The 53,769-nt window shown below is 70.0% G+C and carries 54 protein-coding genes (2 of these 54 cut by a window edge); 24 read left to right on the top strand and 30 right to left on the bottom strand.

The window, feature by feature from the left end:
- Both QQA12_RS11230 and QQA12_RS11225 read right to left on the bottom strand, forming a co-directional pair.
- Window positions 1–1,067 carry the 5' portion of an endonuclease/exonuclease/phosphatase family protein gene (locus tag QQA12_RS11230; RefSeq protein WP_325167387.1) on the bottom strand. 136 nt of this gene lie to the left of the window's left edge, so the window shows 1,067 of its 1,203 coding nt (coding positions 1–1,067); the start codon lies at window positions 1,065–1,067; its stop codon lies beyond the left edge, outside the window.
- A gap of 61 nt (window positions 1,068–1,128) precedes the next feature.
- Complete coding sequence (locus QQA12_RS11225) at window positions 1,129–1,881, bottom strand: arginyltransferase (protein WP_226049334.1); 753 nt, start codon at window positions 1,879–1,881, stop codon at window positions 1,129–1,131.
- Between the two features lie 179 nt (window positions 1,882–2,060).
- Here QQA12_RS11225 and QQA12_RS11220 point away from each other — a divergent pair, with 179 nt between their 5' ends.
- Window positions 2,061–2,627 (top strand): EF-hand domain-containing protein, encoded by a 567-nt coding sequence (locus tag QQA12_RS11220; RefSeq protein WP_226049333.1) that lies wholly within the window; start codon window positions 2,061–2,063, stop codon window positions 2,625–2,627.
- Window positions 2,628–2,708: 81 nt separating this feature from the next.
- On the opposite strand, the gene QQA12_RS11215 is transcribed toward QQA12_RS11220, so the two are convergent.
- From QQA12_RS11215 to QQA12_RS11200, 4 genes are all read right to left on the bottom strand, one after another.
- Entirely contained in the window at window positions 2,709–3,917 is a 1,209-nt protein-coding gene (locus tag QQA12_RS11215; RefSeq protein WP_226049332.1) for a sigma-70 family RNA polymerase sigma factor, read from the bottom strand.
- A gap of 67 nt (window positions 3,918–3,984) precedes the next feature.
- On the bottom strand, window positions 3,985–4,500 hold the full coding sequence (locus QQA12_RS11210; protein ID WP_226049331.1) for a DUF2007 domain-containing protein: 516 nt from the start codon (window positions 4,498–4,500) through the stop codon (window positions 3,985–3,987).
- A 2-nt stretch (window positions 4,501–4,502) separates the two neighbouring features.
- Window positions 4,503–5,399, bottom strand: coding sequence for an acyl-CoA thioesterase II (tesB, locus tag QQA12_RS11205; protein WP_182334875.1), 897 nt, complete (start codon window positions 5,397–5,399; stop codon window positions 4,503–4,505).
- Between the two features lie 77 nt (window positions 5,400–5,476).
- Window positions 5,477–6,259 carry an enoyl-CoA hydratase/isomerase family protein gene (locus tag QQA12_RS11200; RefSeq protein ID WP_056931426.1) on the bottom strand — a complete coding sequence of 261 codons (783 nt, stop codon included), beginning with the start codon at window positions 6,257–6,259 and terminating at the stop codon, window positions 5,477–5,479.
- 38 nt (window positions 6,260–6,297) lie between these two features.
- Between QQA12_RS11200 and QQA12_RS11195 the strand changes: the two genes are divergently transcribed.
- The 3 genes from QQA12_RS11195 (at window position 6,298) to QQA12_RS11185 (ending at window position 8,805) form a co-directional block, all read left to right on the top strand.
- Entirely contained in the window at window positions 6,298–6,738 is a 441-nt protein-coding gene (locus QQA12_RS11195; RefSeq protein ID WP_054666930.1) for a copper chaperone PCu(A)C, read from the top strand.
- Window positions 6,739–6,896: 158 nt separating this feature from the next.
- Window positions 6,897–8,300, top strand: a complete 1,404-nt coding sequence (gltX, locus tag QQA12_RS11190; RefSeq protein ID WP_226049330.1) for a glutamate--tRNA ligase — start codon at window positions 6,897–6,899, stop codon at window positions 8,298–8,300.
- Window positions 8,301–8,316: 16 nt separating this feature from the next.
- Window positions 8,317–8,805: a transcriptional repressor gene (locus tag QQA12_RS11185; protein WP_056931428.1), complete on the top strand. Its 489-nt coding sequence runs from the start codon at window positions 8,317–8,319 to the stop codon at window positions 8,803–8,805.
- Between the two features lie 33 nt (window positions 8,806–8,838).
- On the opposite strand, the gene QQA12_RS11180 is transcribed toward QQA12_RS11185, so the two are convergent.
- The 5 genes from QQA12_RS11180 to QQA12_RS11160 all read right to left on the bottom strand — a co-directional run bounded on the left by QQA12_RS11180 (window position 8,839) and on the right by QQA12_RS11160 (window position 16,402).
- Window positions 8,839–10,539, bottom strand: coding sequence for an amidohydrolase (locus tag QQA12_RS11180; protein ID WP_056931429.1), 1,701 nt, complete (start codon window positions 10,537–10,539; stop codon window positions 8,839–8,841).
- A gap of 86 nt (window positions 10,540–10,625) precedes the next feature.
- Window positions 10,626–11,807, bottom strand: a complete 1,182-nt coding sequence (locus tag QQA12_RS11175; RefSeq protein ID WP_226049329.1) for an HlyD family secretion protein — start codon at window positions 11,805–11,807, stop codon at window positions 10,626–10,628.
- Window positions 11,804–13,468: an MFS transporter gene (locus tag QQA12_RS11170; protein WP_226049328.1), complete on the bottom strand. Its 1,665-nt coding sequence runs from the start codon at window positions 13,466–13,468 to the stop codon at window positions 11,804–11,806. The genes QQA12_RS11175 and QQA12_RS11170 overlap by 4 nt, the downstream gene beginning before the upstream one ends.
- A complete protein-coding gene (locus QQA12_RS11165) occupies window positions 13,465–14,031 on the bottom strand; it encodes a TetR/AcrR family transcriptional regulator (RefSeq protein WP_226049327.1) in 567 nt (188 codons plus the stop codon). The genes QQA12_RS11170 and QQA12_RS11165 overlap by 4 nt, the downstream gene beginning before the upstream one ends.
- A gap of 166 nt (window positions 14,032–14,197) precedes the next feature.
- Window positions 14,198–16,402, bottom strand: a complete 2,205-nt coding sequence (locus QQA12_RS11160) for a TonB-dependent receptor (RefSeq protein WP_226049326.1) — start codon at window positions 16,400–16,402, stop codon at window positions 14,198–14,200.
- A gap of 131 nt (window positions 16,403–16,533) precedes the next feature.
- On the opposite strand from QQA12_RS11160, the gene QQA12_RS11155 reads away from it, so the two are divergent.
- The 3 genes from QQA12_RS11155 to QQA12_RS11145 all read left to right on the top strand — a co-directional run bounded on the left by QQA12_RS11155 (window position 16,534) and on the right by QQA12_RS11145 (window position 18,603).
- Window positions 16,534–16,944, top strand: coding sequence for a MerC domain-containing protein (locus tag QQA12_RS11155; protein WP_054666918.1), 411 nt, complete (start codon window positions 16,534–16,536; stop codon window positions 16,942–16,944).
- A gap of 108 nt (window positions 16,945–17,052) precedes the next feature.
- Window positions 17,053–17,235, top strand: a complete 183-nt coding sequence (locus QQA12_RS11150) for a 30S ribosomal protein THX (protein WP_054666917.1) — start codon at window positions 17,053–17,055, stop codon at window positions 17,233–17,235.
- Between the two features lie 399 nt (window positions 17,236–17,634).
- Window positions 17,635–18,603, top strand: a complete 969-nt coding sequence (locus tag QQA12_RS11145; RefSeq protein WP_233324885.1) for an acyltransferase — start codon at window positions 17,635–17,637, stop codon at window positions 18,601–18,603.
- Window positions 18,604–18,804: 201 nt separating this feature from the next.
- Here the strand turns inward: QQA12_RS11145 and QQA12_RS11140 are convergent, their stop codons facing one another.
- From QQA12_RS11140 to QQA12_RS11130, 3 genes are all read right to left on the bottom strand, one after another.
- Window positions 18,805–20,058 carry an ectonucleotide pyrophosphatase/phosphodiesterase gene (locus tag QQA12_RS11140; protein ID WP_226049324.1) on the bottom strand — a complete coding sequence of 418 codons (1,254 nt, stop codon included), beginning with the start codon at window positions 20,056–20,058 and terminating at the stop codon, window positions 18,805–18,807.
- Window positions 20,059–20,123: 65 nt separating this feature from the next.
- Window positions 20,124–20,633 carry a methylated-DNA--[protein]-cysteine S-methyltransferase gene (locus QQA12_RS11135; RefSeq protein ID WP_226049323.1) on the bottom strand — a complete coding sequence of 170 codons (510 nt, stop codon included), beginning with the start codon at window positions 20,631–20,633 and terminating at the stop codon, window positions 20,124–20,126.
- A complete protein-coding gene (locus QQA12_RS11130) occupies window positions 20,630–22,099 on the bottom strand; it encodes a DNA-3-methyladenine glycosylase 2 (protein WP_226049322.1) in 1,470 nt (489 codons plus the stop codon). Before QQA12_RS11130 ends, QQA12_RS11135 begins: the two co-directional genes overlap by 4 nt.
- A 163-nt stretch (window positions 22,100–22,262) precedes the next feature.
- On the opposite strand from QQA12_RS11130, the gene QQA12_RS11125 reads away from it, so the two are divergent.
- Entirely contained in the window at window positions 22,263–23,390 is a 1,128-nt protein-coding gene (locus QQA12_RS11125; RefSeq protein WP_226049321.1) for a hypothetical protein, read from the top strand.
- Between the two features lie 130 nt (window positions 23,391–23,520).
- A complete protein-coding gene (gene ubiM / locus QQA12_RS11120) occupies window positions 23,521–24,702 on the top strand; it encodes a 5-demethoxyubiquinol-8 5-hydroxylase UbiM (RefSeq protein ID WP_226049320.1) in 1,182 nt (393 codons plus the stop codon).
- Between the two features lie 16 nt (window positions 24,703–24,718).
- Here ubiM and QQA12_RS11115 read toward each other — a convergent pair whose 3' ends face one another.
- A complete protein-coding gene (locus QQA12_RS11115) occupies window positions 24,719–24,931 on the bottom strand; it encodes an RNA-binding S4 domain-containing protein (protein ID WP_054666903.1) in 213 nt (70 codons plus the stop codon).
- Window positions 24,932–25,281: 350 nt separating this feature from the next.
- Between QQA12_RS11115 and QQA12_RS11110 the strand changes: the two genes are divergently transcribed.
- From QQA12_RS11110 to QQA12_RS11095, 4 genes are all read left to right on the top strand, one after another.
- A complete protein-coding gene (locus QQA12_RS11110) occupies window positions 25,282–27,204 on the top strand; it encodes a DEAD/DEAH box helicase (protein WP_226049319.1) in 1,923 nt (640 codons plus the stop codon).
- 194 nt (window positions 27,205–27,398) lie between these two features.
- A complete protein-coding gene (locus QQA12_RS11105) occupies window positions 27,399–29,042 on the top strand; it encodes a GGDEF domain-containing protein (RefSeq protein WP_226049318.1) in 1,644 nt (547 codons plus the stop codon).
- 7 nt (window positions 29,043–29,049) lie between these two features.
- On the top strand, window positions 29,050–29,772 hold the full coding sequence (locus QQA12_RS11100; protein ID WP_226049317.1) for a pseudouridine synthase: 723 nt from the start codon (window positions 29,050–29,052) through the stop codon (window positions 29,770–29,772).
- A 90-nt stretch (window positions 29,773–29,862) separates the two neighbouring features.
- Window positions 29,863–30,927 (top strand): sensor domain-containing diguanylate cyclase, encoded by a 1,065-nt coding sequence (locus QQA12_RS11095; protein WP_226049316.1) that lies wholly within the window; start codon window positions 29,863–29,865, stop codon window positions 30,925–30,927.
- A gap of 6 nt (window positions 30,928–30,933) precedes the next feature.
- Here the strand turns inward: QQA12_RS11095 and QQA12_RS11090 are convergent, their stop codons facing one another.
- The 3 genes from QQA12_RS11090 to QQA12_RS11080 form a co-directional block, all read right to left on the bottom strand.
- On the bottom strand, window positions 30,934–31,857 hold the full coding sequence (locus QQA12_RS11090) for a DMT family transporter (RefSeq protein ID WP_226049315.1): 924 nt from the start codon (window positions 31,855–31,857) through the stop codon (window positions 30,934–30,936).
- Window positions 31,858–31,903: 46 nt separating this feature from the next.
- Window positions 31,904–32,737: a DUF72 domain-containing protein gene (locus QQA12_RS11085; RefSeq protein WP_226049314.1), complete on the bottom strand. Its 834-nt coding sequence runs from the start codon at window positions 32,735–32,737 to the stop codon at window positions 31,904–31,906.
- Window positions 32,738–32,802: 65 nt separating this feature from the next.
- Window positions 32,803–33,234, bottom strand: coding sequence for a VOC family protein (locus tag QQA12_RS11080; RefSeq protein ID WP_226049313.1), 432 nt, complete (start codon window positions 33,232–33,234; stop codon window positions 32,803–32,805).
- 133 nt (window positions 33,235–33,367) lie between these two features.
- Here QQA12_RS11080 and QQA12_RS11075 point away from each other — a divergent pair, with 133 nt between their 5' ends.
- Window positions 33,368–34,912, top strand: coding sequence for a serine hydrolase (locus tag QQA12_RS11075; RefSeq protein ID WP_226049935.1), 1,545 nt, complete (start codon window positions 33,368–33,370; stop codon window positions 34,910–34,912).
- Window positions 34,913–35,158: 246 nt separating this feature from the next.
- On the opposite strand, the gene QQA12_RS11070 is transcribed toward QQA12_RS11075, so the two are convergent.
- The gene (locus QQA12_RS11070; RefSeq protein WP_056931444.1) at window positions 35,159–35,593 is read right to left on the bottom strand and encodes a hypothetical protein; all 435 of its coding nucleotides are present in this window, start codon (window positions 35,591–35,593) and stop codon (window positions 35,159–35,161) included.
- 393 nt (window positions 35,594–35,986) lie between these two features.
- Here QQA12_RS11070 and QQA12_RS11065 point away from each other — a divergent pair, with 393 nt between their 5' ends.
- Window positions 35,987–37,819 carry an ABC transporter ATP-binding protein gene (locus QQA12_RS11065; protein ID WP_226049312.1) on the top strand — a complete coding sequence of 611 codons (1,833 nt, stop codon included), beginning with the start codon at window positions 35,987–35,989 and terminating at the stop codon, window positions 37,817–37,819.
- A gap of 136 nt (window positions 37,820–37,955) precedes the next feature.
- On the opposite strand, the gene QQA12_RS11060 is transcribed toward QQA12_RS11065, so the two are convergent.
- On the bottom strand, window positions 37,956–38,309 hold the full coding sequence (locus QQA12_RS11060) for a hypothetical protein (protein WP_226049311.1): 354 nt from the start codon (window positions 38,307–38,309) through the stop codon (window positions 37,956–37,958).
- 144 nt (window positions 38,310–38,453) lie between these two features.
- On the opposite strand from QQA12_RS11060, the gene QQA12_RS11055 reads away from it, so the two are divergent.
- The 4 genes from QQA12_RS11055 (at window position 38,454) to QQA12_RS11040 (ending at window position 43,051) form a co-directional block, all read left to right on the top strand.
- On the top strand, window positions 38,454–39,716 hold the full coding sequence (locus QQA12_RS11055; protein ID WP_226049310.1) for a hypothetical protein: 1,263 nt from the start codon (window positions 38,454–38,456) through the stop codon (window positions 39,714–39,716).
- A complete protein-coding gene (locus QQA12_RS11050; protein ID WP_226049309.1) occupies window positions 39,713–40,450 on the top strand; it encodes a hypothetical protein in 738 nt (245 codons plus the stop codon). Before QQA12_RS11055 ends, QQA12_RS11050 begins: the two co-directional genes overlap by 4 nt.
- Window positions 40,451–40,590: 140 nt before the next feature.
- Window positions 40,591–41,244: a response regulator transcription factor gene (locus tag QQA12_RS11045; protein ID WP_226049308.1), complete on the top strand. Its 654-nt coding sequence runs from the start codon at window positions 40,591–40,593 to the stop codon at window positions 41,242–41,244.
- Window positions 41,237–43,051 carry a hybrid sensor histidine kinase/response regulator gene (locus QQA12_RS11040; protein ID WP_226049307.1) on the top strand — a complete coding sequence of 605 codons (1,815 nt, stop codon included), beginning with the start codon at window positions 41,237–41,239 and terminating at the stop codon, window positions 43,049–43,051. The genes QQA12_RS11045 and QQA12_RS11040 overlap by 8 nt, the downstream gene beginning before the upstream one ends.
- A 94-nt stretch (window positions 43,052–43,145) precedes the next feature.
- Here QQA12_RS11040 and QQA12_RS11035 read toward each other — a convergent pair whose 3' ends face one another.
- The 6 genes from QQA12_RS11035 to QQA12_RS11010 form a co-directional block, all read right to left on the bottom strand.
- A complete protein-coding gene (locus QQA12_RS11035; protein ID WP_226049306.1) occupies window positions 43,146–43,721 on the bottom strand; it encodes a TMEM175 family protein in 576 nt (191 codons plus the stop codon).
- 65 nt (window positions 43,722–43,786) lie between these two features.
- Window positions 43,787–44,254, bottom strand: coding sequence for a hypothetical protein (locus QQA12_RS11030; protein WP_226049305.1), 468 nt, complete (start codon window positions 44,252–44,254; stop codon window positions 43,787–43,789).
- A gap of 46 nt (window positions 44,255–44,300) precedes the next feature.
- Window positions 44,301–44,552 carry a DUF6868 family protein gene (locus QQA12_RS11025; RefSeq protein ID WP_226049304.1) on the bottom strand — a complete coding sequence of 84 codons (252 nt, stop codon included), beginning with the start codon at window positions 44,550–44,552 and terminating at the stop codon, window positions 44,301–44,303.
- 18 nt (window positions 44,553–44,570) lie between these two features.
- Entirely contained in the window at window positions 44,571–44,909 is a 339-nt protein-coding gene (locus QQA12_RS11020) for a tRNA-binding protein (protein WP_226049303.1), read from the bottom strand.
- Between the two features lie 106 nt (window positions 44,910–45,015).
- Entirely contained in the window at window positions 45,016–45,507 is a 492-nt protein-coding gene (locus QQA12_RS11015; protein ID WP_226049302.1) for a LuxR family transcriptional regulator, read from the bottom strand.
- A 198-nt stretch (window positions 45,508–45,705) separates the two neighbouring features.
- Window positions 45,706–47,508 carry a DUF885 domain-containing protein gene (locus QQA12_RS11010; protein ID WP_226049301.1) on the bottom strand — a complete coding sequence of 601 codons (1,803 nt, stop codon included), beginning with the start codon at window positions 47,506–47,508 and terminating at the stop codon, window positions 45,706–45,708.
- A 107-nt stretch (window positions 47,509–47,615) separates the two neighbouring features.
- Between QQA12_RS11010 and QQA12_RS11005 the strand changes: the two genes are divergently transcribed.
- Window positions 47,616–47,972: a GFA family protein gene (locus QQA12_RS11005; protein WP_054666865.1), complete on the top strand. Its 357-nt coding sequence runs from the start codon at window positions 47,616–47,618 to the stop codon at window positions 47,970–47,972.
- Window positions 47,973–48,007: 35 nt separating this feature from the next.
- The gene (locus QQA12_RS11000; RefSeq protein ID WP_226049300.1) at window positions 48,008–48,772 is read left to right on the top strand and encodes a DUF4349 domain-containing protein; all 765 of its coding nucleotides are present in this window, start codon (window positions 48,008–48,010) and stop codon (window positions 48,770–48,772) included.
- A 36-nt stretch (window positions 48,773–48,808) separates the two neighbouring features.
- On the opposite strand, the gene QQA12_RS10995 is transcribed toward QQA12_RS11000, so the two are convergent.
- Together QQA12_RS10995 and QQA12_RS10990 are read right to left on the bottom strand one after the other, a co-directional pair.
- Window positions 48,809–49,039, bottom strand: coding sequence for a hexameric tyrosine-coordinated heme protein (locus QQA12_RS10995; RefSeq protein WP_226049299.1), 231 nt, complete (start codon window positions 49,037–49,039; stop codon window positions 48,809–48,811).
- A gap of 131 nt (window positions 49,040–49,170) precedes the next feature.
- The gene (locus tag QQA12_RS10990) at window positions 49,171–49,464 is read right to left on the bottom strand and encodes a hypothetical protein (protein ID WP_054666860.1); all 294 of its coding nucleotides are present in this window, start codon (window positions 49,462–49,464) and stop codon (window positions 49,171–49,173) included.
- A 186-nt stretch (window positions 49,465–49,650) separates the two neighbouring features.
- On the opposite strand from QQA12_RS10990, the gene QQA12_RS10985 reads away from it, so the two are divergent.
- A complete protein-coding gene (locus tag QQA12_RS10985; RefSeq protein WP_226049298.1) occupies window positions 49,651–50,523 on the top strand; it encodes a DMT family transporter in 873 nt (290 codons plus the stop codon).
- A gap of 52 nt (window positions 50,524–50,575) precedes the next feature.
- On the opposite strand, the gene QQA12_RS10980 is transcribed toward QQA12_RS10985, so the two are convergent.
- Window positions 50,576–51,472, bottom strand: coding sequence for a peptidylprolyl isomerase (locus QQA12_RS10980; RefSeq protein WP_226049297.1), 897 nt, complete (start codon window positions 51,470–51,472; stop codon window positions 50,576–50,578).
- A 152-nt stretch (window positions 51,473–51,624) separates the two neighbouring features.
- On the opposite strand from QQA12_RS10980, the gene QQA12_RS10975 reads away from it, so the two are divergent.
- Both QQA12_RS10975 and QQA12_RS10970 read left to right on the top strand, forming a co-directional pair.
- Complete coding sequence (locus tag QQA12_RS10975; RefSeq protein WP_054666856.1) at window positions 51,625–51,990, top strand: PadR family transcriptional regulator; 366 nt, start codon at window positions 51,625–51,627, stop codon at window positions 51,988–51,990.
- Window positions 51,987–52,976, top strand: a complete 990-nt coding sequence (locus QQA12_RS10970) for a sensor domain-containing protein (RefSeq protein WP_054666854.1) — start codon at window positions 51,987–51,989, stop codon at window positions 52,974–52,976. Before QQA12_RS10975 ends, QQA12_RS10970 begins: the two co-directional genes overlap by 4 nt.
- A 115-nt stretch (window positions 52,977–53,091) precedes the next feature.
- On the opposite strand, the gene phaZ is transcribed toward QQA12_RS10970, so the two are convergent.
- Window positions 53,092–53,769, bottom strand: the 3' portion of a protein-coding gene (phaZ, locus tag QQA12_RS10965) for a polyhydroxyalkanoate depolymerase (protein ID WP_054666853.1). Its footprint extends 639 nt past the window's final position; 678 of the gene's 1,317 nt are visible here — the last part of the coding sequence; the start codon falls outside the window, past its right edge — the gene reads right to left on this strand; its stop codon occupies window positions 53,092–53,094.

Here is a 53,769-nt window from a genome sequence, read left to right as displayed (position 1 = left end):
ATGGTGCCCGAGCGCGGGCCGAAATCGCCGGTGGCATGCTGCGGCGCGCCGCGGCGCACGATGCCTTTTTCCGCATACGCCAGGCTGGTCTGCTCGCCGCCGGGGCTGGCCGGGGTCGGGTAGCGCAGTACCCGCGGGTGTTCCAGCAGCTCCAGGATGGCGTCATGGCGGCCATCGCCATCGGCGGGGTCGTTGTTGAGGTCGCCGACGATCACGAAGCGCGCATCCGCGGCCAGCCCGCCGCAGCGGCCCTGGTCGTCGCACAGCCACGGCGCGTCGCCGCCGTCGAGGTATTCCTTCCACAGCCGCAGTTCGTCATGGTTGCGCGCGGCGTTGCGCTTTTCCCGGCCGTCGAACACCGGCGGCGTCGGGTGCGAGGCCAGCACGTGCACCGTGCCCAGCGGGGTACGCACCGGCACGTCCCAGTGCGACTTGGACGAAAGCCGCAGCTGCGACCAGACCGCGTCGTTCCAGAACGGCTTGCCGGTGTCCGGGTCGAGCGGGCGGATCGCGCCGGGCAGCGTGCTCCACTTCAGCCGCTGGAAGCTGCGCACGGCGGCGCTGTCGATCGGGTACCTGGACAACACCAGCATGCCGTACTGGCCCGGGTGCAGGCCGTAGCCCCAGGCGTCGTTGCCGCGTTCGCGGCCCTTGCCGCCGACGCTGCCGTTGTTGTCCAGGTCCAGTCCGCTGGGCACGCCGGTGTTGACCGGGGCCAGGTAGCGATAGGGGTAGCGCAGCGCCTCGCCGCCGCCGGCCTGCGCGGTTTCCAGGTAGCGCTGCTGGAACAGGTCCGCGGCGCGATGGGCCTCGTCGAAATCGAACTCGTTGAGCAGCACCAGGTCGGGACGGACGCGCTGCAGCACCGCGGCGATCTTGCGCGCATGCGCGCTGTCGCCTTCCAGTTCGCGGATCAGGCCGCCGGTGTCATCCGAATACAGCGAGGTGTTGTAGGTCGCCAGCCGCAGCTGGGCAGTGGCCGGCGCTGCCGGCGCGGTGGCCGGGGCGGTGCTGGTGCAGGCGGTGCCGAGCATTGTCAGGGCCAGGAGCAGGGTGTGTTTGTTCATGCCGGCATTCTCGCACCCGGGCGATGAAACCGGGATGGCAATGCGGCCGCCCGCGGGCAGCCTAGGGGGCAGCGCCGGCATCCACGTCGAGCCAGCGCCTGCCATCGAAGCTCTCCAGCGGGCGGTAGCGGCGCTTGTAGTCCATCTTGCGGTGGCCGTCGATCCAGTAGCCCAGGTACAGGTGGGGCACCCGGCAGCGTTGCGCCCAGTCGATCTGCTGCAGGATCGCGTAGGTACCCAGCCCGCGCGCGCGTTCGTCCGGATCGAAGAACGTATAGACCGCCGACAGGCCCAGCGGGGTGACGTCGGTGACGGCCACCGCCAGCAGCGGGCCGCGCCGGCCGGTGCTGCCCGGGGCGCGGATCTCGAGGAAGCGCCCATGCGACCAGCCGCCGATCAGGAACTGGTCGAACTCGTGCGGGCCATGGTCGTCCATGCCGCCCCTGGCATGGCGCGCGGCCAGGTAACGCCGGTACAGCGCGAACTGCTCGTCGGTGCGTGCAGCCGGCAGCACCCGGCACTCCAGGTCCTGGTTGCGTGCCAGGCAGCGGCGCTGGCTGCGGTCGGGGGCGAAGCGGTCCACCGGTACCCGCACCGGCACGCAGGCCCTGCATTGCTGGCAGTGCGGGCGGTAGACCAGGTCGCCGGAGCGGCGGAAGCCCCAGCCCAGTGCCATCGGATAGAGCTCGCCGAGGCGGCTGTCCTGAGGGTCGAGCACCAGGTCGCGCGCGCGCCGCTCCGGAAAGTAGCCGCAGGGGTGTTCGCCGGTCTGGAACAGGCGCAGTTCTTCGTGGGAGTCGCCGTGCAGGGCCATGCCTACAGCATAGCGGCCGGCGGTCTCAATACATGCGTCCGGCAGTGCCGCATGAACGGGGGCGGGCTGTCTGCGCCATGAACATCCCCGGCACCGGCGTCAACGCACGCGGCCGGCACGCGTTGATTGCCATGAGGACGCAGCCACCGCGCCCGATTTCCCACCACCGGAGCCAGACCATGACCCACCGCAAACCCCTGATCCTGCTGGCCGTACTGCTGGCCGCTTCCGCCACCGGCGCCACCCTGGCCGCCACCACGCCCACGCAGAAGCCGGGCCCGGCGCGGCTGGATGCCAACGGCGACGGCGCGATCGACCGCCAGGAAGCCGCCGCGCACCCGCGCCTGGCGCAGCGCTTCGACGAACTGGACGCGAACAAGGACGGCAGGCTGTCGCGCGAGGAGATGCCGCGCCGGCATGCCCGCGGCGGCGACGGCCACCGCGGCATCGGCGGCCACCCGCGCGGGCATGGCGGCCACGGTGTCATGCGGATGATGGACAGCGACCACGACGGCCGCGTCAGCAGCGCCGAGTACCAGGCCTTCTTCCAGCGCATGGACGTCAACAAGGACGGCTTCATCGACCAGGCCGACCGTGACGCGCGCGCCAAGCAGCGCCGCGAGGAATGGTTCCGCAATGCCGATACCGACAAGGACGGCAAGCTCAGCCCGGCCGAACTGGAGGCTGCCCGCGCCAAGATGGGCACGCGCGGTCCACGCCCGATGCAGGGGCCGGCGGCCAAGTAAGCCAGCGCCGATGAAACAGAGCCCCGCCATCGCGCGGGGCTCTGCTTTTACCGCCGGCCGCATTGGCCGCGGGCGCGGCGGTCAACGCGCGAGCAGCACGTACAGCACCGAGGCGACCACCAGCACGCTGGACACGGCCACCGCGCTGCGGCCGAACAGGCTGTTGTACAGGCGGGTGGGGCCGCTGCGGCCGTGGCGGGCGGCATCGCGGGCAAGCATCGGGCCCATGATCCGCGGCAGCGTGACCAGGTACTGGTAGTTGATCGCGCACATGCCCACCAGCAGCGTCGCCAGCGACACCACCAGCCCCAGGTGCAGCACCACCACCAGCAGCGTGCTCCCGCAGAACAGGGCGGCGGTGGCGGTGTGCAGGCGCATGAAGCGCTGTACCTGTGCGCGCTCGGCGGCCGATTCGGCGTAGTGCAGCAGGTACAACCCGCCCAGCCAGGCGGCCGCGGTGCCGCCGATGGTGGCGCCCAGGGCCAGGCCGAAGTTGAAGCCATCGGCCATCAGCGTGTTGGCCAGCATGCCGACGGAACCGCCCGCCGCACCGCCACCCACGGCGCTGGCGCCCATGCCGCCGGCGCCGAGTTTGCCCGCGCCGGCCAGGCCGGCGCTGCTGCCGATCACCACGGCACTGGCGGTGCCGGGCGCGGCCACCATCAGCAGCGAGCCGATGGTGGCGGCGAACGCGGTACCCGGTGCGCTGCTGCGTGCGAACTCGCCGAAGCGGCGCAGCATCTCCTCGCGCACGGTGGCGCGCGCGCGCGACAGGCGCTTGCGCACCGCCGAGTCGCTCAACCCCAGCAGCGCGGCGACCTGTTGCGAGCTCTGGCCCTCGCGGTAGAACAGCAGCAGTGCCTCGCGGCTGTCCTCGGGCAGGGCGGAGATGATCTCCTCGGCGACCAGCTCTTCCTCCACCCGCGCCATGGCCTCGGCGGCATCGGGACTAGGGTCGGCGGCCATGCCGATGGCGATCTCGGCCGCCTGGCCGCTGAGCGGGCGGTTGCGGTTGGCACGCAGCCAGTCGCGGGCGAGGTTGCGGGTGATCTGCCGCAGCCAGGGCAGGAAACTGGAGGGGTTGTTGAGCTGGTTGAGCTGCTGCCAGGCCTTGATGAAGGCTTCCTGTGCGATGTCCTCGCTGGCCTGCACGTCGCGGGTGATGGCCAGGGCGATGGCGGTCACCGTGTTCTGGCAGGCCACCACGATGCGCCCGTAGGACTGGGTGCAGCCGCCGCGGGCGGCGGGCAGTTCGCGGTGCAGCAGGGATTCGAGCGTGGCAGCGGTCATGGGCGGCTCCCGGTGGTCTGCAGCACAGGACGGAGCCCGCCGGCCGATGTGACTGCCCGCTTGCCGGTCAGGGTTTCGGCGGTGCCGGCGGCGTGGCCGGTGCCGGCTGGCTGGGCTGGATGCGCACGCGGAAGCCGTCCTCGCTGTCCCGGGCAGGCTGCACCTGCGGCGCGGGCGCCGGTGCAGGCGGCGGTGTGGCGCGGTGGCGCAGCATGATCACCAGGGCCACGCCGGCGATCACCACCAGCAGGGCGATGCGGATGCGCCAGGCCCAGCCGCGGCCGCCGGACTGTGCCGGTGTGTCGCGGAACGCGTAATCGGCGACCGGATGGTCACGGCGGGTGGTATCGAGCAGGCGGGCGTCGCGCAGGATTTCGCGGGCGCGTGGCTGGTCGTCGGCGCGCACCACCCACACCGTGGGCAGCTGGCTGTCGTCCTTCCTGTCCAGGTAACTGAACTGGCCGCGGCGCTTGCTGTGGTACGAGCGGCTGTTGGTGAGGCGGACCTCGATGCCGGCCTCGCGCAGCAGGTTGGCCACGCCTTCGGCGTTTTCCACGCGCTGGCTTGAGAAAATCTTGCGCATGCTTACTCCCCGCCGCCTTCGCCGGCCGCCGGCGCCACCCGGATCAGCCCTTCCTGCGCGGTGCTGGCCACCAGCACGCCCTGGCGGGTGAAGAACTGGCCCCGCGCCAGGCCGCGCGCATCCTGCGCGCTGGGGCTGTCGAGCGAGTACAGCAGCCAGTCGTCCACCCGGAACGGGCGGTGGAACCAGATGGCATGGTCGAGCGAGGCCATCTGCACGTGCGGCTGGTAGTAGCTGATGCCGTGCGGGAAGGTCGCGGTGCCCAGCAGGTGGAAATCCGAGGCGTAGGCCAGCAGCGCCTGGTGCAGTTCCGGCGCGTCGCCGACGCGTTCGTTCAGGCGCATCCAAACCTGGTGGTAGGGCGGGCGCTTGGGTGGATCGAGTTCGTCGCGCGGGTAGACATGGCGGAACTCGAACGGGCCGCCGCGCGAGAGCCAGCGCTGCACCTTCACCGGCAGCCGCTCCAGCACTTCCGGCGGCAGCGGGCGGTTGGGCTCGATGTCTTCGGGCTGCGGCACCTCGGGCATCTTGTGCTGGTGCTCGGCGCCGCGCTCGGCCTGCTGGAACGACGCCGCGCAGAAGAAGATCACCTTGCCGTGCTGGATCGCGGTAACCCGGCGCACCGAGAAGCTGCCGCCGTCGCGGGTACGGTCGACGTCGTAGATGATCGGGTGGTCGATGTTGCCGGCGCGCAGGAAATAGGCGTGCAGCGAGTGCACGTGGCGGCCGTTGTCGATGGTGGCCTGGGCGGCGGCCAGCGCCTGCCCCAGCACCTGCCCGCCGAACACGTACTTGGTGCCGATGTCGCGGCTCTGGCCCCGGAACAGGTTGTCCTCCAGCCGCTCCAGCGACAGCAGGTCGATCAGTTCGGGTACCACGGGGTCGGCATTGGGGAGCAAGACGGCGGGCCTGGGTTTCGACAGGCGGCGATTATAGCGGCCGGGGCCCGGTGGCCACGGGGTCGCCGGGCATGGCCTCAGGCCTTGCCCAGCTTCGCCGCCAATGCCTGCAGCGCCGCCTGGGCATCGGCCGAGTACCAGGCCTCGACGAAGCGTTCCAGCTGGATGTGCTGCGGCTGCATCGCCTCGTGCAGGTCGGTGCGGGCGATGGCGCGGGTCTGCAGCATCGGCTGCCGTGGCAGCTTCAGCTGCGCCTGCAGCCAGCCCAGCGCACGCGCGACCACGGCGTCGGCGCCGTCGGCCAGTTCGTCCACCAGCCCGATTTCCAGCGCGCGCTCGGCGCTGACCAGTTGCCCGCCCGCCAGCAGCACCCCGGCCCGGTGCGCACCGACCACGCGCCGCATCAGCCGCTGGATGCCTTCCGGCGCGACCAGTCCCACCTGCACCTCGTTCAGGCCGATCAGGTACGGCTTGGCCGGGTCGGCGCTGCGCGCCATCACCCGGTAATCGCAGCACAGTGCCAGCACGCAGCCGCCGGCCGGGGAGTGCCCGGTCAACGCGGCCACCACCGGGATGCGGCTGTCGGCCAGCGTGCGCGCGGCGCCGAAGAACGCCTGCCAGCTGTCCATCAGCCGCTGCCGGTCCTCGCCATGGCGCAGCAGGTAGGGCACGTCCATGCCGCCGGTGAAGACGCGCTCGCTGCCGGACAGCACCACGCCCTGCACGTCCTCGGCCATGGCCTGGTTCATCGCCGCGATGAGCGCGCGGCACAGCTCGGTATCCAGCGCGTTGACCGGCGGCCGTGCCAGCCGCAGTTCGCGGACGGGGCCGTGGTTGATCGTGTCGATGAGCGTTGTCATGCTGCGGCCTCGAATTACGGCAGGGAGTCGATGGTCCGATGATAACCAAACCATTCGCGTGCGTACTGTTGGCGGTCGCGGGCGTCGCCGCCAGCGCCGTGGCGCAGGCCGCGCCATCCCCGTGCGTGCGCCTGGACGGCGGCTGGATCCGCTTCCCGGCGATGGCGCACATGGCCGGAGGCTTCGGTCGCATCGACAACGCCTGCAAGGCGGACGTGGCGGTGACCGCGGTGCGCAGCCCGGCGTTCAAGGACGTGTCCCTGCACGAGACCACGCTGGTCGATGGCGTCAGCCGCATGCGCGCGATCGAACGCCTGCCGGTCGCGGCGGGCAAGGACGTGGAGCTCAAGCCCGGCGGCCTGCACCTGATGCTGATGGACGGCACCGGCCCGTTGCGCGAGGGCCAGCGCGTGCCGCTGTCGCTGGTCCTGTCCGATGGCACCGAGGTGCAGGGCGAACTGGTGGTGCGCAAGCCCTGAGCCGCCCGGCCGCAACGACCCCGGCGTGCCGGCCCGCGCACCCGCGCCAGGGGCGATCGGGTGGGTTGCCGCGTGTCCGCCATGGCCTGGCCGCGGTGGGAGCGGGGCTTGATGCGCCTTCGCGGTAAAATGCGCCGATTCCCACTTTCCCGCTCCTCATGACCGTCCGCACCCGCTTCGCTCCCAGTCCCACCGGCTACCTGCACATCGGTGGCGCCCGTACCGCGCTGTACTGCTGGCTGGAGGCCCGCCACCGCGGCGGCGAATTCGTGCTGCGCATCGAGGACACCGACCGCGAACGCAGCACCCAGGCGGCGATCGACGCGATCCTGGAAGCGATGGACTGGCTGGGCCTGGACTATGACGAAGGCCCGGTCTACCAGACCGACCGCGTGGCCCGCTACAAGGAAGTGGCCGAGCAGCTGATCGCCGCCGGCAAGGCCTACTACGCCTACGAGACCCGGGAAGAGCTCGATGCCATGCGCGAGGCCGCGATGGCCCGGCAGGAGAAGCCGCGCTACAACGGCGCCGCGCGCGACCTGGGCCTGCCGTTCAAGGACGACCCGAACCGCGTGATCCGCTTCAGGAACCCGCTCGACGGCAGCGTGGTGTTCGACGACCTGATCAAGGGCCGCATCGAGATCGCCAACAGCGAACTGGACGACATGGTGATCTTCCGTCCGGACGGCTACCCCACCTACAACTTCGCGGTGGTGGTGGACGACTGGGACATGGGCATCACCGAGGTCATCCGCGGCGACGACCACATCAACAACACCCCGCGCCAGATCAACCTGTACGAGGCCATCGGCGCGCCGGTGCCGAAGTTCGGGCACATGCCGATGATCCTCGACGAGCAGGGCGCCAAGCTGTCCAAGCGCACCGGCGCTGCCGACGTGATGCAGTACAAGGACGCCGGTTACCTGCCCGATGCGCTGCTGAGCTACCTGGCACGTCTGGGCTGGTCGCATGGCGACCAGGAGCTGTTCAGCCGCCAGGAGCTGATCGACCTGTTCGACGTGAAGAACTGCAATTCCAAGGCCTCGCGCCTGGACATGGCCAAGCTCGGCTGGGTCAACCAGCACTTCCTCAAGACCGAGGCGCCGGAGCGCATCGTGCCGCACCTGGTCTACCAGCTGGAAAAGCTGGGCCTGGACCTGGCCGCCGGCCCGGCGCCGGTGGACGTGGTCATCGCCCTGCGCGAGCGCGTGCAGACGCTTAAGGAAATGGCCGACAAGGCCGTGGTCTGGTACCAGCCGCTGACCGAGTACGACGAGGCGGCCGTGGCCAAGCACTTCAAGGCCGGCGCCGAACTGGCGCTGGGCAAGGCGCGCGAGCTGCTGGCGGCGCTGCCGCAGTGGACCGCCGAGAGCGTCGGCGTGGCCCTGCACGACACCGCCGCGGCGCTGGAGACCGGCATGGGCAAGGTCGCCCAGCCGCTGCGCGTGGCCATCACCGGCACCCAGGTCAGCCCTGACATCTCGCACACGGTGTACCTGGCCGGCCGCGACGAAGCCTTGAAACGCATCGACGCCGCACTCATCAAGGTCCCGAAGGGTTGATCCCGCCGAGGCAGACATGACCGGACACGAGCACAGCTGTACCGCCCCCCACCACCACGTCGACGACGCGGCGGACTTCATCGCGGTGGTCGAACGGGTGTGCCGCGAGCGCGGACTGCGGCTCACGCCGATCCGCGCCAACGTGCTGCGGCTGATCGCCGAAGCCGGCAAGCCGGTCAAGGCCTACGAACTGCTGGACTGGGTGCGCGAGGGCAAGGGCGTGGGCGCCGATGCCCCGCCCACGGTGTACCGCGCGCTGGATTTCCTGATGGCCAACGGCTTCGTCCACAAGCTGTCCTCGGTCAACTCCTTCGTCGCCTGCCACCATCCCAGCAGCAACCAGCATTCGGTGCCGTTCCTGATCTGCGACCGCTGCCACAGCGCGGTCGAGCTGGAGGACCGCGACATCGTCCGCCAGCTCGAAAACCGCGCCCGCGAACTGGGCTTCAAGCCGCAGGCGCAGACCCTGGAAGTGCACGGGTTGTGCGCCGACTGCGCGGGCTGAGCGCGTGGCAGCCGCGGGAGCCCGTCCCGCGCCTTATTTCCCCGCTTGCTCCGCAGCGTAGACGACCTCGCCGTCCTTGATCGTCTGCAGCACCTTGATGGTGTGCAGCCGGGCTGGCGCGATGGTCAGCGGATTGTCCGAGAGCACCACCAGGTCGGCGCGCTTGCCGGTTTCGATCGACCCCTTGCGGTCCTGCTCGGCGTACTGCCGCGCAGCCCACAGGGTGATGGATTTGAGCGCCTGCTCCGGCGTCACCCGCTGTTCCGGGCCGAGCACGCGACCGCTGCGGGTGGTGCGGTTGACCGTGGCGTCCAGCACCCGCATCGCATCGGGGAACACCACCGGCGCATCGTGGTGCGAGGTGAACACCATGCCCGCATCCAGTACCCAGCGCGTGGGCGAGATGTTCTCGGCGCGTTCCGGACCGAGCACCGAATCGCGGTGCCAGTCGCCCCAGTAATAGGTGTGCATCGGGAACAGCGAGGGGAAGATGCCCAGCCGGCGCAGTTCGCCCACCTGGTCGCGGCGCAGGGTCTGGCCGTGGATCAGCACCGGCATCAGCTGCCTGCCCGGGTGCGCGGCTTCGGCCGCGGCCACGGCGTGGATGAACTGGTCGATGGCGGCATCGCCGTTGGCATGCGCCAGCACCTGCCAGCCATGGTCCCAGGCCTTGCCGATCAGCTCGTTCGCCTGCGCGTCGGTGTAGGCGGGGTAGCCGGCGTAATCGGCCTTCTCGCCCGCGGGCACCTTGTAGTACGGCTGGCTCAGCCAGGCGGTCTTGCCCTGCGGCGAGCCATCCAGGCTGATCTTGACCCCGCCGATGCGGAAATGGTCGATGTAGTCGGGGCCGTAGTACGGGCCGCGCATGGCCGGGCTGTCCAGGGCCACGTGGATGTCGGGGTAGGCGACGACGTCGATCTTGAGCCTGCCGGCCTTGCCGGCCAGCGGCAGCATCGCCAGGGTGCCGGCATCGGTCTTGCCGTCCTGTGCGGTGGTGTAGCCGTACTTCATGTACAGCGCCTGGCCGGCCTCGAACATCGCCATGGCCTGTTCCAGGCTGAGCGTGGGCATCAGCCTGGCCAGGGCCAGGCTGTGCGCGCTCTCCTCGAGCACGCCGTCGGGAACGCGGCTGCCGGGCTCGCGGCGGATCACCCCGCCGGCGGGGTCGGGGGTGTCGGCGGTGATGCCGGCCTGTTCCAGCGCCTTGCTGTTGTAGGCCCCCAGGTGCCCGGACTGGTGCATCAGGATCACCGGGATGTCGGTGGCGATGGCATCCAGTTCGGTGCGCGTCGGGTGGCGCTTTTCCGCCAGCTGCGAGTCGTCGTAACCGAAGCCGATCAGTATCGGGCGGCCGCCGGGCACGGTGTCGGCGGCACGGTAGCCGCGCATGATCCGCTGCAGCGCGGGGATCGAATTGCCTTCGCCGTCGGGCGCGGGCAGCAGGTTGGCCGACAGCGCCTGCAGGCCGACGCCGGACACATGCCCGTGGCCGTCGATGAAGCCCGGGACCAGGGTATGGCCGTGCAGGTCCACCTGGCGCGCGTGCGGGCTGAAGGCGCGCGCGGCCTTGCGCGAGCCGACGAAGGCGATGTCGCCGTCGCGCACCACCACCGCCTCGGCCTGCGGCTGCCGGTCATCGAGGGTGACGATCGGTCCGCCCGAGTACAGCGTGTCCGCCGCAACGGCGGTGCCATGCAATGCCGCCAGGATCGGCAGGGCCAACAGCAGTTTCATGGGTGCGCTCCATAGCCACGGACGATGCGCGGAGCTTAGCGCGTGGCGTGCCAGCGCAAGGTGAGCGCGACGTTGCCGCGCGGGCGTCAGGGCCTGCCGCTGCCCATGCCGGGCGCGGCGGCCGTATCCACGTCCACCACCACCGACATGCCCGGGCGCAGGCGTGCGGCCAGTGGCTGGCCGGCGTCGATGGCGATGCGCACCGGCAGTCGCTGCACGACCTTGGTGAAGTTGCCGCTGGCGTTGTCCGGCTTGAGCACCGCGAACTCCGAGCCGGTGGCCGGGGCGATCTGCTCGACATGGCCGCGCAGGTGCTGGCCCTGGAACGCATCGACGCTGAAGGTCGCCGGCTGGCCGGTGGCCATCTTCCAGGTCTGGCCCTCCTTGAAGTTGGCCACCACCCAGGGGGCGTCCGGTACCAGGAACAGCAACTGGGTGCCGGCGGTGACGTACTGGCCCAGCCGCACCGAGGCCTCGGACAGCTGGCCATCGCGCGGGGCGCGGACCACGGTGTTGTCCAGGTCGATCCGCGCCAGCTCCAGCGCCGCCCGTGCACTGGCGACCCTGGCCTCCAGCCCCTGCCGCGCGACGCGCGTGGCGGTGAGGTTTTCCTCGGCGATGCGGATGGCCGCCTGCGACTGCGCCACGCCGGCGCTTGCCGCCTGCGCGCTGGCGCGCAGCTTGTCGCGGTCGCTGCTGGATACCAGCTGTTGTGCGGCCAGGGCCTCGTAGCGCTGCAGCTCTGTACCGGTGCGCTGCCGTTCGGCCTGGCCGGCCGCCAGGTTGGCCTGCGCCGAAGCGATCTGCGCGCGGTTCTGCGCCTGGCTCTGGACGGAGTTGGCCAGTTGCGCGCGTGCCTCGGCCAGCGCCGCCTCGGCCTGGTCGACCTTCTGCCGGTAGCTGCGGTCGTCGATGCGCAGCAACGGCTGGCCGCGCTTGACGCGGTCGAAGTCCCTGGCCAGCACCTCGGTGACATAGCCGCTGACCTGTGGCGCCAGCACCGTCACCTGCCCGCGCACGTAGGCGTCGTCGGTATGCACGTGGTCGCTGGTGAACGGCCATAGCTGCCAGGCGCGCAGGATCAGGGTCAGCCCGACCAGGGCGATGGCCACCATCACCACCACGCTGGTGCGGCTGGGAGTGTTGTATTTGGATATCGGCGCCAATGCCGATGCCGATGCCGATGCCGATGCCGCGGCGGCTTCGCCATCGCTGGCGTCGGTGATCTGCGCGTTGCCGCTGCCGGGGTTTTCCTGTGTGTTGCTCATGTCGGTCGCTTCGTCTGCAGCATCGCGGCCATGGCCGGCCGCATTGCTTTTCTTACGGTGGGGTTGCGGAACAGCACTTCCAGCAGCAGCCAGCCGAGGAAGCCGATCGCCAGCCAGCCGCTCAGCGCGAACACGTCGTTGAACGCGCGCACGTTGGCCTCGCGCCGCGCGGCCTGGGCCAGCGTCGCGGCCGCCTGCGCCTGGCGCTGCGCCGGGTCGGTGATGACACGGGCATAGCCCTGCTGCAGCGCCTGCAGGCGCTGGGCGACGACCGCATCGGCCGGATCCAGCTGGCTGGCCAACTGGCTGGAATACACGTGTTCGCGATGCAGCTGGTAGCTGCCCAGCAGGGCCGAGCCGGCCAGGCCGCCGAAGGTCTGGGTCAGCGACAGCACCACGATGAAGGACACGATGTGGTCCAGGCCGCGGGCCATGGCCTGGCGGATGCCCATCAGCATCAGCGGGCCCATGAACATGCCGCTGCCCACCGCGGCCAGGAACTGGCTCAGCGCGAAATCCATCGGCCGGTCCAGGCTGGTGCGGTGCTGGTCGAGGAAGGCCGCGCTGCCGAGCAGGATGATCGAAGCCAGCAGTTGCGGGATCAGTGCCTTCGGCCCGAAGGTCAGCGCACCGGCGGCGATGCCGACCAGCACGCCGAGCAGGATCACCGCGAACAGGGGCGCCATCTGCTCCGGGCCCATGCCCAGCGTGCGCATCATCGTGACCATGCCGTAGGACTGCTCGTTGGTCAGGAAGCGGATCAGGAACGCGCCGGCGATGAAGCGCAGCATCGTCGGCCCCATCAGCCAGCGGATCTGCAGCAGCGGGTTGCGGCGGTAGTGTTCGATCAGGAACGCCGCCAGCACCAGCACCGTCGCCGCGGCCAGCAGCGCGCCCAGCCATGGCGTGTCGAACCACCAGTGCAGGTAGCCCTGGCTGAGCACGATGACCAGCATCGCCAGCGCCGGTGCGAGGATGGCGAAGGTGACGAAGTCCAGTGGCTCGAACACCTTGATCTGGATGCCCGGCGGCAGCTTGAGGATCACCACCGCGGCGAACGCGCACAGCGCCAGCCCGGCCTCGAACAGGTACAGGTTGTGCCATTGGCCGTGGTCGAGCAGGCCCGGCGAGACCAGCCACGCCAGCGGCACCGCCAGCTGCGACAGGCTCATGCCGACCACCAGCAGGTTGCCCACGTAGCGGCGCGGCAGCGCCTGCAGCATGTACAGCGTGCCCAGGGTGGTGCAGGCGGCGCCGGCGAAACCGCTGGCCGCGCGCACCAGGAGCGTCGTCGCCAGCCCGCCCACGGCCAGGTGCAGCACCGCCAGCGCGGCGTAGATGCCCAGTCCCAGCTCCGCGAACAGGCGGATGCCGTATTCCTGGCGGAACTTGAACACCAGCAGGTTGGCGGTGACATTGACCATCACGTAGGCGGCCGCCAGCCAGTTGGCCTCGCCCGGCTGCAGGCCCATCTGCCCCTGGATCCACGGCAGGTTGGCGCTGAGCAGTGCATTTCCCAGTCCGCCGGTGATCGCCACCAGTACCGCCACCGCGGCGTAGGCCGCGCGCCGGTGCGGCGGATGCCAGGGCATCGACGCGGAGCCGGGCAGGGTGGGTTTTTCGTGTTCCTCCCAGTCCGGGATCGGCTTGAGCGGCTTCATCCGCCGGCGCCCCCGGTCGCGGTCAGCCCGGGGCGCAGCAGCTGCAGCGCGCGGGTGGCGAGGCGGGCGCGTTCGGCGCGGGTGCGCCCGCGCAGCGCGGCGCCAAGCATGCTCGATACCAGCGACAGGTCGGCCAGCTCCAGGTCGGGGCGGCACAGCCCGGCGGCACGGGCTCGCTGCAGGGCCGGTTCCATCAGCTTCAGCACGCGCAGGCGGGCGGCACGGATCGGCGGGTCGTTCTGGTCCACGGCGCGCCAGTAGTCGGCCAGCGCCGGCGAATGCACGATGCGCCTGGCCATGCCGTCGAGCAGTTCGAACAGGGCATCGTCGCGCTCGCCCAGTTCGGCCACGTGCGCCTGGATCTTTTCCAGCGTGCGCTGCAGCATCGCCTCGATCAGCGCGGCGCGGTCGGGGAAGTTGCGGTACAGGGTGGCGCGGCCGACGCCGGCGCGTTCCACCACCAGGTCCAGCGGCGCGGTGATGCCGTGCTCGCCGAACACGGCGTCGGCGGCGTCCAACAGCTGGGCGCGACGCGCGGCGGCATCGGAACGGATCGAGGTCATGCGCACATGATCCGGACAAAAATGTCCGCTTGCAATGAGCGCAGCGTGAAATGCAGTGTCCGGAAAAGCGGCCATTCATTCGTGCACCCGGGGGTGTTGCCGGGCGCCGGAAAAGTGGAAGGGGCCTTGCGGCCCCTTCCTCATGCAGTGGCGCTGCGGCGCGCGCTCAGAACCAGGCGCGGATGCCGAAGGCGACGCCGCGGCCGGGCAGCGGTGCGTAGTCGCGCAGCAGCGAGGTGTGCGGACGCGCCTGGCGGTTGCCCAGGTTGCTGCCATCCAGGAACACCTCGTAGCTGTTGCTGCCGTTGCGGTCCCAGCGGTACGCCAGGTGCGCATCGACCAGGGTGTAGCCGGCGCTGGGCGCCTCGTTCGGCGCGACGTCGCGCTGGCTGGCGTAGCGGACCGCGCCCAGCGAAGCGCGCCAGCCGTCGCGTGCCCAGCGCAGGTCGGCGCCGAGCCGTGCCGGCGCGATCCGCGGCAGGTAGCCGCCGTTGGCCAGGTCCACGCTGTAGTCGTGGCTGTGGTCGCCATGCGGCACGGCGATCTCGGCGCGGCGGCTGCCGTTGCCGTCCAGCTCGGCCTTGACGTAATCGCCGAACACGCGCAGGTCCCAGTCGCCGCTGTCGCCTTCGACCAGGTGGAACATGGCCTCGGCCTCGGCGCCCTTGAAGGTGGCGTCATGCTGGGTCCAGACCCGCACCGGCAGCCCCTGTTCCACCACGCCGGTGTCGGCCAGGTAGATGAAGTCCTTGAACCTGGTCTGGTAGATCGAGGCCGAGACGTCGATGCGGTCACTGTGCGCGTGCAGGCCCAGTTCCATGCGGTGGCCGCGCTCGGTGTCCAGGTTGGCGTCGCCGATCTCCAGCGAACGGGTGGCGATGTGCGCGCCGGCCGCATACAGCTCCTCGTTGGTGGGCGCGCGCTCGGAGCGGTCGACGCCGAAGCGCAGGTCGAAGTGGTCGTTGACCGTCCAGATGCCGGCGGCCGACAGGTTGGTGGCGCCGAAGTCGCGGTCGTGCGAGGCGCCCTCGGGGCTCAGCCTGACCCGGTCGTGGCGGCCGCCCAGTTCCAGCTTGAGCGGGCCGAACTGCTTTTCCTGCAGCACGAACAGGCCCAGGGTGCGGGTGCCGGTGCCGGGGACGAAGGCTTCCTCGCCCTGCGCGCCGAAGTCGCTGTCGCCGAACTGCAGGCCGAAGGCACCGTTCCAGCCGGCGAGCGGCTGCTGCACCGCTTCCACGCGACCCTCCACGCCCTTGTTGGTGAAGCGCGTGGACGGTGTGCCCGCTTCCAGCTCGGTGTGCTCGTAGTCGGTCCAGGCGGCGCGGACGGTGAGGCTCTGCAGGAACGGCAGCGGGTCGTACAGCCCGCCCTTCAGGTCGAAGCGGTTCTGCACCATGTCGATGCGCACGTCGTGTTCGCCCGGGTCCTCGTCGGCGTGGTCGTCATGGTCGTGGTCATGGTCGTCGCCGGCGTGGACATGGGCGCCGTTGGGAATGCCGTAGTTGCTGCGGTAGGTGCCCAGCGAGGCGCCGAGGAAACCGGACTCGCCCAGCCAGGTGGCGCCGACGCCGCCGGCGCGGGTGCGCATGGCACTGTTCTCCAGGCGGCCGCGCGGGCCCAGTTCGTCGCCGTGATCGGCGTGGTCGTCATGGTCGTCGTCCAGCGCGGCCGGGTCGATCGCCCGGCCGGGAATGCGGAAGTCATCGCCGTTGCGCACCAGCCCGTCGACGTGCAGCACCAGCTTGTCGCCGCTGACGCCGTCGAGCCGGAACATGCCGCTGCGCTCGTTGTTGACGCTGTTGCCGCGCAGTTCGGCGCGGCCGCTGAGCGGGCGCCCGGGCAGGTCGCGGGCGATGCGGCCGTCGACCACGTTGACCGCGCCTCCGATGGCGCCGCTGCCGAACAGCAGGGTCGCCGGGCCCTTCAGCACCTCGATCTGGTCGGCCAGGAACGGCTCGATGCTGGTGGCGTGGTCGGCACTGACGGTGGATGCGTCCATGTTGCCGACGCCGTTGGCGACCACTGCCACCCGCGGGCCTTCCTGCCCGCGGATGATCGGCCGGCCCACGCCGGGGCCGAAACTGCTGGTCTGCACGCCGGGCATGCGCGCGATGGTGTCGCCCAGGGTGGCGCCCTTGCGTGCATCCAGTTCCTCGCCGGTCAGTACGGCGACCGGGCGGGCGAGCGATTCGGCATCGCTCTGCAGCGGCGAGGCGGTGACCTTGACCGTGGACAGCTCGGTCAGGTGGTGGCTCTGCCCATCGGTATCGTCGGCGGCCTGGGCGGCGGCCGGAAGGGCAGCGACAAGCGCCACGGACAGGGCGTGGCGGGCGAGATGCGGAAAGCGGCGGGAAGGCAGGGGTCGGGTCATGGTGTTGTTACTTTGTATCAATTGGGGGGCGTGGGACGGCCGGGACGGGCGGAGAGAAACAGGGGGGCTCAAACGGGCTGGCGCATGATGTTATATTATTCCATAACGCGCCGCCGCCCCTGCTGGAAGTCATGCCACCGAAATCGTCCCGCCAGTTCCTCGACCGCTTCGGTGCCGCCGGTTCGCTGCTGTGCGCGGTCCACTGTGCGGCGCTGCCGGCCCTGCTGGCGCTGGCGCCGTCGCTGGGGCTGTCGTTCTGGCTGAGCGATGGGGTCGAGCAGGCGGTGGTGGTGTTCGTGACCTTCCTTGGCCTGTTCAGCCTGCTCTGGGGCTACCGCCGCCACCGCGCGCTGCGCGCGCTGGCGCTGCTGGTCCCGGGGCTGGTGCTGCTGTGGGCCGGGTTGCTGAATGCCGAACTGCACCACTCGCGCGTACCGCATGCGGTGGTGATGACCCTGGGCGGTGCGCTGGTGGGCCTGGCCCATCTGATGAACCTGCGCCTCAACCACCGCCACGTGCACGACGCCAGCTGCGCGCATTGAGGGGCGCATGTTAGGCTTCCACTTCACGCGCGGGGGCGCTGCTACAGCGGCCTCGCCGAACCCGTGTCAGTACGGGGCAATCTGATTTCACACTAAGGAGTTGACGACATGGGTAAGGGTGACCGTAAGACCGCCAAGGGCAAGCGCTACAACGCCAGCTACGGCAACGCGCGCTCGCATTCGGTGAGCAAGGTGGCCGTGGGCGCAGCTGCGCCGGTCGCCAAGAAGACTGTCGCCAAGGCCCCGGCCAAGAAGGCCGTGGCCAAGAAGACGGTGGCCAAGGCCGGTTGATCCCGGGCTGGCATCAGCGAAAAAGCGGCGCTTGCGCCGCTTTTTTTTGTCCGTGCGCATTGCATGGCGGAAGGGCAGTCCAGGGAATGCCGCGCGTGAAGCAGGCGCCTGCGCCGGGCCCGGTCATTGGCGCACAGCATGGTCCCCTGGCGTGTCCTGGAGGCGCCCGCGGTGTCGTGCCGGGTTGAGTGCTGCCGGGCCATGTCGAGCCAGCACGCACGCGGTGAAGGCATGCCGTCACGGGCGCACAGCCCGCCGCGCGAGTGCGCTTGAACCTGCTTCCGGGCGAAAACGGCTGCAAAAAAGGGGCGTGGTATAAATGCGCCTGCTTCCGGGGGCTGGGTGGGGATGAGAAGAGGGCTGTCCGCGGTAAAGGCGATAAGAGGGATGGCATGCTTCATGGTCCTCGTGGGGCATGCGGCGGGCTTCAGCCTGAAGGCGCTTACGCCCTTCGTCGGCCCCCTTGCCAAGATCGGCGTATGGCTGTTCTTCGTCCTGAGCGCTTTTCTGCTGACCCTCAAGATCAGTGCTTCCGGAATCAGCCGCAGGTCCATGGTCGAGTACGGGATCGGCCGCTTCGCCAGAATCGTCCCGATGTACTGGCTTGCGGTGTGCATCTACTTCTTTGCCGGTAGCGCCGGCATCGATTCCGCAGCCGACCTGTTCGATGCGGCACTGATGCGCAAGGGGTACGCGCACCTCTGGACGATCCCGGTGGAGTTCAAGTTTTACTTCCTCCTGCCGGTCATCGTCCTGATGGTCGGTTACGCAGGCAGGCTTGGCGTCGCCTGGCAGGTGCTGGCGTGTGGCCTGGTCATCCTGGTCTGCCAGGCCCTGTATCCGTTCTGGATGACGCCCGAGAACAGCATCCAGATGCGCTGGTATGTCGCCAGCTTCGTCATTGGCGTGGCCTGTGCGGTTCTCTATGCGCAAAGCGACGAGCAGCCTTCGTTGCGTCGCGTGCAGCTGGTCGTCCTGTTGACGGTGGCCTTGCTCGTGCTTGCCATGCCTGTTACCAGGAACATCCTGTTTGGGATGCCCTATGGCCCGTGGCTGCGGGACAAGTTCGTGTTCATTTCCCTGATCTGGGGGGTATTCCTGTTCTTCTGCGCGGACCGGCTTTCCGGAGCGGGGCTTGGGCGGAGGGTTTTCGACCGTATCGGTGAATGCAGTTTCTCGATCTACCTCATCCACTGGCTGGTGATGTCCAGGGTGTCGGCCATGGCGGGTGATTCGGTATCCGCTTTCATCGCGTGCATCCTCGCCTCGATCATCGCCGGAATGATCCTCTACTACATCGTGGAAGCGCCTTTGCAGCGGATCAGGTCTGCCGGCCTGAAGCGCTTTCCCCCGATGCCGGCCGGCTGATCTCCGCGCCAACCTCTGGATTCGGGGGCATGCGAATCCCCGGCTCGCCCGCAGGCCTGTACCCGCGCTCAGGCCTGGCCGCGGTGCTGCGGTGGACCCGCACCGCCGCGCAGCCACATGCAGATGGGTGCCAAGTGCAGCCGCCGGGCGTGTCTTCCACCCGCGTCCCCTCGCTTCTTCGGGGGCGCGCGCCGCACTGGTTTACTCGGGGTGACGCAGCGCCTGCTGCAGCGCCTGCGGATCGCCGTCGTTCGGCGCCGCGGTGATGCCGGTCAACCGTGCCAGCAGCGGGTAGACATCGACGTTGTCGAACCGCGGCAGCAGCAGCCCCTGCCGGAACGACGGGCCACGGGCGACGAATACCGCCTGCATCGGCGGCAGCGCCGGGTCATAGCCGTGCGAGCCGCGGCTGCCGGGCGGGCGCCTGGCGATGCTCTTGCGGGTCAGTGCATCCCAGCCTTCATGCATCTGGCAGACGATGGGCGGAATGCGCGGGTGGGTGCCGTAGTGCCAGCGTGCCGGCAGGTGTTCCTTCTTCCAGCAGTCATAGTGCGGGTGGGCACCCAGCAGGGCCTTTTCCGCTTCGCGTTCGCGCCCCGGCTGCGGCGTGAAGCCGACCGACTGGCCGACCGACACCTCGCGCGCGATCTCCGGCGCGACCATGTCCTCGGTAGCGATCACCTGTCCGTCCGGGACATTGGCCATGCCATGGTCGGACACGACGATCACGTTGGTCTGGTCGAGCAGGCCGTCGCGGCGCATGCCGTCCAGCAGCTGGCCGATCGCGGCGTCCACCTGCCGCACCGCGGCCGCGTACTCCGGCGAGTCCGGGCCGTGGTTGTGCCCGGCCTTGTCGACCTGCTCCATGTAGGCGGCGACCAGGCGCGGCTTGTGGCCGTCGGGCGCGCCCTGCAGCCACGACAGCACCAGTTGCATGCGCTCGGGCAGCGGCACGCTTTCGTCGTAGGCGTGCCACTGGTTGGCGTGCACGCCCTGGATGGCGGCCTCGCTGCCGGGCCATGACCAGGTCGCGCTCTTGTAGCCGGCCTTCTCCACCCCGACCCAGATCGGCTCGCCGCCCCACCAGGCCGGGTTAGTCACCGCGTCGCGGTTGTCCAGGCGGAAATCGCCCAGATCCTCGGCGCGCATGCTGTTGTGGATGATGCCGTGGTGGTCCGGGCGCAGGCCGGTGACCAGGGTGTAGTGATTGGGGAAGGTCAGCGATGGATAGGACGGCGACATGCCGACCGAGCGCACGCCTTCGCGTGCGAGCCGGGCCAGGTTGGGGCTGTGGCCACGATCGACCATGTCCGCGCGCAGGCCGTCGATGGACAGCAGCAGGACGGTGGGCGGCGCCGTGGTGGCGGTGGCGACGGATGGGGCCGGGCCGGTCGAGGCGCAGGCGGCAAGCAGGCTGGCGCTGAGCAGCGCGAGGGAAGTGCGGAACCGAATCATGCGCCCATGATAGTCCCGGCACGATGACAGCAGGCATACACCGGGGCATGCCCGGTGCCGTGGTTTCAGTCGAACAGCGAAGGCGCCGCAGCCGTGTCGGGCAGCGCGCCTTCCAGCCGCAGCAGCGCGGCCTTGGTGGGCAGGCCGCCGCCGAAGCCGGTCAGCGAGCCATCGTTGCCGATCACCCGGTGGCAGGGCAGCACGATGGGCAGCGGGTTGCGGCCATTGGCCGCGCCCACCGCGCGGGTCGCGGTGGGGCGGCCGATGCGCTGGGCCAGTTGGCGATAGCTCCAGGTGCCGCCGAACGGGATCTCGGCCAGTGCGTGCCAGACCTGCAGCTGGAACTCGGTGCCGACCGGTGCCAGCGCCAGCTCGAACCCGCGGCGCCTGCCGTGCAGGTAGTCCAGCAGTTGCCGGCGCGGTTCGGCGACCGCGTCGGGCGCGTGCTGCCACTGCTCGCGGCCCTTGGCGTCGTGGCGGTTGCTGGCGAACAGGATGTGGCGCAGCCCGGCGCTGTCGGCGGCGATCGTGAGCGGGCCGATGGGGCTGTCGAAACGGTCGTAGAACAGGGTCATTTCGCGGGTTCCTCGTTGCGGTCGGCGGCCATGTGCCAGAGGTGCAGGACGGCGTAGGCGCGCCAGGGGCGCCATGCCTGGGAGCGGGCCTCGGTGGCGCGCTCGCCCAGCCGTTGGCCTTCGCCCAGCACCTGCTGCAGGACCAGGTCGCCGGCGGGGAAGGCGTCGGGCATGCCCAGTGCGCGCAAGGCCATGTAGTGCGCCGTCCACGGGCCGATGCCGGGCAGGGCGGTGGCCTGGTGGACGAACTGTTCAAGGGTCTGGGCGCGGCTGAACTGCAGCCGGCCTTCGCTGCACGCCCGGGCCACCGCGCGCAGGGTGGCTGCGCGGGTGCGCGGCAGGCCGATGCTCTCCAGCGGCGCCTCGGCCAGTACGTCGGGGGTGGGGAATTGCCGGTCCAGGCCGTCGGGCTGGTCCGCCAGCGATTGTCCGAAGCGATCCACCAGCCGCCGCGCCAGGGTGGTGGCCGCGGCGACGCTGACCTGCTGCCCCAGCACCGCACGCGCGGCGACCTCGAAGCCGTCCCAGCCGCCTGGGATGCGCAGGCCCGGGCGCCGGGCGATGCCCCGCGCCAGCAGCGGCTCGTGCCCCAGGCAGGCATGCACGGTGGCCAGGTCGGCGTCCAGGTCGAACACGCGCCGCACCTTGGCCACGATCGCCGGGATCGCGCGTGCGTCGGTGGTGCCCAGCTGCAGCCGCAGTTCGGGGCGTTTCGGGTCGGCGCTGACCCGGATCAGGCTGGCGCGGCCATCGGTGACGATCACCCGCTGGTAGCTGTCGGCGTCGATGCGCTCGATGCCGGGAATCGCGCGCTTGCGCAGGAAGCCGAGCATCGCCGGGAAATCCAGCGGTGGGCGGTAGGCCAGCCGCAGCACCGGCTCGCCACCGGCTACCGTGCCGTGGCGCTTGCGCAGCGCGCTTGGCGGCATGCCGCAGCCGGCCAGGAACGCATCGTTGAAGCGGCGCAGGCTGTTGAAGCCGGCGGCCAGTGCCACCTCGGTCACCGGCAGGTGGGTTTCGGTCAGCAACTGCTTGGCCAGCAGCAGGCGGCGGGTGGCGTGCAGCTGCGCCGGGGTGGCACCGAGCCGGGCGACGAACAGCCGCTGCAGCTGGCGCGCGCTCAGCTCCATGGCCCCGGCCAGCGCGGCGGCCGGCTGGTCCTGCAGGATGCCTTCGTCCAGCAGTGCCAGCGCCCGGTGCAGGGTGTGGTCCTGCATGTAATTGGCGTCGTCCGGCGACAGTTCCGGCCGGCAGCGCAGGCAGGGGCGATAACCGGCCGCCGCCGCGGCCGCCGCCGTGGGGTAATAGCTGACGTTGTCGCGGCGCGGTGGCGGCGCCGGGCACACCGGCCGGCAGTAGATGCCGGTACTGCGCACGGCGGTGAAGAACAGCCCGTCGAAGCGTGCGTCGCGGGCCAGGCGGGCCTGCTCGCATTGTTCGTGGCTGGGCAGCGCGGGATTGTTCATGGCGCCAGTCTAGGGCCGGCGGCAGTCGTGTACTGGCCATTTCCGGACATCAATGCCTGTGCGGGCTGCCCGGTTCAGGGCGCATTGCGGCGCTGGCGCCAATGCGGACTAGACTGTTGTCCCCCTGGCGCGCCGCGCCCTTGCTCGGATCCGATCGTTGTCCATGTTGCGCAGATTCTGGTGGTCGCCGTTGCTGTGTGCCGGGCTGCTCGCCTGCAGCCCCGCCGACAAGGGCAGGCCGGTGGCGGCCGCCGATCCGGCCGCGGCGCTGGCTGCCGATGGCGACCACATGGTGTCGATCAATGCGGCCGATGCGCCGCCGCCGCCGCCGCCGGTGAAGCCGGCGCGCGACAAGGCCTGGCCCGAGGTGACGCTGGAAAACGGCAAGGCCTGGGTCAGCTGCGACACCGACTATGCCGGTGAGGCCGGCGATGGCGCCGCGCTTGAGGCGCTGGACCGCAAGAGCCTGGATGCCGCGCTGGAGCCGTGCCGCGAGCGCGGCCTGGTCCGGGTGCGCTACGCCGGCAAGATCAACCCGTCCTTCGCCGCGATGGTCTCGCGCCTGGCGGTGGTGGCCGATGCGAAGAAGATCGGCAAGCGCGTGCTCGACCTGGACTCCAGCGGCGGCCAGGTGGAAGCGGCGATCGTTGCCGGCGACAGCATCGGCGAGTCCGGCTGGACGATCTGGGTGCGCGAAGGCTCCATCTGCCACAGTGCCTGCGTGTTCGTACTGGCTGCCGGCGACAACCGGCTGATCTCCGGCAAGGTCGGCATCCACCGGATGATGCGCATCAGCTCCACCGCCACCTCGCGCGCCGAGCTGAACAAGGAACTGCACGAGGTCTACGACAACGTGAAGGACTACCTGCAGCGCAACGGCGTGGCGGTGGGCGTGGCCGACCTGATGATGACCGTGCCCAACCGCAGTCTGCGCCTGCTGACCAGCGAGGAGCTCAAGCAGTACGGCCTGGACGGCACCAATGCGGTGCAGGACGACCTGGAGCGGATCAAGCAGATGCGCAAGTGCGGCGACGACTTCGTGCGCCGCAAGGATGCGTTCCTGATCGCCTTCGACCGCCAGTGCAAGCTCGAGGGCGCCGAACTGGACGCGGTGACCACCTGCGGGCAGGCGCTGAAGGAGCATTTCGGGTTTCCCGACGAGACCTGCCCCGACGAGAGCCCGCTGTCGGAGATCGACACCGCGCTGCTGGAGATGCCGGCCGACACGGTGCCGCTGCCGGTGGTGACGCCGGCCACTGCCGGGGTGGAGCCGCGCCGCGGCGACCTGTGAGCGCCGCGGCCCGGTGCCGGCCGCCAGCCGCACCGGGGCGGCACGATCCACGGCGTACATGATCCGGATCAAGGCCGCTGCCGGCCACCGGCCCTAGGCTGTGCCGGACACGGAATGCGGAGGCGGAAGAATGGGTGCTGTCGATGTGCTGGTGGTGGGCGCGGGCCCGGCCGGACTGTGCCTGGCGCGCGGACTGGCCGATACCGGGCTGTCGGTGACCCTGGTGGAACTGCAGCCGGCCGCGGCGCTGGCCGAGCCGGCGTTCGATGGCCGCGAGATCGCGCTGACCCATGCGTCGCGGCAGATCATGCGCACGCTGGGACTGTGGGAGCGGATCGATCCGGCGCAGGTCTCGCCGCTGCGCAGCGCCAAGGTCATGAACGGCGCCTCCCCGTTCGCGCTCGGCTTCGCCGCCAGCAACGAGGACGCCGATCCGCTGGGCTGGCTGGTCCCCAACCACCTGATCCGCCGCGCCGCCTGGGAGGCCGTGCAGGGGCAGGCCGGGCTGGAGCTGGTGGACGGCGCCAGGGTGACCGCGATCGAGACCGGCGAGGCCGCCAACACCGTGCTGCTGGACGATGGCCGCCGCCTTTCGGCGCGGCTGGTCGTCGCCGCCGACAGCCGCTTCTCGGCGACCCGGCGGATGATGGGCATCGGCGCGCAGATGCGCGATTTCGGCAAGTCGATGCTGGTATGCCGGCTTGCCCACGAGCAGCCGCACCAGCACACCGCGTGGGAGTGGTTCGGCTACGGCCGCACCCTGGCCATGCTGCCGCTGCCGGGCGACCAGTGCTCGGCGGTGATCACGCTGCCGCCGCAGGGCATCCAGGAACTGATGGCGATGGACGATGCCGCCTTCGGCGAGGCCGTCACCGGTTTCTTCGAGCAGCGCCTGGGGCGGATGCGGCCGGTCGGCACGCGCCATGCCTATCCGCTGGTGGGCGTGTACGCGCACCGCTTCGCCGGGCACCGCTATGCGCTGGCCGGCGATGCCGCCGTGGGCATGCACCCGGTGACCGCGCACGGGTTCAATTTCGGGCTGCAGAGCCAGCAGCGGCTGGTGAAGGAAGTCGCCACCGCGGCCGCGCGCGGCGGCGACATCGGCGCATCGGCGGTGCTGGCCCGCTACGAGCGCGCGCACCGGCTGGCGACGCGGCCGCTGTACGAGGCGACCAATGCCATTGCCGCGCTGTACAACGACAGCCGCCTGCCGGCGCGGCTGCTGCGCGGCGCCGCGCTGCGTGCAGCGCACGGGGTGGCGCCCTTCAGGAAGATGATCGCCGCGCACCTGACCCAGCGCGCCGCGGGCTGAGCGCCCGCGGCCGGCGTCAGCGCACCCGGATCAGCACGTCGCCCAGCTCCACCTGCTGGCCCGCGCGGATCTTGCAGGCCTTGCGCAGCTCGACCGCGCCGTCGACGCTGACCTGGCCTTCGCCGATGATCATCTTGGCTTCGCCGCCACTGGCCACCAGGTCGGTCAGCTTGAGCAGCTGCTTGAGTTCCACGTACTCGCGGTCCAGTTCGAAATCGATGGTCTGCATGGGGAGGCCGGCAGGAAAAGAGGGCGATTATCGCCCGCCGCAGCCGCGAACCGCTGCAATCGACGCCGTCCCGCGATACGCCGCCGTCCGGGGCGGGGGCCTCCGGGGCGGTAGCGCCCGTCTGGCCCGGGCTGCGCGGTCAGTGGATGGCCCGGATGCGGGTTCGCTGCGGGCGCCGGGGGCGAGGGCGGGCAGGCTGGCGCGGGGTGGGGACGGAGGCCCTCCGGACGCCGCCGTGGGGGGCAGCTGAACGGATGCCATCGGGGGATTTCGACAGCGGCCGGCGCAAGGCGCACAATACGCCCCATTTTCCTGCCCGCTGCGTTCGCCGCGGTGCCCCCGGAGTTCCCATGTCCCAAGAATCCCCCGCGCCGCTGCTGTTCGCAGACCTCGGCCTGTCCGACGCTGTGATGAAGGCCGTGGCCGCCGTCGGCTACGAGACGCCGTCGCCGATCCAGGCCGCCACCATCCCGGCGATGCTGCAAGGCCGCGACGTGCTCGGCCAGGCGCAGACCGGCACCGGCAAGACCGGCGCCTTCGCGTTGCCGGTGCTGTCCAACATCGACATTTCCGCCACCAGGCCGCAGGTGCTGGTGCTGGCCCCGACCCGCGAACTGGCCATCCAGGTCGCCGAGGCCTTCCAGACCTATTCGGCGTCGATGCCCGGCTTCCGCGTGCTGCCGGTGTACGGCGGCCAGCCCTATGGCCAGCAGCTGTCGGCGCTGCGCCGCGGCGTGCACGTCGTGGTCGGCACCCCCGGCCGCGTCATCGACCACCTGGACCGCGGCACGCTGGACCTGTCCGAGCTGAAGACGCTGGTGCTGGACGAGGCCGACGAAATGCTGCGCATGGGCTTCATCGACGACGTCGAAGCCGTGCTCAAGAAGCTGCCGGAAACCCGCCAGGTCGCACTGTTCTCGGCGACCATGCCGTCGCAGATCCGCCGCATCGCGCAGACCTACCTGCGCGACCCGGTGGAAGTGACCATCGCCTCCAAGACCACCACCTCGGCCAACATCCGCCAGCGCTACTGGTGGGTGAGCGGCATGCACAAGCTCGATGCGCTGACCCGGATCCTGGAAGTGGAACCGTTCGACGCGATGATCGTCTTCGCGCGTACCAAGGCCGGCACCGAGGAACTGGCCGAGAAGCTGCAGGCGCGCGGCCTGGCCGCCGCGGCCATCAACGGCGACATGCAGCAGGCCCAGCGCGAGCGCACCATCGGCCAGCTGAAGGAAGGCAAGCTGGACATCCTCGTCGCCACCGACGTGGCCGCGCGCGGCCTGGACGTGGAGCGCATCAGCCACGTGCTGAACTACGACATCCCGTACGACACCGAAAGCTACGTGCACCGCATCGGCCGCACCGGCCGCGCCGGGCGCAGCGGCGAGGCGATCCTGTTCGTCACCCCGCGCGAGAAGGGCATGCTGCGCCAGATCGAGCGCGCCACCCGCCAGCCGATCGAGGAAATGCAGCTGCCGACGGTGGACGCGGTCAACGACCACCGCGTGGCCAAGTTCATGGAGCGCATCAGCCAGACCCTGGCCGATGGCGACACCGATTTCTACCGCGACCTGGTGCAGCGCTACGAGAACGAGCACAACGTGCCGGCGGTGGAGATCGCCGCCGCGCTGGCGCGCCTGCTGCAGGGCGATGCCCCGTTCCTGCTGGCCCCGCCGGTGCGCGAGCGCCGCGAGCCGCCGGCCGCGCGCAACGAGCGTCCGGCGCGCGATGGCGGCTTCCCGCGCCACCGCGAGGACCGTGGCGAGCGCCCGGCGCGGTTCGAGCCGCGCTTCGAGCGTGCCCCGCAGGCGGATGACGGCGAGCGCCCGGCGCGCGCCGAAGGCGCCTTCGAGCCGCGCCAGCGCCGTGAGATGCCGCCGCGCGGCGCGCCGGAATTCGGCATGGAGACCTACCGCATCGAGGTCGGCCACATGCACGGTGTGAAGCCGGCCAACATCGTCGGCGCCATCGCCAACGAGGCCGGGCTGGAGAGCCGCTACATCGGCCGCATCGACATCCACGACGACCACTCGGTGCTCGACCTGCCGGCGGAAATGCCGGCCGATACCCTGCAGCACCTGCAGAAGGTGTGGGTGTCGGGCCAGCAGCTGCGCATGCGCAGGGTTGAGCCGGGCGAAGCGCAGGACGCCGCGCCGGCGTCCAAGCCACGCTTCGGCAAGGGTCCCCGGCCTGCCGGGCGTCCCGGCGGTCCGCGGGCACCGGGCGGGCGCCCGGGGGGCTTCAAGCCACGCGGTCCGCGCGGTGCCTGAGTCCCGGCGGATGCGGCCCGGCGCCATGGCGACGGCCGCGTCCGCTCCTCTGCGGGCGGTGCTGCCGGCTGCACCGCTGTCGTGACAGGGGCCGAGTACCCGCATGCGATAATTGCGGACGCATCTGGATGTGCGCAGGGGAAGGGATGGTGATCGGCGGGCGTGGGGCGAAGGCACGGCGGTTGGCGGGGCAGATGCTGCTGCCGCTGCTGCTGTTGCTGTTGCCGCTGGCCACCCTCGCCCAGACCCCGAAACCCGACCGGGATTACCTGCTGATCGGCGCACCGACCGCCGAACAGGCGCCGATCCGCGCCTGTCCGCCCGAGGTGCTGGAACGGCTGGGTGACGGCATCCTGATCCCCGCGCCCGCCGGCGGCTGGTCCGGCGCGCCCCAGGCCGTGGATGTGTTCAACGTGTTTGCCGGCGAGGTGATGATCTCCCACGGCGACCGCCAGATCTGCGGCAACATGCAGGACGCGCGCACCCGCGACTCGCGCTTCCGCGCCGGCATCGGCATGGTGATGGTGCCCAAGCCCGGTGACATGGAGCCGATCCGTGTGGCCTGGGAAAAGCCGCTCAAGGCGCGCTTCATTCCCACGCTGCAACTGGGCGCGCCCAGCCCGGTGCAGCAGGTCGACACCATGCGCCTGCTGGTGCGCACCGCCTGCATCGCCATCGCCATCGCCCTGGCGCTGTCGGCGCTGATGGGCTTCCTCACCACCCGCGACCGCGATTTCCTGGTGTACACGCTGGCCACCGCCCTGCTGGTGGTGTGGCAGGCGGTGCTCAGCGGGCTGAGCGGCTATCCCGAACCCTGGCTGCCGGTGGGCAGCCTGGCCTCGTGGTGGATGGTGTCGGCTTCGGCACTGGGCATCGGGGTGATGGGCTGGGTGTCGTGGCGGCTGTGCGGCGGCCTGCAGACCTGGCCGCGGTCGCGCCCCTGGGTGCGGCGCCTGGCGCAGTTGCTGATGGTGCTGGCGCTGGTCACGCCGCTGTTGCCATGGGCCGGGCTGGCCTGGGTGGCCGCCACCCTGGACCATGCCTTCACCCTGGTCTGCGTGCTGGCACTGGTGGCCGGCATCGCGTCGCTGCGCCGTGGCGACTACCAGGCGGTGGACGGCATCGCCGCGGTGGCGCCGCTGCTGCTGATGGCGCTGGCCGATATCGCCGGCAGCCGCGAACTGGTGCGGTACCGGGTCGAGGCCGTGCAGCTGTCGGTGACCTGGTTCCTGATGATGTATGCCTATGGCCTCAACCGCCGGCTCGGCAACCTGCGCCAGCAGCGCGACGAGATGCGCCAGCTGGCCGATACCGATGCGCTGACCGGGCTGCCCAACCGCCGCGCCGGCCTGCGCCAGCTCGAGCGACACGTGCTGCGCGCGCGCAAGGACGGCCTGCCGCTGTCGATCGGCTTCCTCGACATCGACCTGTTCAAGCAGATCAACGACCGCTTCGGCCACGAGGTCGGCGATGCGGTGCTGGTGTCGGTGGCCAATGCCCTGCTCGCCGCGGTGCGCGACCGCGACGACGTGATCCGCATGGGCGGCGAGGAATTCCTGGTGCTGCTGCCGGGCACCCGTGCCGAGGTGGCGCTGCCGCGGCTGGAGCAGTTGCGCGAGAAGATCGCGCGGCAGGCGGCCGATCTGCACCACGACGGCCTGGTGGTCACGGTCAGCATCGGCCTGGCGGAGATGCTCGCGCAGGGCGACGACCTGACCGCGTTGCTGCGCCGTGCCGACAATGCCATGTACCAGGCCAAGCGCGGTGGCCGCGACCGCGTGGTCACCGCCGGCGACGATGCCGCTGCGCTGTCCGCCACCCCGGGCGATGGCGGATAATGGGTCGATGACGACCCGACTCAACAAGCACATCGCCGAATCCGGCTTCTGTTCCCGTCGCGAGGCCGATCGCCTGATCGGCGCCCGCCGCGTGACCGTCAACGGCATCGTGGCCGGTACCGGCGCGGTGGTCGGCGAGGACGACGAGGTGCGCGTCGATGGACAGCCGCTGCGTGCGCGCGCCGTGCAGAAGAGCACCGGTCGCAGGCACGTCTACATCGCGCTGAACAAACCGGTCGGCATCACCTGCACCACCGAGAGCGCGGTCAAGGGCAATATCGTCGACTTCGTCGGCCATGAGCAGCGCATCTTCCCGATCGGCCGCCTGGACAAGGATTCGGAAGGCCTGATCCTGATGACCAGCAACGGTGACATCGTCAACCAGATCCTGCGCGCCGAGAACGGCCACCAGAAGGAATACCTGGTGGCGGTGAACAAGCCGGTCACCGAGGAATTCCTGCGCGGCATGGCGCGCGGCGTGCGCATCCACGACCAGATGACGCTGCCGTGCCGGACCACGCGCATCGCCAAGTTCGGTTTCCGCATCGTGCTGCAGCAGGGCCTGAACCGGCAGATCCGGCTGATGGCCGCCGCCTTCGGCTACCGCGTCACCCAACTGCGCCGGGTGCGCATCGACAACATCAAGCTGGGCGCGCTCAAGCCCGGGCAGTGGCGCAATCTCACCGAGCAGGAGCTGGGCGGCCTGCTGCCGCAGCAACGGGAATGGTGAAGTGTGACCGGCTCGCCGCGTTGACCGCGGCGGGGTGAGGCTAAACTCACCGCTGTTTCCGTCACGCCCAGGGACTGGTCTGGTTTCCGGATGATCAAGCCGCCCCTTCCTGCCAACGAGGCCGAGCGCCTGGCCGCGTTGCAGCGCTATCGCATCCTCGATACCCCGCGCGAGCAGGAGTTCGAGGACCTGGTGACCATCGCCCGCGCCATCTGCGGTACCTCGATGGGCGCGGTGACCCTGGTCGATGGCCAGCGCCAGTGGTTCAAGTCACTGCAGGGACTTGAAGGCGAACAGACCCCGCGCGACGAGGCGTTCTGCGCCCACGCCATCCTGCAGCCGACACGCCTGACCGTGGTCGAGGATGCGCTTCTGGATGAGCGCTTCCGCGGCAACCCCTCGGTCACCGCCGATCCTTTCATCCGTTTCTATGCCGGTGCGCCGTTGCTGAGCAGCGACGGTTACGCGCTGGGCACGCTGTGCGTGTTCGATTCGCGTCCCGGCCAGCTCGCCGGTCCCCAGGCCGAGGCGTTGCAGGCGCTGTCGCGGCAGGTGGCGCGGTTGCTGGAGATGCGCGGCCTGCGCCGCCGCATCGATCACCACCAGAGCGAGCACGAGTGGTACGAGGCACGCCTGGCCGAGTACTACGTGCAGCTGGAGCAGCAGAACCTGGAGTTGTCCGAGCAGACCCGCACCGATCCGCTGACCGGGCTGCCGAACCGGCGTGCGCTGGCGCTGGCGCTGGCCGAGGCGATCGAGCGCGGTACCGGGATGCCCCCGGCCGTGGCCATCGTCGACATCGACCATTTCAAGCAGGTCAACGACATCCACGGCCACAACGAGGGCGACAGGGTGCTGGTCGAGCTGGCCGGGGTACTGCGGGCGCAGTTCGCCGGATGCGGCATGGCCGCGCGCTATGGCGGCGAGGAATTCGTGATCCTGATGCCGCGCACGCCGCTGGCGCAGGCCGAACTGCAGTGCCAGTACCTGCGCCAGGCGGTCGCGCACTTGCCGCTGGGGCTGCCGCTCACGGTCAGCGTCGGGCTGGCGTCACAGCAGCCCGGCGAGTCGGCGCAGGACATGCTGCGGCGCGCCGACGCGGCGCTCTACCAGGCCAAGGCACAGGGCCGCGACCGGGTGGTGGTAGCGGGGTAGGCGCGGTTATTCCGGCTGTGCGCTGGCCGAGGGTGCTGGGCGCGTGCGGTTCAGCAGCGGGTGCAGGAATACCGCGCCGATGATGATGGCCACGCCCAGGTAGAACAGCGGCGTGAGCTCGTGCTGTTCGCCCAGGAACAGCATCGCCAGCACGATGGCATACACCGGCTCCAGGTTGGTCACCAGTTGCACCGTATAGGCGCTGAGGTGGCGCAGCGCCACCAGCGCCAGCGCGAACGGCAGCAGCGTGCACAGCCCCGACAGCACCAGCAGCAGTACCGCGTCGTGCAGGTCGGGGAGCACCCACGGGCTGCTGGCCAGGGCCGGCAGCAGCAGCGGCAGGGCCGGCGCCAGCAGGGTCAGGGTCAGGGTGCCCGCGCCCAGCTCCAGCGCGGTGACGGTCAATGGGTCGGCATGGCTGACCAGGCGCTTGTTGAACGAGCCGAACACCGCCACCAGCAGCGCCGACAGCGCGCCCACCGCAACGCCCAGGCGCATGCCGTGCGGTACGCCGCCCACCACCAGCGCCACACCTGGCAGCACCGCCAGGCCGAAGGCCAGTTCGCGCGGCTGGAACGGCCGCCGTGCGATCCACGGCTCGACGATGGCGGTGAACACCGGCGCCAGCGCGATGCAGGTGGCGGCCACCGAAGCGTTGGCCAGCTTCACCGCGCCGTAGAAGGTGAGCCAGTGCAGCGCCACCAGTGCGCCGACGCCGCAGTAGCCGAGCGCCAGCCGCGGGGTCAGTGCGGACAGTCCGCGCCACACCCGCGGCAGCAGCGCCAGCATCGCCACCACCAGCAGCATCCGCCACCACACCAGGGGCAGCGCGGGCAGGGTGATGAGCTTGCCGAGGATGGCGGTCACGCCCCACAGCAACACGCAGAAATGGATCTGCAGCAGGGCCTTGCGGGTATCGGGATTGGACATCGGCGGATTGTCGCCGATGTCCCTCGCCGGCGCCGCAATCGATGCTTCAGTTTCCGCCCAGCAGGCGCAGCAGTTCGCGCGCCGCCGCCGGGTTGCGGTGCTTGGCCGCGCCGATGAAGTAGACGAACACCTCGCGCGGGGCCGCCGCGGCCGCGACCGGGCTGGCGTGCGGCAGGTCCGGATGGTCGTGGCCGTGCCGCCAGCCGTCGATACGGCGCGCCCACTGCGCCAGTGCCGGCGGCGGATAGCCGGTGGCGCAGTCGTCGCGGCTGCGCATCAGCCGCGCGTAGACGAAGTCGGCGCACAGGTCGGCGGCATTGGGGTAGTCGGCCGAATCGGTGAAGACCAGCGCCATGCCGCGCTGCCGTGCCAGCGCCACCAGTGCGGCGTCGAGGAACGCCGGGTCGCGGATCTCCAGCGCGTGGCGTTGCGTGCGACCGTCCAGCGTGGCCGGCAGCAGGTCGAGGAAGGCGGCGAAGTCGTCGCGGTCCAGCGTGCGCCCGGCTTCGAACTGCCAGACCAGCGGCCCCAGGCGCTCGCCCAGCGCGGCGATGCCGGCGATGAAGTCATCGATCTGCGCGCCGGTGCCGGCCAGGCGCCGGGCGCCGGTGATCCGTTGCGGCGCCTTGGCCGAGAACACGAAGCCGTCCGGGGTGGCGTCGCGCCAGCCGGCGTAGGTCGCCGGCTTCTGCGTGCCGTAGTAGGTGCTGTTGATCTCGATGGCGGTCAGCTGGCGGCTGGCGTACTCCAGCTCGCGCCGCTGCACCAGCCCGGCCGGATAGAACATGCCGCCGCGCCACGGCGCGTAGATCCATCCGCCGATGCCGACGTGCACGCCCGGCGTGGTGGGGGCGGGGGCGGCGGCGAACAGGTCATCCATGGGCATGCGGGTCCGGGCGGGGCGTCATCGCGCCGATTCTATCGGCACGCGCCGCCGGCGCCGGCCTATGCCGTGGCCGCGGCCCAGGGGTCGTAGCTGCCGAACCACCACAGGTGGCCTTCCGGGTCGCGGCAGGCATAGCCACGGCCGCCGTAGTCCTGGTCGGCGATGTCGATGACGATCTCCGCGCCGGCCGCGGTCGCGCGCGCGTAATGGGCATCGGCGTCGCTCACGATCACGCATGCGCTCTGGGTCTCCATGCCGCCGACCTCGTCGGGCTGGATCATGTGGCTTCCCCAGGCGCCGGGCTGCACCGAACCCAGCATCACCATGCCGTTGCCGAACACCAGCTGCGCATGGTGGACGGTGCTGCCGTCCTGGTAGACGGCATGGCGCCGGAAGCCGAAGGCGCGGCACAGCCAGTCGATTGCCGCCGGTGCGTCGCGGTAGCGCAGGCAGGGCACGATGGTGGCGGTGGTCGTGGCAGCAAGCTCCATGGCGTGGCTCCGGTGGCGTGGAAGGCGAGGGTGGCGGTGGCCGCGTTACCATCGCGAGAAGGCCGGCATGCCGGCATCGATCCCGAGGGAGAACGCATTGAACAAGTGGCTGGGCAGCGGGCTGGTGCTCGCGATGGGCGTGGCGGCACAGGTGGCGGACGCACAGGAGGCGGCGATGCCGGTGGAACTGCAGCAACTCGATGCCACGGTGGAGCGGGTGCGCCAGCAGTTCGACGTGCCGGGCGTGGCGGTGGCGGTGGTCAAGGACGGCAAGGTGGTGCTGGAGCGCGGCTGGGGCCTGCGCGAGATCGGCAGGCCCGAGCCGGTGCAGGCCGATACGCTGTTCGCGATCGCCTCCAACACCAAGGCGTTCACCGCGACCTCGCTGAACCTGCTGGCCGAGGAAGGCCGGCTGAAGATGAGCGACCGGGTGGTCGACCACCTGCCCGGTTTCCGCATGTCCGACCCCTACGTCACCGGCGAGATGCGCATCCGCGACCTGCTCTCGCACCGCAGCGGGCTGAGCCTGGGGGCCGGCGACCTGCTGTTCTGGCCGACCACCACCTACAGCAACGCCGAAGTGGTGGCGCGGCTGGCGCACGTGCCGCTGAAGAACGGCTTCCGCGACCGCTACGCCTACGACAACATCCTCTACGCGGTCGCCCAGCAGGTGATCGAGAAGGTATCCGGCCTGTCCTATGCCGACTTCCTGCAGCAGCGCATCTTCGACAAGGTGGGCATGGCCGGCACCCGCTACAACGCCGACCACCTCAAGCCCGGCGACAAGGCCGCCATCGGCCATGCCAAGTTCGACTTCAAGGACCTGCGTCCGGTGGCGCCGCTGACCTGGTCCAACAACGCCGGCGCCGGCGGCCTCTATTCCAGCGTGCACGACCTGGCGCTGTGGATGAACGTGCAGCTGGCCGGTGGCTGCCTGGCCGATGGTTCGCCGCTGTTCTCCGAGAAGACCCAGCAGCAGATGTGGCAGATGCAGATCCCGCAGGTGGTGGCCGCGCCGTCGGTGCCGGAACTGGCCCCGGCCCGGCCCAACTTCGCCGGTTATGGCGAAGGCTGGAGCCTGAGCGACTACCGCGGCCAGAAGCTGGTATGGCACACCGGCGGCTGGCCGGGGCAGGTGTCGCGGCTGACCCTGGTGCCCGACCAGAAGCTGGGCGTGGTGGTGCTGACCAACCAGGAATCGGGCGCGGCGTTCAACGCCATCACCATGAGCGTGCTCGACGCGATGCTGGGCGCGCCGGCGCATGACTGGGTGGCCGCCTACGCCGCCAGCGTGGCCAAGGCGCAGGACAACGCCGACGAGGGCTGGCAGAAGCACGTGGCCGCGCGCGATGCCAGGAGCCGGCCTTCGCTGCCGCTGTCCGGCTACGCCGGTACCTACCGCGATGCGTGGTACGGCGATGTGTACCTGGAGCACCAGGGCGGTGCGCTGCGGCTGCGCTTCGGTGCCACCGCCGACCTGGTCGGCCGCCTCGAGCACTGGCAGCACGACACCTTCATCGTGCGCTGGGACAACCGCTCGCTCAACGCCGACGCCTTCGTCAATTTCAATCTCGATCCCGACGGCAGGGTGCGCGAAGTGCGCATGCAGGCGGTGTCGTCGCTGACCGACTTCAGCTTCGACTTCCAGGACCTGCTGCTGGTGCCGACGACGCCGTGATGGTCCGTGCCGGGGCGGGGCCTGCACCGTGGCATGCCGATGCGGGGCAGGGGGGCGGGCCTGCCGCTCCCGCGTCCGGTCGTGTGTGCCCACGCCCCGGGTGGGGCCGTGTTCGTGTGGCCTGCCCGTGATGGAGGCCATGCTCCGTGGCCGGCGCCAGGACGGTCTTGGACCGGCCCGGCGTCAGCCTGATGGCAGGCCTGGTTGCCCGGCTTCCGTCGGCGGTCGCGTTCTTCCTGCGCGCGCCTAACCGCCGCGGGTGCTGCGATAGACCGCCACGACCTGCGACGTCGTGGGATTGGACATGCCCATGCCATTGATGAAGACCGCGGGCGCGCCCTGCTGGAACACCTCGACGGTGCGGTCCACGGCAGTGCGCTGTTCCTGGCTGGGGTTTTCGATGTTGAAGGAAAAGGAACTGCCGCGCTTCACCGGGATGCCGATGTCGGTCAGCTCACGGATGAGGGCTTCGGCCCGCTGCGCCTGCTCGGACGGGCAGTTGGGCGGTGCCAGCACCAGCACCGTGTCACGCGGTGTGCCTGTCGGCATTTCCACCGCGACGAAGCCGTCGTTGCCTGCCGTTGCCGTTGCCGGCGCGGCGCCGCCAGGGGAGCGGTGGCTCCACCAGTTGTAGCCGCCCGCCAGCCCGGCCGCGATGAGAAGCAGTGTCCACCAGCGCATTGCCGTCTCCTTTCCATGAGTGTCGATTCAACTGCCGTGTCCGCGGGCGCCGCTGCGGCGTCGCGCATCCGCGCCGATTATCGATTCATTGCGGTCCCGGCTTCCACCCGGCAGGGTGGAAAGGGCCATGCCATCGCCATCTGGATGCGCGCTGGATGCCAAAGTGCCGTCCGCCAGCCATGCATTGCCGCAGGACAGCGGTTCCCCGCGGTGCTGCATGCGGAACCGGTGGACAGGCCGGTTGCCCCTGCGTCCCGGCCCATTGGTGCCTGGTTGCCGCCCGCGCGGGCCAGGCATCGTCAAGGCCTGGCGGGGCACCGGCGCCCGGCCAGCCCCCTGCGCCGTGGGGATACGCGACAATGACAGGCCCCGTCCGTCCGCTGGCCCGTCTCCATGTTCCGTTGGTTCGAATCCCGCCTCGATCCGTTCCCGCCCGATCCGCCGGCGCAGCCGCCGCGCGGGCTCTATGCCTTCTGCCGCCACTACACCCGCGGCGCGGAAAAGTGGCTGGTGCTGATGGCGCTGACCACGGCCGGCATCGCCGTGGCCGAGCTGGCGCTGTATGCCTACGTCGGCGCGCTGGTGGACCGCCTCGGTGCCAGCACCCCAGACACCTTCCTCGATGCCGAAGGCCGGCGCCTGCTGTGGATGGGGCTGCTGGTGGTGGTGGCGCTGCCGCTGATGGTGCTGCTCAACTCATTGGTGCAGCACCAGACCCTGCTCGGCAACTTCCCCATGCGCATCCGCTGGAGCGTGCATCGTTACCTGCTGCGGCAGTCGATGGGCTACTTCCAGGATGAATTCGCCGGGCGCATCGCCACCAAGCTGATGCAGACCTCGCTGGCGGTGCGCGAGACGGTGGTCAAGCTGTTCGATATCGGCAACTACGTGCTGGTGTTCTTCATCGGCACGCTGGCGGTGGCCGGCGCCGCCGACTGGCGGATGATGCTGCCGTTCGTGGGCTGGATGGTCGGCTATGCGCTGCTGATGTGGCATTTCGTGCCGCGCATGGAGCGTATCTCGCGCGAGCAGGCCGATGCGCGCTCGGAGATGACCGGGCGCATCGTGGACAGTTACACCAACATCGCCACGGTCAAGCTGTTCTCGCATTCACGGCGCGAGCAGGCCTATGCGCGCGAGGCGATGGCCGGCTTCCTGGACAAGGTGCACCCACAGATGCGGCTGGCCACGCGCATCTACACGCTGCTGTACGCGCTGAACATGCTGTTGCTGTTCTCGGTGGTGGCGCTGGGCCTGTGGCTGTGGCACGGCGGCTCGGTGAGCGCCGGTTCGGTGGCGGTGGCGGTGGCGCTGGTGCTGCGCATGCTGGGCATGTCGCAGTGGATCATGTGGGAGTTGTCGGCGCTGTTCGAGAACATCGGCACCGTGCACGACGGAATCAATTCGATCTCGCTGCCGCCGACGGTGGACGACGCGCCCGGTGCGCCGGTGCTGGAGCATGTGCTGGGCGATATCCGCTTCGAAGGCGTGTCGTTCCATTACGGCAAGAACCACGGGGTGATCGAGGGCCTGGACCTGCACGTGCGCGCCGGCGAGAAGATCGGGCTGGTCGGGCGCTCCGGTGCGGGCAAGTCCACGCTGGTCAACCTGCTGCTGCGCTTCCATGACGTCGAGCGCGGCCGCATCCTCGTCGATGGGGTCGATATCGCCACGGTGCAGCAGGACTCGCTGCGCGCGCAGGTGGGCGTGGTCACCCAGGACACCTCGCTGCTGCACCGCTCGATCCGTGACAACCTGCTCTACGGCCGTCCCGATGCCAGCGAGGCGCAGCTGCGTGCAGCCGTCGCCAAGGCGCGGGCCGACGACTTCATCGCCGAACTGCGCGACAGCGAGGGCCGCAGCGGCTACGACGCCCATGTCGGCGAGCGCGGGGTGAAGCTCTCCGGCGGCCAGCGCCAGCGCATCGCCATCGCCCGGGTGCTGCTCAAGGACGCGCCGATCCTGGTGCTGGACGAGGCGACTTCGGCGCTGGATTCGGAAGTGGAGGCCGCGATCCAGGAGAGCCTGGACGAACTGATGGGCGGCAAGACGGTGATCGCCATCGCCCACCGCCTGTCCACCATCGCGCGCATGGACCGGCTGGTGGTGATGGACCAGGGGCGCATCGTCGAGACCGGCACCCATGCCGGACTGCTCGCCGCCAACGGCCTGTATGCGCGGTTGTGGGCGCGCCAGACCGGGGGCTTCGTCGCCGCGGAAGAGTGAGCCCGCGCCCGGTGCCTGAGGGGCGCGCCGGCTGGGGAGCCATGGGGCAGGATGCCGGCGGCGTGCCGCCGGCTGCTTTTTGCGGCGAACATGGCCGCAGTGCATTGCGACCGATGCGGCTGTAGCACGCGTTATTTCAGCACTTGCCTGCCGCCTTCAGCAGCGCATTGCATGTGCCGCCAGTGGCGGGCTTGCCGATCGCACCCCCTTTGCCGAGCTCGGAGCAGATCGCATCGGACACCGCGCGGCCCAGTTGCGATACCCCGCCGGTGACGTAGCAGGAGTACTGTTTGCCGCTGTCGGTCCTGACCATGTAGCTCGCCTTGACCCCGTCGTTGCTGCGATCGGTGACGGTGAACGTGCCTTTGGCCAGCCCGAGCGCCTGGGCGGTGTTGCGCTCGATGGCATCGTCAGTGACCGAGAACGAGGCGCAGGCCGAAGTCATCGCAGCCAACGCGGCCAGCGCGGCCCATGCAGCAGTGTTCCTCATGGTGGAGCTCCTTTCTTCAGGCGTTCTGATCGGGAGTCGGAATGTTCCAAAGCCATTGCGCGCGATCAACCCTACTGCGGTAGGGTTCCGCCCAGTGCGGGGCGGCTACGCATAATTGCCCGCGCCTGGCGATTGCCGACGGCCATGCGCGCCTCCCGTCACTGGCCCGCCCCGGATCTGCGAATGAACGCCACGTGCTGGTTGTGGATGCTGCTGGTTGCTGCGCTGCTGTTGCCGCCGGAGGCGCGGGCCTTTGCCGTGGTGCTGCAGTACGCGGGCGCCGTGGATGACCGCATCGCCTACTTCGCCGATGTCCGGGTCATCGCCAATCGCACACCACCGGCCGGGGGCGGGGGCGCGACCGAGGTCCGCGAGATCGACGTGACGGCGGTGTACGAGAGCGCCGACAGGCCCGAGTTCGTGCACATGAAACTTCAATTCCAGTGCCCCGGCGCCTTCCCGATGGACAGGGCAGGCGCGCGCGCGAGGGAAAACATGCCGCGGGTGCGCGCCGGCGATGCGGTCACCTTCCGCATCGGGCCCGGCAGCTACCAGCTCAGGCGCACGGACCTGAAAACCGAGCCGGTCGCCGCCACCGGCTGGAACACGTCCGCCGCCCCTGCGCTCTCCCGGGCGGGTGCGATTGCCTGCAATCACATCGCCTTCGACCACGCCCTGCATGCCGCCATCAAGGCCGGCGGCACGTTCGATGCCGGCGAGTTCGGCAAGCGCGTCGTCGCGCTGGGCCTGCCGGTGGACATGCCGTTGATCGCGGAGACGCTGCCGTCCGGATTCCTGGAATTTGCCTGGGAGAATTTCTGGTGGGAGAAGGTCCTCGCCGGCAAGCGTCCCGACCCGAGCGGCAAGTGGGCCACGCCGCTGTCCGAGGCCGATCGCCAGGCCGCGATGCAGAAACTGAAGCAGAAGCAGCGGGAACTGGAAGCGGGCACCGCGTCGATCCAGGCCGACCTGGGGCAGGGCATCGCGCAGCTGCAGGCACGGATGCGGGCCGACACGCAGGCTGCGGGCGCCGGCGGCAGAGGGCCCGATGGCCGCAAGCTGACGCCGCTGGAATCCAGCCTGATCGCCATCTGGAAAGGCCGGCCCGAGCAGGACGTCGTCGCGCTCATGGGCAACCCGCAGTTCGACGAGGCCGGCGACACCCGTTTCCTGCGCTACACCCGCACCTGGGAGCGGGACGCGGTGACGGCCTACGGCAGCCAGGGCGTGGTGGGCGGCGATGCCGGCGGCTTTGCGATGTGTTTCGTGGAATTCCGGACCCGGTGCGATGCGCTGGGGCAATGGCGCGTGGACGACATCCTGGTCCGGTCCGACTACGAAGGCGCCGGACTGGGGCGCACCCGCAGCATGTGCGAGGCGCTGGCGCGCCATGCGGCCGGTCCTTGAGCGCCCTCGCCACGGCGGCGGATGCGGCAACGCACGACAACGGACGGAGGATGGCGATGATCAGGAACATGATGCTGGCAGCGGGACTGTCGCTGGCGGGCGTGCCGTGCGGGGCCGCATCCGGCGTGGACGGCGCATCGTTCGACGTACTGGGATCGATGATGGAAACCCGGCGGGCAGAGATCAATTCCGGGGACATCCTCGAATCGAACAAGGAAGAAGCGATCCGCTACCGGGAGAAAGTCATCGCTGGCTGGTGGGAGTTCATGCAGGCCCGCTCGGGTGCCCGCCCGGGCGAATACTGTGCGGCTTCGTTCCTGCGCGGCAAGCGGGTCAAGCGCGAACGGGTCGACGGCATCAGCGACGGAATGGTGGTGACCCTGTTCGGCCCGGGCGGGGGCTACGGCGGCGCGCTGCTGGGCTTTTCGCCGCTGGGCAGCGAGCACGCCTTTCCACGGCTCGGCAACGGCACGCCGGTGCGCGTGACCCTGAAGCAGGGTAATCTGCAGCCGGCTACCTTGAACGCCATCTACACCACGGCAGGCGCAAAGGCACCGCCGATGCTGCTGTTCGCGATACCGAGCATCGAAGCGCTGCTGGCGGGGATGCGGGATGACTGGCATTTCGAGGTGATTTACCAGGGCACGTCGATTGCCGACATCGCATGGCACGATGGACTCAAGGCACGCGATGAACTGAAGCGGTGCCTGGCCGGCGGGGGCGGGCATGGGTAGTCGGTGTGGCCCGCTGGCACCACGGCGGGTGGCCCGGACCGCCGCTGTCGCGGCAAGGGGGACGGAAAGATGGCTGGCAAGCGCACGACCCGGGCACCGCACGTGAATCCCGGCCTTCGCCCGGTCGCAGCGGCATCGCGATGACGTTACGGAACGAATGCTCGGCCGTGGTCGTGGACGACCATCCGCTGGTTGCGCGCGGCATTGCCGACTATCTGCGCACGCATTGCGGGTTCGCGCGCGCCGAGGCGATCTGCCACGCCGATGGCCTGTGGACGCACCTGGTGCAGGTCGGGATACCGACCCTGGCCCTGGTGGATTTCTGGCTGCCGGAAGGCACCGCACTGCCCATGCTGGCGCAGCTTCGCGCCGAGTATCCGGGCATGCGCCTGCTGGTGATCAGTGGTGACGACGACCCGGCGATCCGCGACAAGGTGCACCGGCTGGCGGTCGATGGTTTCGTGCTCAAGCATGCCGAGCCCGCGGTGTTCGCCCGGGCGGTGAGCGCGGTGCTGCGCGGCGACGCATGGTTCGACGATGCTCCGCTTGCCACTCAGGCGAACGATGGGGCACGCAGCCTGCCGCTGAGCCCGGCCGAGCTGGGCCTGACCCCACGCCAGGGAGAGGTGCTGGCGCTGATGCTCAAGGGCCTGCCGAACAAGCGCGTGGCGCAACAGCTGTCGCTCACCGAACAGACGGTCAAGGAGCACGTAAGCGGCATCCTGGAGCGACTGGGCGCGCGCAACCGCATCGAACTGATAACCCGGCTGAGCGGGAAGCGGATCGATGTCTGAGCAGGACCCGGCGCGGCCGGCCGCCACCGACAGGGCACCCGGCTATGCCGATATCAGCCCTGCGCGCCGGGTAGGCCTGCTGGAGGTGGCGTTCGCCCGGATCAATTACGGCTTCGGGGCGATGGTCGTCGTCAGCCTGCCCTTCATTGCCTGGTATGCGCGGCTCGGGCAGAACCCGTTCGGGCTGGTGCTGTGGTCGGCGTGGTATTTCGTTGGCTTCTGGGTCGTCCGCTGGCTGTACCGGCGCTACCAGCGCGCGTGCGCACGGGACGCCGCCGATGTGGTGCTGCGCCGCTGGTCGCCGTTGATCCATGGGGTGGCGCTGGTTTACGGCGCCAGCATGGCCGTGCCGCCGTTGCTGACGGCCGCGCACGCCACGTTCGAATTCCAGCTGCTCTATCTGGTGACGATCGCGGCGATCGTGGCCAGCAACTCGGTGCACGCCTCGCCGGTGCTGTCGGTCTTCCGCTGCTTCTTCCTGTCCGGCTGGGGAAGCCTGACCCTGCTGGTGCCCTACAGCTTCCCGGGGCACGGGTATTACGTGATGCCATTGGCGCTGATCTACATCCTCACGATCCTCAGGCACTCGGCCATCTCCCTGCGCTTCTTCGTGCAGAACGTGGTGCTGCAGGAGGAGGCCGCGCGCCTGGCCGAGGATTTCCGCCAGGCCAAGGAGCAGGCCGAAAGGGCGCTGTACGACAAGCACCTGTTCCTGACCACGGCCAGCCACGACCTGCGCCAGCCGGTACATGCCATGGGCTTCCTGGTGGAGTCGATTTCACGCAGCAACCGCGACCGCGCGCTGGATACGGCCCTGGCCGACCTGCGCGAAAGCGTGCACTCGGCCACGCAGATGTTCGATGCGCTGCTCGACCTGTCGCGGATCGAAAGCGGCCGGGTGCAGGTCCGCAGCGAGGCCGTGGACCTGGCCGGGATGATCGCCCACGTCGCGGCGGTTTTCCGCGAGGAGGCGCGCGATCGCGGGTTGGCGCTGCGCGTGCACCTCCCCCCGGGACAGGCGATCGCCATCGCCGACGCAACACTCCTGCGCCAGGCATTGAACAACCTGCTGCACAACGCGCTGCGCTACACGCGCCGGGGCGGCATCCTGCTGGCCGTCCGCCGCCGTGGCGGCAGTTGGCGCTGCGAAGTCTGGGACACCGGCATCGGCATCGCGATGCGCGATGGCAACGCCATCTTCTCGCCGTTCTTCCGCAATGCCCATGCCTGGGGCATCGACAGCGCCGGCCACGGGTTGGGGCTGGCGGTCGTCGCCCGGTGCTGCGCCATGATGGGCGCGAGGCACGGCTTCCGTTCCCGCGAAGGCAGGGGCTCGTGTTTCTGGATCCACCCCGAAGCGGGGGAGCCGGCGACGCTGCCGGCGAGCGTCCGGCTGGCCGATCCGGTCGCGCCAGGCGCGGTGGCGCATGGCATGGGCACCTGCCTGGTGGTTGACGACGACCCGTTGGTGCGCAGCGCCTGGCAGACCCTGATGCAGTCCTGGGGCTTGCAGGCCACCTGCGTCGAATCGGGCGGACAGGCGCTGCACCTGATCGAATCCGGCTTCAGGCCGGATGTCGTGTTCTGCGACCAGCGCCTGCGTTCGGGAGAGAGCGGCTTCGAACTGTTGTGCGAACTGCTTGGCCGCTTGCCGGAAGCGAACGGCGCCATGATCAGCGGCGAGCTGGATTCGGCCGAGTTGGGCCACGCCCAGGAGCAGGGGTACCTGGTGCTGCGCAAGCCGGTGGAGACGGCGGAGCTGCAGGCGGTGCTGGGCTGCTGGCTGCCGCCGCCGGCGCGTACCTGAGCAGGCGCCAGTTGCAGTCGCGCGGCGGGTGCCAGCGTCCAGGCCACCGCGGTGGATGCTGGTCGCGGCGGCACGGCATGCCGGGTTTACACGGCTAGTGCTCCAGCTCGTGCTCGATGCGCCGGTCCGGAATCAGCCACAGCAGCGCGACCAGCGCGTACAGCGCCTGGCCGAGCCGCGCATCGGCCAGGGTGGCGCCGATCCCGGCAAGGTAGAGCAGCGGCGAGAGCTTGCCCTTCCAGTTGCCGCCCAGCGCATGCCGCAGCACCGACGCGCTGCCATCGGCGGCGATGATGCGCCGCTGCAACAGCCAGTAGGCGATGGCCGAGGCCAGCAGGACCAGGCCATAGGCCACCGATGGCAGCGGCGCCAGGTGGTTGTTGCCCATCCAGCGGGTCGCGAAGGGCAGCAGCGACAACCAGAACAGCAGGTGCAGGTTGGCCCACAGCACGCTGCCGGTGACGCGCCTGCAGGCCTGCAGCAGGTGATGGTGGTTGTTCCAGTAGATGCCCACGTAGATGAAGCTGAGCACGTAGCTCAGCAACGACGGCGCCAGCGGCAGCAGCGCGTCGAGCGTGGCGCCCTCCGGCGCTTTCATCTCCAGCACCATGATGGTGATGATGATCGCCAGTACGCCGTCACTGAAGGCTTCAAGACGTCCCTTGCCCATGCGTTGTCCCCGTGGATTGCCGTGTTGGGTGGCTCTGCTGTGGATGAGGTGGCACCGGTGCCGGTTCAGCCGGCGGCCCGGCGCACCATGGTGGCCCCGGCATCGCCGAACCGGTGGATGGCGAAGGCCGTCGGCCACAGCCCGCCCTCGTCCAGCTGCGCCTGGTCGCTGACGCCGAAGGTGGCGTAGCGGGTCTTGAATTTGCCCGCACCCTGGAAGAAGCACAGCACTTTGCCGTCCTTCGCCCACGCCGGCATGCCGTACCAGGTGCGCGGCTGCGGGCCCGGTGCGGTGGCCATGACCAGCGCATCGATGCGGCGCGCCATGTCGCGTTCGGCCGCGGGCATCTCGTCGACCCGGGCCAGCAGCTCGGCCTTGCCGTCGGCGCTGCTGCGCTGGGCGCGGGCCTCGGCCTTGAGCTCCCTCACCCGTGCATTCATCGCCGCCTGTCCTTCGGCGGTGAAGCCGGCGGCGCGCCTGGCCGCGGCCGTTCTGCCGCGCGCGCTGGTCCTGTCGGTGGTGGTGCGGGTCATGGGCGTCCTCGGCAGGAAAGCGACGGAGGCCGGCGAAGGCGCCGGATCAGCCGCCGCGGCGCGCCAGCCAGAGCGCCGCCAGCGGGGCGAGATTGAACAGCAGGATGCCGATCTTGTACGCGGCCATGCCGCCGTAATGGATCGCATCGAAGCTGGCATCGGGCAGCGCGAACCAGCGGCCATGCAGCCGCCTCAGCGCGTCGCGCGCGGTCACAAAGGCAAGGAACCAGACCAGCAGGACGGCGTAGTTGAACGCCAGCGACCACAGCAGGAAACGGCACAGGAAATCGCTGTCCATGGGGTTCTCCGGAGGGCGTTACAGCAGGCGGGTACCGAGCGGGACATCGTGCTCGGGCACGCACAGCGATACCTGGCCGTGGGCATTGTGGAAGCCGGTGACCAGACATTCGGACATCAGTGGGCCGATCTGCCTGGGCGGGAAGTTCACCACCGCCACCACCTGCTTGCCGACCAGCGCCTCGGGCGCATACAGGTCGGTGATCTGGGCGCTGGACTTGCGGACGCCGATCTCCGGGCCGAAATCAACCTGCAGGATGTACGCCGGCCGGCGCGCCTTGGCGAACGGCTCGGCGGCCACGATGCGGCCCACGCGCAGTTCCACCTTGCTGAAGTCGTCCCAGTCGATCGTTTGCATGGCGTGCGCCGGCAGGATGAGTGCCGATCAATAGCGCCGGCGCCGGCGGGCGTCAACCGCGCCACCACCGGGGCGGTTCGCGTCCGGTGCAGGGCGGCGGGCGTGCTCAGCGGGTACGCCCGGCGCGCCTGAACAACGCCGTCCGCAGTACCGGCGTGCCGTCCTTGAAGTAGGACTCCGTCTCGGTCATGACGTTGCCGTCCGCACTGACCGAATACACCCGCGTCGAGCGCGGGATGCCTTCGTAGACGAACTGCATGACCAGCACGTTCGGCGCCGGCATCTTGGCGGCCAGCACGTCGACCCAGTACGTGCCCGACGCGCGGCCGGGGGTGCCGTCCAGCGACAGGGTGGATTCGGCGTGCATGATCTTGTCGTCCTGGCCGACGATCCGGACGCGTTCGTTCCAGCGGCCGTCGGGCGTGGCGGCGAACACCAGGTCCACGCGCTTCGGGCGCGCTTCCGGCGGCATCGGCAGGCTGTCCACGTCCAGGAGCCACTGGCCCACCAGCGGCGAGTCGGCCGGCGCCGCGGCGGATGCGGGCGCGGGTGCGGTGGCCAGGGCGGCGGACAACAGCGCGGCAAGCATCACGTTCATGCGATCTCCTGGAGGCAGGGGGACTGGAGCCGATCATGCCCCGGCGCGGCGCCGGCCTGCGTGAACGGGGGCGGTGCGCTACCGGGGCCTGCCGGCGATCGCGTGCGGGCATGCGCGGGGCCGCGGCGGCGCTGGCGGGTGCCGCAACGACGAAGGCCCGGGAATCCCCGGGCCTTCGCGCATCCCCTCGCGGGGCGGTTACTCGATCGGCTGGTCCAGCATCAGCTGGCGCGCGAAGCGCACCGGCGGCGCGCCGTAGGACAGGATCTGGTCGTGGTAGGCCTTGAGCTTGAAGTCCGCGCCGAGCTTGTCCTGCACCGCCTTGCGGGTGTCGAAGTGCTCCTGCGCGCCGACGAAGTAGGTCGGCAGCTGCGCCGAGGTCAGCTGCGCGCGCACCCACTTGCCCGCGGCCTCGCTCTCCTGCTGGAAGGCGTCGTGGGTCATCAGCTGCATCGCCTGCTCGCGGCTCCAGTTGTCCACGTGCACGCCCTGGTCGAGGATGGCGTTGGCAATCGTGCGCAGGTAGAACTTGAGCTGCACCAGGTGGAACAGCGGGTCGCTGTCCAGGTAGCCCTGTTCCTGCATCATGCGTTCGGTGTAGACCGCCCAGCCCTCGGCGAACAGGCCCGAGCGCAGCACCGCGCGCAGGGTGGAGGGGAACTTGCCCGAGTGCCAGCCTTCCAGGTAATGGCCCGGGGTGCCCTCGTGGATCGACAGCAGGTGGATCATGCGGCTGTTGTATTCGCGCAGGAACGAATCGACCTGCTTGTCGTTCCAGTCCTCCGGAATCGGCGAGACCGCGTAGAAGGTCTTGAGGTTCTTGTCCAGCGGGCCGGGCGAGTCGCAGTAGGCCACCGCGACGCCGCGCTGGAATTCGGGCATCAGGATGATGTCCACCGGCGCATCCGGCAGGGTCATCAGGTCATGCTTGCGCACGAACTCGGTGGACTGATCCAGCGCCGCCTTGGCATCGTCGACGACCTTGTCGCGGGCCGGCTTGTCGGCATAGGCCAGTTCCAGCGCGGCCTCGATCGCCTTCTGCTGCTGTTCGTCGGTCGGGTCGGCCGGCATTTCCGGCGCACCCGGCCTGTCCTTCAGCACCACCTGGGCGATGCCGTACATGTCCTTGCGTACGCGGGTCAGCTCGGCGCGGGCGCGCTCGCCGATCTCCGCGCGCGACAGCGAGGAATTGAGCGAGAACTTCAGCTTCTGGTCGTACTTCTCCGCACCGATGCGGAACTCGCCCTTGGCGTTGGGTACCAGGGTCTTGTCCAGCCAGGTCTGCTGCTCTTCGACGGCGGTGGTCAGCGTGGCGATGGCGGCCTTCAGGCGTTCCTGGTCGGCGGCTTCGAGCTGGCCGATGTTGGGGACGATGAAGGTCTCGACCAGGCTGAGGATGCCGCGGTTCTGCTTGGCCACGGTTTCGGCGTGGATCTTCGGTACGCGGGCCGGGTCGAGGTTGGCGCGTGCGGCGGCGAAGATCTGCGGGATCTTCTCGATGCGCGCGGTGGCCGACTTCAGGCGCTCGGGCAGCGGCGCGAACTCGCGCGCCATCAGGCCGTAGATGGCGCTGCCGGCCAGGCCGGTATAGACCTGCGGGTCCCACTGCCACGACTGCAGGGTTTCGTTGCCCCAGATGTCGGACTGCAGCTGGTTGCGCAGGATCGCGGCATCCACCTGGTTCTCGCGGCCGAGTTTGCCGGTGTCGATCCTGTCCAGCTCGGCGAGCAGCGCCTTGCTGGCCTCCAGGCCCTTCTGCTGGCCGGCGGCGCTCAGGTCATCCAGCTCGGCGTCGTAACGGTGGTCGCCGATCTGGGTGGCGCTGACCGGGGACAGCTGCATCCAGGTATCGAGCGCCTTCTTGGACAGTTCGGCGAACTGCGCGTCGGCCTGGCTCTGGCCGGCCTGTTCGGTGGTGGCGGACGGGGAGGACGGGGCGTCGCTGTTCTGGCAACCGGCCAGGCTGGCGAGCAGGGCGGCGGCGAGCAGGTGCTTGCGCATCGGGATACCTGTTGCGGAGGGAATGACGCAGGATAGGCCAGCGCCGCGGCGGACGCCCATGCCATTGGCTTACCATGGCCGCCAGACAGGTCCGTGGAGATCGTGCGATGCATTATGAAGGCAGCTGCCACTGCGGACGCATCGCGTTCGCTTTCGAATCGGCCGAGCCGATCGCCAGCGCGGTGTCCTGCAACTGTTCGATCTGCCGGCGGCGCGGTTCGCTGCTGTGGTTCGGCCCGCGCAGCGGTTTCGAGCTCAGGACCGACCCGGCCCAGCTGGAGAGCTACCGCTTCAATTCCGGGCACATCGACCACCACCACTGCCGCGTCTGCGGCGTGGCCCCGTTCAGCGAGGCGGTGGACCCGCGCAGCGGCCAGCCGACCGTGGCGATCAACCTGCGCTGCGTGCCGCAGGTCGATCTGGACGCACTGGAAGTCAGGCATTACGACGGGGCCAGCCGGTGACGGCGGCGCGGCGCCGGCCGTGGTTGGCGGCCGGCATGCTGCTGGCGCTGTCGTTGGGCTCCGGCTGTGCCAGGCATGGCGACGAGGCCGCGGGCGTCGCCGCCGAGGTGGCGCTGGCGTCGCCGGAAGGCGCGTTCCTGGCCTATGAACACACGCTGCAGCTGCAGCTGCCCGGCGCACAGATCGGGCCACGGCTCAAGGCACTGGCCGAGGCCTGCCAGAGCGCGAAGTTCGGCGACTGCGCGGTGCTGCAGCTGGCGCAGGGCGGTGGCGACACGGCTTCGGGCTTGATCGAGATGCGGATCGCGCCGCAGGGCGTGGAGCCGATCATCGCCCTGGCCAGCGAGAAGGGCGAAACGATACGCCGCGACACCCGTGCCGAGGACCTGGCACAGCAGGTGGCCGACACGCGCCTGGCCCAGGCGCGGCTCAAGGGCGAACACGCGCGCCTGGGCGAATACCAGCAGCGCAGGGACCTGGCGGTGGCCGACCTGCTGGCCATTTCCCAACGCCTGGCCGAGATCGAGGCCGCGCTGGAGCAGGCCGGGCGCGATGCCGCCCAGCAGCACCGGCGCATCGACACGCAGAAGCTGACCATCCAGCTGGATTCGACCAGCAGCCAGCGCAACCGCAGCGAGATCGGCCGCGCGCTGGGCGAGTTCGGCAGCATCTTCACCACCAGCCTGGCCTACCTGATCCGCGTCGTTGCCGGCCTGCTGCCGCCGCTGCTGGTCGCCGCCGTGCTGCTGTGGGGCGGACTGAAGCTGTGGCGCCGACGCCGGCGCCAGCAGCAGGGGTGAGCCGGTCGCAGGGCGCACCGGAGTGCGCCTGCGATCTCACGGCCGCCAGTAGTTGTTGGCTGCGGCCACCGTCTGGAAGTTGAGCGCCAGGACCTGCGCGGCGGCGGTCAGGCCATCGGCGGAATCGGCGTATTCCGGGCGCAGCTTCTGCAGGATGGACAGGTCGGGCTGGGTGTACTTGACGCTGCGGCGGCTCAACAGCACCGCGAGCTCGAAGCCTTCCTGCGGGGTGGCGGTGATGAGGGTGTCGAGCCATTGGTCGGTCATCGCGGTGCTCTCCTGTAGCGGTGGGTGGACAGCGGAATGTGCGCTGCCGCCGGCCGCAACGTCTTGACCTGGATCAAACCGCGCCGGCGACGCGCCACGTCCCCCTGCAGTCGCCGTGGCCGCGGCGCGGTTCAGCCCTCGTCGTGCTCGTATTCGATGACCAGTCCGCGTTCGCGGGCCAGCAGTTCCACCGCCCGCCGCGCCTTCTGCGCAGTGGCGGCATTGCCGATCTCGACTTCCAGTTCGTGGATGCCGGGGCCGATGTCATCGGACAGGCCGGCCGAGCTGGAGTCCTCGTCGTCCATGTGCGGCATCAGGTCGTCGGTTTCCTCGACGTGCTCGATGCCTTCCAGGCCGTGCAGCAGGTCGCTCACGGCCAGGGCGTCGTCGGCGTTGCCGGTGATGCGGATGCGCAGCAGGGGCATGGGATTCTCCGTGGGAAGGGGAATCCAGCCTGGGCAGTCGGTGGGCAAGGGAACGTGAAGCGCGCCGGTGCGGGCACGCGCTGTTTGTCAGCGGGCGCGGTTGCAGGGATGCTTGCGTTCCACCAACGGAGGGATGTCCATGGCATGCGCGGTGCGGGCGGAAACAGGGGCGATGGGGCCGGGGCCATGAGCGGGGCGACACCGGCGCCGGTGGCGCGCGACTGGTCCACGCCGCTGGAGCTGCTGGGCCTGGGCATGGTGTGGGGCGCATCGTTCCTGTTCATGCGCATCGCGGTGCCGGATTTCGGCCCCTACGCGCTGGTGGAGGTGCGCCTGCTGCTCGGCGCGCTGGTGCTGATGCCCTTCCTGTGGCGCGCGCGGGCCCTGTTCCCGGCGCGGCGCTGGCTGTGGCTTGCCCCGATCGGCCTGATCAATTCGGCACTGCCTTTCGTGCTGTTCGCCTGGGCGGCGCAGCGTGCGCCGGCGGCGATCGGCGCGATCTGCAACGCGATGACCGTGTTGTTCGCCGCCCTGGTCGGGTACCTGTTCTTCGGCGAGAAAATCGGCCCGCGCCGGGCGCTCGCGCTGCTGGTCGGCTTCTCCGGGGTCGTGGTGCTGGCCACGGCGAAAGTCTCGGGGCTGGCGATCGGTACGGCGGTGGCGGCCGGCACGGTGGCGGCGCTGCTGTACGGGGTGGGGGCCAACCTGGTCCGCCGCCACATGAGCGGGCTGCCGCCGGCCGCATCGGCCGCGGCCACGCTGGGCTGTGCCGCGTTGTGGATGCTGCCGATGGCCTTGAACCACTGGCCGCGGCAGCCGGTATCGGTGGCATCGTGGGCCAGCGCCATCGTCCTGGGCATCGTCTGCACCGGGCTGGCGTTCCTGGTGTTCTACCGCCTGATCGGCCGGGTCGGGCCCTCGCGCGCGGCCACCGTCACCTACCTGATCCCGCTGTTCGGGGCGCTGTTCGCCTGGCTGTTCCTGGGCGAGCCGGTGACCCTGCAGATGCTGCTCGCCGGCGGCCTGATCCTGGGCAGCGTGGCGGTGAGCCAGCGCTAGGCCGCGGCCGCACGCGGCGACGGCCTGGCGGGGGCAGCCGCGGTTGGCCGGCTCAGCGCACCGGCAGCGGAATGTTGCACAGGTCGATATGGCCGGCCGGGCGCTTGTAGAAGTCGTCGCGGCGGTTGCGGCGGGCCTCCACCATATCGGCGAAGGTCCTGGAGTCGGTGCGCAGCACCCGCAGCGGCGTGCGCTCGGCGTCCGGCACGTCGCTGGCCAGGCGGATGGATCTGATCGGCGTGCGCTGCGCGGCGTCCTCGTAGAAGCCCATGGGCTCCGGCCCGCGTTTGATCGTGCTCAGCAGTTCCATGCCCTTGAGCACGCGCCCGACCAGGGTGATGTTGCGGTCGAGCTGGCGCGGCGACTGCCCGGTGACCACGTACAGCTCGGCGCCGATGCTGCTGTCCTCGTCGTTGTTGCGGCCGGCGCCGACCGCGCCGTAGCAGTGCGCCAGCCAGGTGTGTTCGCCGTCGCTGGCGACGGCGAAGTCGCCGACGAAACCGGTTTTCGCGGCCCAGCCGTCTCGGTCGGGCAGCGCGGTGAACGCCAGCCCCCGCGTGGGCCGCTGGAACTCGGCCGGCAGGTGGGTCCTCGCGCTGCCCAGCGGCCGCGCCCTGGCCGGGTCGTCGGCATCGGCGTCGCCGAACTGGACCACGAAGTTGTCCTGCGAACGGTAGATGCTGGTGCCGTTCCAGAAGCCTTCGCGCGCCAGGGTGCGGATGTTGCCGGCGTGTTCGGGGGCGAATCCAGGGGCCAGTTCGATGATGACCCGGCCGCCGTCCAGGTCCATGTACAGCAGGTTGTCGGCGGCGGGCACGTGCCAGTCGCTGTCCGGCGAGGCGGCCAGGATCTCCTGCGCGCTGCGGTACTTGGCCGGCGCGTCGGCGGCCAGCGCCGGCAACGGGGACAGCATCAGGGCCAGGGCCAGCAGGGTCGGGCGTAGCGTCATCGGGCGCGTTCCGTGATCGGGTGTGGGTCGATTCTGCGGGATCGCCCGGGGCCGCCGCCAGACCGTGCCGGGAGTGGGGTGACTACCGGCACATCCGCTATAGCGAAGTGAGTAATAGTGTTGGCTTCAGGCTAGTTGGCAGGAGCAAGGCGATGGGTGAGTTCGAAGCCCAACTGCGCAAATTCCAGAAGGAGCTCAGCGCCGGCACGGTGTCGCTGGCGCTGCTGGCGGTACTGGCCAAGGCCGGGGAGCCGCTGTACGGCTACCTGATCGCCAAGGAACTGGAGCGCACCGGCGACGGCGTGCTCAGCGGCAAGCAGAGCGCGCTGTACCCGGTACTGCGCAACCTGGAAGGCGCCGGCCTGCTGGAAAGCCATGTCGAGCCGTCGGTGGCCGGGCCACCACGGCGCTACTACCGCATCAATGACGAGGGACGCGCCGTGCTCAGGCAGTGGATCGCGGCCTGGAATGCCACCCGGGACTCGCTGGAGTCCGTACTGGAGGGAGTCGAACGATGAACAACGAGACCAACGCACGGCCGCTGCCGACCACGATTCCCGAATACCTGGAGCAGCTGCGCGCCGCGCTGGCCGGTGCCGACCCGGCGATGATCCAGGACGCGCTGTACGACGCGGAGGAGTACCTGCGCTCGGAGCTGGCCGAGCAGCCCGGCAAGAGCGAGGCCGACGTGATCGCCGGTGTCGCCGGCAGCTACGGCGCGCCGGAGGAGGTGGCCGAGATCTACCGCGAGACCGAGGTGACGGTGAACCGCGCGCTGCGCACGCCGTTGCCCGGTCGCCGGCCGCTGCCGCCGCCGGTTGCCGCGGTCGCGCCGGGCGTCGCCGTCGCGGCAGCCCCGGCCGGCCCGGTCGCGGCCAAGCCGCGCTCGGCGGCCGCGCGCTTCTTCGGCGTGGTACTGGACCCGCATACCTATGGCGCGCTGTTCTACATGCTGCTGTCGCTGGTCACCGGCGTGTTCTTCTTCACCTGGGTGGTGACCGGGCTGTCGCTGTCGGTGTCGCTGATGATCCTGATCATCGGCATCCCGGTGCTGCTGCTGTTCCTGGGATCGGTGCGGGTGCTGTCGCTGGTGGAGGGCCGCATCATCGAGGCGCTGCTGGGCGTGCGCATGCCGCGCCGGCCGATGTACACGGACAGGAGCCAGGGCTGGCTGGCGCGGATCGGCGCGATGTTCACCGACGTTCGCACCTGGCTGACGATGCTGTACTTCGTGCTGATGCTGCCGCTGGGCGTGGTCTACTTCAGCATCGCCACGACCCTGCTTTCGACCTCGCTGGCGCTGGTGTTCGCACCGCTGGCCGATGTGGCCCTGGACCAGCCCGTCAATCTCTGGATCAACGACGTGAACATGGGCGACGGCGTGTGGTTGTGGCCGCTGGCGGTGGCCGCGGGACTGGTGCTGCTGTTCGCGACCCTGCACCTGGCGCGCGCCATCGGCAGGCTGCATGGCGCAATCGCCAAGCACCTGCTGGTGCGGTTGTAAGCCACAGATAGGATCAAGCCAGACGGGGCACCTGTGTGCCCCGTTTTCCTTTGTGGTGATGGCAACGCCCGCGGCGCCATCGGCGCGCGGGCAGGTGCGCGCCGTGCGCCGGGCTTCAGCGCTGCGCGCGGCGGCGCAGCGGGGTGACGTTGCTGGCGGCGGCCTTGCGCGGCTTCTTCGCCGCGGCCGGCTGCGATTGCGCGATGAAGAAGTCGCGCACCTTCGGGTACACCACCTCGCGCCAGCGGCGGCCGCTGAAGATGCCGTAATGGCCGGCGCCCTCGACGATGAAGTGGCTGCGGCGCGCGGCCGGGATGCCGGTGCACAGCGCCTGCACGGCTTCGGTCTGGCCGAGGCCGGCGATGTCGTCCAGTTCGCCCTCGATGCTCAGCAGCGCGGTGTCGCGGATCGCCGACGGATCCACGCGTTCGCCACGCACGTGCCACTGTCCGCGCGGCAGCAGGAACTCCTGGAACACCACGCGGATGGTGTCCAGGTAGAAGCGCGCGGGCATGTCCAGCACCGCGTTGTATTCGTCGTAGAAACGGCGGTGGGCATTGGCGTCGTCCAGGTCGCCCTTGACCAGGTCGGTGTAGAAGTCCCAATGCGACATCAGGTGGCGGCTGGGGTTCATCGCCACGAAGCCGGCGTGCTGCAGGAAGCCGGGGTACACGCGCCGGCCCTGCCCGGGGTAGGGCGCCGGCACGGTGTGGATGACGTTGTTCTCGAACCACGACAGCGGGTTGCGCGTGGCCAGGTTGTTGACCGCGGTGGGGCTGCGGCGTGCGTCGAT

Origin of the sequence: Stenotrophomonas sp. 17(2023), from assembly GCF_030345315.1 — a bacterium.
In the GTDB taxonomy this organism is placed as follows: domain Bacteria; phylum Pseudomonadota; class Gammaproteobacteria; order Xanthomonadales; family Xanthomonadaceae; genus Stenotrophomonas; species Stenotrophomonas acidaminiphila.
Note: the sequence above shows the minus strand (reverse complement) of the source record. Positions and strands in the feature narration are given on the sequence as shown.

Coding starts and splice junctions, on each gene's coding strand:
- QQA12_RS11225 (WP_226049334.1), bottom strand. CDS start 1,881: ATGGCCCTGCACGGCGACTCCCACGAAGAACTGCGCCTGTTCCAGACC.
- QQA12_RS11220 (WP_226049333.1), top strand. CDS start 2,061: ATGACCCACCGCAAACCCCTGATCCTGCTGGCCGTACTGCTGGCCGCT.
- QQA12_RS11215 (WP_226049332.1), bottom strand. CDS start 3,917: ATGACCGCTGCCACGCTCGAATCCCTGCTGCACCGCGAACTGCCCGCC.
- QQA12_RS11210 (WP_226049331.1), bottom strand. CDS start 4,500: ATGCGCAAGATTTTCTCAAGCCAGCGCGTGGAAAACGCCGAAGGCGTG.
- QQA12_RS11200 (WP_056931426.1), bottom strand. CDS start 6,259: ATGACAACGCTCATCGACACGATCAACCACGGCCCCGTCCGCGAACTG.
- QQA12_RS11195 (WP_054666930.1), top strand. CDS start 6,298: ATGATAACCAAACCATTCGCGTGCGTACTGTTGGCGGTCGCGGGCGTC.
- gltX (WP_226049330.1), top strand. CDS start 6,897: ATGACCGTCCGCACCCGCTTCGCTCCCAGTCCCACCGGCTACCTGCAC.
- QQA12_RS11185 (WP_056931428.1), top strand. CDS start 8,317: ATGACCGGACACGAGCACAGCTGTACCGCCCCCCACCACCACGTCGAC.
- QQA12_RS11180 (WP_056931429.1), bottom strand. CDS start 10,539: ATGAAACTGCTGTTGGCCCTGCCGATCCTGGCGGCATTGCATGGCACC.
- QQA12_RS11175 (WP_226049329.1), bottom strand. CDS start 11,807: ATGAGCAACACACAGGAAAACCCCGGCAGCGGCAACGCGCAGATCACC.
- QQA12_RS11170 (WP_226049328.1), bottom strand. CDS start 13,468: ATGAAGCCGCTCAAGCCGATCCCGGACTGGGAGGAACACGAAAAACCC.
- QQA12_RS11165 (WP_226049327.1), bottom strand. CDS start 14,031: ATGACCTCGATCCGTTCCGATGCCGCCGCGCGTCGCGCCCAGCTGTTG.
- QQA12_RS11160 (WP_226049326.1), bottom strand. CDS start 16,402: ATGACCCGACCCCTGCCTTCCCGCCGCTTTCCGCATCTCGCCCGCCAC.
- QQA12_RS11155 (WP_054666918.1), top strand. CDS start 16,534: ATGCCACCGAAATCGTCCCGCCAGTTCCTCGACCGCTTCGGTGCCGCC.
- QQA12_RS11150 (WP_054666917.1), top strand. CDS start 17,053: ATGGGTAAGGGTGACCGTAAGACCGCCAAGGGCAAGCGCTACAACGCC.
- QQA12_RS11145 (WP_233324885.1), top strand. CDS start 17,635: ATGGTCCTCGTGGGGCATGCGGCGGGCTTCAGCCTGAAGGCGCTTACG.
- QQA12_RS11140 (WP_226049324.1), bottom strand. CDS start 20,058: ATGATTCGGTTCCGCACTTCCCTCGCGCTGCTCAGCGCCAGCCTGCTT.
- QQA12_RS11135 (WP_226049323.1), bottom strand. CDS start 20,633: ATGACCCTGTTCTACGACCGTTTCGACAGCCCCATCGGCCCGCTCACG.
- QQA12_RS11130 (WP_226049322.1), bottom strand. CDS start 22,099: ATGAACAATCCCGCGCTGCCCAGCCACGAACAATGCGAGCAGGCCCGC.
- QQA12_RS11125 (WP_226049321.1), top strand. CDS start 22,263: ATGTTGCGCAGATTCTGGTGGTCGCCGTTGCTGTGTGCCGGGCTGCTC.
- ubiM (WP_226049320.1), top strand. CDS start 23,521: ATGGGTGCTGTCGATGTGCTGGTGGTGGGCGCGGGCCCGGCCGGACTG.
- QQA12_RS11115 (WP_054666903.1), bottom strand. CDS start 24,931: ATGCAGACCATCGATTTCGAACTGGACCGCGAGTACGTGGAACTCAAG.
- QQA12_RS11110 (WP_226049319.1), top strand. CDS start 25,282: ATGTCCCAAGAATCCCCCGCGCCGCTGCTGTTCGCAGACCTCGGCCTG.
- QQA12_RS11105 (WP_226049318.1), top strand. CDS start 27,399: ATGCTGCTGCCGCTGCTGCTGTTGCTGTTGCCGCTGGCCACCCTCGCC.
- QQA12_RS11100 (WP_226049317.1), top strand. CDS start 29,050: ATGACGACCCGACTCAACAAGCACATCGCCGAATCCGGCTTCTGTTCC.
- QQA12_RS11095 (WP_226049316.1), top strand. CDS start 29,863: ATGATCAAGCCGCCCCTTCCTGCCAACGAGGCCGAGCGCCTGGCCGCG.
- QQA12_RS11090 (WP_226049315.1), bottom strand. CDS start 31,857: ATGTCCAATCCCGATACCCGCAAGGCCCTGCTGCAGATCCATTTCTGC.
- QQA12_RS11085 (WP_226049314.1), bottom strand. CDS start 32,737: ATGGATGACCTGTTCGCCGCCGCCCCCGCCCCCACCACGCCGGGCGTG.
- QQA12_RS11080 (WP_226049313.1), bottom strand. CDS start 33,234: ATGGAGCTTGCTGCCACGACCACCGCCACCATCGTGCCCTGCCTGCGC.
- QQA12_RS11075 (WP_226049935.1), top strand. CDS start 33,368: ATGGGCGTGGCGGCACAGGTGGCGGACGCACAGGAGGCGGCGATGCCG.
- QQA12_RS11070 (WP_056931444.1), bottom strand. CDS start 35,593: ATGCGCTGGTGGACACTGCTTCTCATCGCGGCCGGGCTGGCGGGCGGC.
- QQA12_RS11065 (WP_226049312.1), top strand. CDS start 35,987: ATGTTCCGTTGGTTCGAATCCCGCCTCGATCCGTTCCCGCCCGATCCG.
- QQA12_RS11060 (WP_226049311.1), bottom strand. CDS start 38,309: ATGAGGAACACTGCTGCATGGGCCGCGCTGGCCGCGTTGGCTGCGATG.
- QQA12_RS11055 (WP_226049310.1), top strand. CDS start 38,454: ATGCGCGCCTCCCGTCACTGGCCCGCCCCGGATCTGCGAATGAACGCC.
- QQA12_RS11045 (WP_226049308.1), top strand. CDS start 40,591: ATGACGTTACGGAACGAATGCTCGGCCGTGGTCGTGGACGACCATCCG.
- QQA12_RS11040 (WP_226049307.1), top strand. CDS start 41,237: ATGTCTGAGCAGGACCCGGCGCGGCCGGCCGCCACCGACAGGGCACCC.
- QQA12_RS11035 (WP_226049306.1), bottom strand. CDS start 43,721: ATGGGCAAGGGACGTCTTGAAGCCTTCAGTGACGGCGTACTGGCGATC.
- QQA12_RS11030 (WP_226049305.1), bottom strand. CDS start 44,254: ATGACCCGCACCACCACCGACAGGACCAGCGCGCGCGGCAGAACGGCC.
- QQA12_RS11025 (WP_226049304.1), bottom strand. CDS start 44,552: ATGGACAGCGATTTCCTGTGCCGTTTCCTGCTGTGGTCGCTGGCGTTC.
- QQA12_RS11020 (WP_226049303.1), bottom strand. CDS start 44,909: ATGCAAACGATCGACTGGGACGACTTCAGCAAGGTGGAACTGCGCGTG.
- QQA12_RS11015 (WP_226049302.1), bottom strand. CDS start 45,507: ATGAACGTGATGCTTGCCGCGCTGTTGTCCGCCGCCCTGGCCACCGCA.
- QQA12_RS11010 (WP_226049301.1), bottom strand. CDS start 47,508: ATGCGCAAGCACCTGCTCGCCGCCGCCCTGCTCGCCAGCCTGGCCGGT.
- QQA12_RS11005 (WP_054666865.1), top strand. CDS start 47,616: ATGCATTATGAAGGCAGCTGCCACTGCGGACGCATCGCGTTCGCTTTC.
- QQA12_RS11000 (WP_226049300.1), top strand. CDS start 48,008: ATGCTGCTGGCGCTGTCGTTGGGCTCCGGCTGTGCCAGGCATGGCGAC.
- QQA12_RS10995 (WP_226049299.1), bottom strand. CDS start 49,039: ATGACCGACCAATGGCTCGACACCCTCATCACCGCCACCCCGCAGGAA.
- QQA12_RS10990 (WP_054666860.1), bottom strand. CDS start 49,464: ATGCCCCTGCTGCGCATCCGCATCACCGGCAACGCCGACGACGCCCTG.
- QQA12_RS10985 (WP_226049298.1), top strand. CDS start 49,651: ATGAGCGGGGCGACACCGGCGCCGGTGGCGCGCGACTGGTCCACGCCG.
- QQA12_RS10980 (WP_226049297.1), bottom strand. CDS start 51,472: ATGACGCTACGCCCGACCCTGCTGGCCCTGGCCCTGATGCTGTCCCCG.
- QQA12_RS10975 (WP_054666856.1), top strand. CDS start 51,625: ATGGGTGAGTTCGAAGCCCAACTGCGCAAATTCCAGAAGGAGCTCAGC.
- QQA12_RS10970 (WP_054666854.1), top strand. CDS start 51,987: ATGAACAACGAGACCAACGCACGGCCGCTGCCGACCACGATTCCCGAA.